We start from the raw sequence: 42,048 nt of genomic DNA on the forward strand, positions 1-42,048 counted from the left end.
CCGCCGCCGAGCGCCGCATTGGCGCCCGCCGTGATGGTGCCGGCGTTGAGAGCGATGTTACCGAGGAAGGTGTTGGCACCATTGAGAATCAGGTTGGCTGCACCGTTTTTGGTCAGCCCGCCACTGCCGCTGACGACACCGCCGAGGGTCAGGTTGGCGCTGCCACCGACGTTCAGATTGCCGCCGAGGGAGACTGCGTTGGCCAGCGCCACTGCCGTGTTGGCGTCGAGGGTGGTGCCCGCCGCCGCGGTCAGTGCGCCGGTACCCAGTGCAGTGTTGGAACCGACAATCAGCGCACCAGCGTTGAGCGCGGTGCCGCGGGAGAAAGTGTTGTTGCCGGTGAGCGTCAGGCTGGCGGCGCCGGATTTGGTGATCCCGCCGATACCGGACAACACGCCGTTCAGGGTCAGCGCATTACTGCCGAGCACGTTGAGCGCGCCAGTCATGCCAATGTTATTGGCCAGCGTGACGTTGGCGGTGCTGTCCAGGCTGGTGCCGTCGGCGGTGTTCAACGCGCCGCTGCCCAACGAGTTGTCATTGGTCACCAGCAAGCTGCCGGCGTTCAGGGTGGTGGTGCCGGCGTAACCAGCGTTGGCACCACTGAGGGTCAGACTGCCGGTGCCGGTTTTGGTAATGCCACTGCTGCCGGTGATCAAGCCACCCAGGTTCAGAGCGCCAACGCCGGTGGTGGTCACCCTGGCACCCAGGTTGATCGCATTGTCCAGGGTGATGGTGCCCGGCGTCGACAGACTGGTCGCCCCGACAACGTTAATCGTGCCGGTGCTCAGCGCCAGGTTGTTGCCCAATGCGACCGTGCCGCCGTTGAGCGTGGTGTTACCCAAATAGGTGTTGGTGGCGTTGAGGTTCAATTGACTGGAACCGTTTTTGGTCAGACCACCGTTGCCGGAGACCACACCGGAAAAGGTTGTATCGAGGACGCCCTGCACGGTCATGCCGCCCGCGCCGAGGGCAATCAGGTTGCTGATATTCACCCCCCCCGTGCTGGCCTGAATGATCCCGCCGTTGGAGGTCAATACACCGCTGCCAAAAGTCGCGTTGTTGTCGAACTGCACGACACCGCCATTGAGCGTGGTCGAGCCGCTGACCAACGGGCCCTGCAAGGTCCAGGTACCGCTGTTGACGGTCAGATTCCCGAAATTGACATAGTTGGTGCTGGAAGCCGTGCCCACGCCAGTCGTGCCGCCACCGATACCTATCGGATTTTGCAGAATCAGATGGTTGGTGCCACCCGCGCCACCATCCACTGTCCCGGTCGGGGCGAAGGTCAGGTTGAGGCCGATCAATCCGCCGAGGCCGCTGGAGATCATTACACCGTCACCGACACTGACGGCTGAGCCGGTGATCGCCGTGAAGGTGTTGGTGCTGGCGGCGCCCATCGACACGCCACCGGTAATGGCACCGGCGTTGGTGAAGGTGTTGCCCCCTGCCGAAGTTTCGAACGCAATCCGGCCCTGAATCACGCCGCTGGCGCTGTTGGTCATGTTGACCTGCGAGCCGCCGTAGATCCCGATCACCGGGGTATCGGCCAGGGTCACACCACCGCCGGACAATCCGGTCGACGTGATAGTGCCGTTGTTGGTGAGTTTGGTGGTGCCGGCAGCACCGTTGTTCACGGCAAGGGCCAGGCCGTCGATGCTGGTCAGGTTGAGCCCGGGCACCCTGCCGGTGCCGCGCATGAACGCGCCGCCGCCGTTGAGCACCTCAACCGCACTGGTTGCGCCGGTACCGATGAACACACCGCCACTCAACACCGACACCTGATCGAGGAATGCCGGGTCGATGATGCCTAAGTTGTTCAGGGTGATGTTGATCCCGGTCAGGTCCATGACATGGCCGCCGAGGGTCGCGTTCATCTGCGCGCCACTGTTGACATTGACCGTCAGGCCGCTGGCGCCACTGCTGAAATCGTTGGGAACCAGTGGCTGCGGCGGCTGCGGCGGCACACCGGTGCAAGTGACCGTCAATCCAGCCGTGCTACAGGCAGCAAAGACCGTCGAGCTGAACCCCGTGCCCAGCAGCAAAACGGCCAATGCCAACGTGCCTCGACGCCGCGAGCCTTTGCGGCAACGCTTGCTGAATTCGTGAGTGACCGCCCAGCAGCCCAACGAAGCATTCCATACCAACGCAAATACATGATTCATTTCGATCACTTCCTTGTAGATAAAAATGCCCGGTGATACGGCGTGGGGCCGACCAGAAATCGTCCGACAATACAACAACTCAAGGAAAAACTGATAGCAGTTAGCTACCTTCTAGCGGTTTTATCCTTGCTTTTTTCGGGTGCTGGTGGCAACAGCCCGAGATAGAGGGCTGAAAAATCGCGGGTCCGGCCAAGCCTTGTCAGCGAACGCCCCCCAATCGGCGTGTGCCATGGCACGGGCAAACGCCGCAGGCTTGATCCCGGTGCTGTGCAGACCGATGCGAAAGCCCATCCGCCGTACTGCTTGTCGAGACCACCCAGGTGTTGCAGCGCGGCGGGCCGTGCGTCCAGCAAACCTGAGCGCAAACCGCTAGACTCTCGCCCATCGACCAGACCCGGTCCTTCACCCCACACCCGCTGACACACGAACGCGCGACGAGAACCCTGCACATGCAGTTGCACATCCCGACCATGCTGGTGGTCTCGGTCTTTGTCTTTACCTTGATGGGGCTGCTGGCCCTGCACGCCTGGCTGCGCGAAACCCGCGAGCGCCCGCTGGCCTACCTGGGCTGCATGATGCTACTGGCGGCTCTGGGCATGGTGCTGGTCAGCCTGCGCGGCTACGGCTTCGATGCCGTGGCGGTGGTGGTGGGCAACGTGGTCCTGCTGTTGAGCGCGGCGATGAACTGGACCGCCATGCGGGTGTTCACCGGACGCTCGCCCTCGACCCCCGGAATACTGGCCGGGGCGAGCCTCTGGCTGGGCCTGTGCCTGGTGCCGGGGTTCTACCAGACGCTCCCGCTGCGCGTCACGACCTACTCGATTCTGGCCGCCTGTTATGGGCTGTTGACCATCATGGAGTTTGTCCGCGGTCGCAAAACCCTGGAAGTGGCCTACTGGCCGGCATTGATCCTGACCGTGCTGCACACCTTTTTCTATGGCGTGCGCAGCATGACCGACCAGGGCCTGCCCCTGGATCAGGCACTGCGCGGAGCGGGCTCGGGGGTCGGGTTCTTCTCGGTCATGCTGTTCGAGTCGATGCTGTACGTGATCGGCATCGGCTACGTGACCCTGGCGATGGTCAAGGAGCGCGCCGAACTGCGCTTCAAGGCCGCCGCCCTGTGCGACGCCCTGACCGGTGCCGGCAACCGCCGGGCGTTCAGGCAGCACGGCGAGCAACTGCTCAAGGATTGCGCGCAACGCGACCAACCCGTCGCCCTGCTGCTCTGCGACCTGGACCACTTCAAGCGCCTGAACGACACCTTCGGCCATCACCTGGGCGACCAGGCCCTGATCGCCTTCGCCCACATCACCCAAACCTGCCTGCGCAAACAGGACGTCTTCGCCCGCATCGGCGGCGAAGAGTTTGCCTGCGTGCTGCAAGACACCGACCTGCCCCAGGCCGTGCTGGTCGCCGAACGCATCCGCCAGGCGTTCGCCGAACTGACGCTGCTGGAGCCCGGCTCGCTGAGCGTCAGCATCGGCGTGGTCACCAGCGCCGAGGCCGGCTACGACCTGGTGCGCCTGCTGTCCCAGGCCGATTTAGCGCTGTACGTGGCCAAGGGCAAGGGCCGGAATCGGGTGCAGGTGGCGGGATTGGAAGCGGTGGACCCACTGCTGGCGTGACCCGGTGCTGGACGGTGAGCCGAATAGCTCGCACAATCAGCTCACTTAATGAGCCGAATAATCACCCTATTCGGCTCACCCCCAAGAGCATCCGCCATGGAACACCCTCGCTGGATCTGGCAACAACCTGATTGGCCGCACGTGCACTGGCAACCCGAGCGTCTGTCATCGGTGCTGCGTGAGTGCGTACAGACCCAGGGCAAGCTGTTGGGAATGGCCAACGCGGCGGGGGGAACGTTCAGCGCGCAGAATGAGCTGGACTCATTGTTGCAAAACATCGTCACCTCATCTGCCATTGAAGGTGAACAGCTCAACGTCGAGTCTGTGCGCTCCTCCCTGGCTCGACGCCTTGGCCTGGACAATCCAGAGGCTGGCCGAATCAGCCCGCGTAGCGAAGGGCTCACCGACCTGATGCTCGACGCCACCCAGCGCTTCGCCGCCCCCCTTGATCACACCCGCTTGATGCGTTGGCATGGGTGGCTGTTCCCCACCCAGGAAGGTGAACTCAACGCTCGCCCTTTGCGGGTTGGCCGCCTGCGTGGCGATGAGCCGATGCAGGTCATCTCCGGCCGGCTCGACCGCCCTGTCGTGCACTTTGAAGCGCCACCACGCGCGGGCCTGGAACACCAGTTGGCAGACTTCCTCGACTGGTTCGAAACCAGCCGCACCGACAGCCAACTCGACCCACTGCTGCGCGCCGCCATTGCGCACTTTTGGTTCGTCACCCTCCACCCATTCGACGATGGCAACGGTCGCCTGACCCGCGCCATCACCGACCTGGCACTGGCCCAAGGCGAGAACCAGGCGATCCGTTTCTACGCCATGTCCGCGAGCATCCTCGACGACCGTGCTGGCTACTACCGGATACTGGAACATAGCCAGAAAGCCACGCTGGACATCACCGATTGGTTGCTGTGGTTCCTGCACACCTTGCTACGCAGCCTGCAACACGCCATGGAGCGGATCGAGCGCGTACTGGCCAAAGCCCGATTCTGGCACCAGCACCGTGAGCAGGGGTTATCCGCTGAACAGGTCAAGGTGCTCAATCGCTTGCTCGATGGCGGTGAGAACGGCTTTGAAGCGGGCATCAGCGCCGCGCAGTATCAGGCGGTGGCCAAGGTCTCCAAGGCGACCGCGACTCGGCACCTGGCCGAGTTGCTGGCGAAGGGCTGCTTGACGAAATTGCCGGGCGGCGGGCGCAGCACGCGGTATCAGGTGAGGTGAAGGTGTCCAACGTCGTGCTGGACAAGAACATCCGTGGTGAGCGAGCTTGCTCGCGCGGGGTCGCCCAGCGGCCCCATAAAAGGGACGGCTACGCCGTCCAGCGCGAGCAAGCTCGCTCGCCACGGGCTGTTTGCATGTCGAGATGAGCTTCGCGCCCCAGGCTTACGCCCCCTGCCGCTGTCGAAGCCCGTCCTACCCCTTCGCCAAATCCAACTCCCCGACCACACTGCAATCCCCCGCCTCCAGTGCTTCCAGCGAGCTGGCCGTGCACAGTTGCACCTGGTGCGGGCCGATGGCTTTGGCGTAGACGCGGTGGCCCTGGTGGTCGCCGGCGATGGTCAGGCGCAGTTTGTGCAGGCCGGTTTCGCCGTCTTCCATCTCCCCGGTGTGAGCCCGGGGGGATTGGGAGTGGTAGAGGTTGAACACCCGCTCGCGCGGCACACCGAGTTCTTTCCAGGTGTGGTAGCGCTCGCCTTGCGCCAGCCCCGGGACGAACCGGTTGCGTTGCACACGTCCGACGTAGTGGGCGAACGGCGCATCCTCGCTGTCGCGGGCGATGTGCGAGATGACTTTGACCGGGCTGCCCGGCGCCAGGCGCAGCAGGCCGATGGCGACGCCGGTCTTGCCGTTGGGGCTGTAGGGTTGGTCCGGGTTGGACACCAGCGGCTGGTGGACGATGATCCGGGGCGCGCTGGCGTCAGGTGGGCTGGCGGTTTCGTCATCGGCCGGCGGCGTGGCCTGGTGCTTTTTCTGTTCGGCTTCGACGTGCTGCCACACGCTCGAAATGAAGCTTCCCGCCACACCGAAGCCCATCACCGCCGCGCCGCTGACTTTGTCCGACAGCGATTCGGCCGGTGCGCCACTGGCCACTTCCTCAAACAACTTCTGCACAATCATCGAGCGGCTGCTGTTGCCGGCCAACAGCACGTGCACCTGCTCCACCCCATGGCCGTTGAAGGCCTTGCCCATGGCGCTGAAGAAGTTGCGGATGCCCAGGCCGATGCGTTCGTTGAGGTAGGCGAGCAACGCGTCCACCGGCACCGCCAGCTCGCTTTCGACTTTCTCGCCGTCGCGGTTGAGCAGGGGCAGTTTCAGCACGCCGTTGCCGTTCTTTTCCGCCAGGGCACCCTGCTCCCACAACGGACGCAGGCGTGAGACCAGCATCACGCTGTTGGTCGAGGCGCTCCGGCTGTCGAGCAGGAACATCTCCGAGCCCGGGAAGTCGTCGGCGTCCAATGGCCGGACAAAGCCGATGCGCTTGCCCCGGCAAAACTCCAGGTTGTGCCGGAACACTAGGTACGCCATGTTTTCCAGCAGGTTTTCACCCCCCAGGAACGCATCCCCGGCGTTACCGTAGTGCTCGAACACCTCTTCCCAGCCTTCATCCTCTTCATCGAGCGTCGGCAGACGATAGCGCCCGAAGTCAAAATCGGTGGTGCCGCCGCCGAAGTCAAAGACCCCGTAGGCGATCCCCTGTTCGGTGGGTTCGATCCCCAGGCGCGGCAGCGCGGCGGCGGCATAGGCGGCGGGTTCGTTGGCCAGCTCTTCGACACTGAACGCGCTGAACGCCTCGCTGCCCAGCAACTGCACCGGCAGGCTGCGCTGCAAGCCGCGGCGGAAGGACATCAGGATCGTCTCTTTCAGGTCCCGGGTGTAGGCCACGGGGAAGGTCATGTAGTAGCGCAAGAACAACCCGCGACTGCGCCAGTTGATCGCCATGCCCAGGTACCAGGCATACAACTCGATCGGGTCGAGCGGGTCGTCCTGGCTGACGGCCAAGGGCTTGCCCTTGACCACGTCCCGTTTGCTCAGCGCCGGCAGCGAGTACTCGTAGCCGTTCGCCTGGTCGGCGATGCGCGTGAGGTTGTCGGCGCCGTGACGCATGGCCCAATGCTTGATCTTGGACAGGATGCTGGCGACCACCTTGGGGTCGCTGCCGTTATTGCGCAGGTTGTGCAGCGCTTCGTGGGAACAGCGCACGTTGTCCCAATCGAGGTTGGGGCGATAGGCCTGGGCGTTCCACACCTCCAGGCTGCGCGGCACGTCGACGAACTCCAGCACCGTGGGGTTTTCGTAGTGCTCGGGCTGTTCTTTTTCCCATTGGTCCTTGGCGCCGATGCGCAGCAGTTTGTAGCGGCCGTTATCGTCGTAGGCCACCACGCTGCTGCTGGTGCCGAAGTCGATGGCGATGCTCCAGTCCTTGATGTCCGTCGCGGGGTCGCGGGCGCGTACCCCGGCGTCTTTCAACAGCTCCGGGTCTTCGCCAAAGAACTCCCACATGCCCAGGCTCGGGTCGGTGAACTGAACGTCACTGAGCTTGGGTTGGCGGCAGATGCGGTAATCGACGTCGCGATACAGCGCCATCAGGTCCGGGGCAAGGGTGTTCATGATCGCCAACGGGTCTTCAGTTTGATCGGCATCGAGCGAGGTCAGATGCCAGCCGCGTTGGATGGCATGGGTGACAAAATCCTGGGTGTCGAGATAACGCACCTGGTCGCTGCAGGCGATCACGCTACCCTGCCCTTGGGCATCCACCCAATCGTCCTCGATGTCGACATCGATCTTACCTTCCTGGGTCATCCAGTAGTCGATGCCCTTGAGAGCCCGGCCGCCATTGTCGCCGTGCAGCGGATTGCCGTAGGTCGAGGCAAACTCTTCCAGTTCCGCACGTGTCGGCAAGCGCCAGGGGCGCGTGCCCATGACCGACTTGTCCTCGACGTGCTCCTGCGCCTCGCTCAACGAGTAGTCGCGCCAACCTTCGCAATCGTATTCCCACACCAAGCGTGTTTGCGTGTCGTAGAGCATCAACGCAGAGTCTTCGGGAAACCCCACCAACCAAAAGCGCGCGGCGGCAATCTCAGTGGCGCAGCGCGTGCGCAGGCTAGCAACGAACGCGTTGCGAACAAACGGTGAGGGACTACCCGACATACGACCTTCCTTTAAATGCTTGATGTGCTTCAGCATCGCGCTCAATCGGCTGAGCGCAGCGTGTAACGGTGACATCTGGCGCATGGCGCTAGTGCGTCGCGGCCAGCGGCAAGCGTTGGCGCTCGCCCCCGGCGTTGGCCAGGCCCGGCAACCACTGCTGCGTGATCACTTCGCCTCGCAACGAGGCGCGCTGGTGCAGGCGATAGTCGTACTCGACGCCCGCCTCCACGCTGCACACCTGGGCCTGGCGATCACGCCAGATCAGGTTGTGGATCGACAGGCAGCCTTCGAGGATCGACAGCTCGGCGGCCGTGGCCGGGCGAGCGGCCTCTTTGCAGCGCTCGGCCAACACATCCCACAATTCCAGCAGGCGTTCCCACTGCGCCGCGCTGGCCAACAGACGCGCCAGTTGCAGCCCTTCGCTGTCGCCATCGACCAGCCAGGTACTGGCGAGGTCGGGGTCAGCCGCGAGGGTGGCGAGCACGATCAGTTGGGGGGCCAGCTCGACGCGCAGCGGCTCAGGTGCAGCGGGCACCGTGGCCGGCGGCGCAACGTCGACAGGCGCCGCGACAGGTTCCGGCTCTGGCTCCGGTGCCACCCGCACGGCGGGCGATGCGACGATATCCCGCACCGCCTGGCGTATGTCCGGGTCACTGGCCAGCAGCGTGAGCAGCCCGTCGCGCAGTGTGTCCGGTGCTGAAAACGTATCCATCACAGCCCCTCCAGCAGGTCACGCAGTTGCGCGCGCACCTTCAGTTTGTAGCTCAGCTCATGGGCCACGCCCAGCACCGCCTGGCGTTGCGCCGCCGGCAGGTTCAAGAAGCGCCGACGCAGCACCGCAATGGCATCCTGGGACGGCTCGGGGTACGGCGACTCGACGTCCGGGACCTGCAGCGATCCGGCGATGAACGCCAGGTCCTGCGGGCTAACGCTGGACCAGAAGTGCTGGAACAGCATCGGCAGGTAGAGTTGCAGCACGCCGACCTGCAACGTCCCCGGCAGCACCTCGACGCTCACCGGCGCGACCGGCGCGGGCCCATCCAGGCAAACCAGCAAGGATTCAGCCAGCCACGTCTCGTCATGCGCCCGGTGCTGTTCGCCCGGCGCCCGCGTGACGCGCTCAGCCAGCGGTTCATACCGCAGTACTTGCCACGTGCGGCACTGCAACGCCTCGAAGGCCTCGGCAACCCCCGCCAAATAGCCCACGGCGGCCTGCTCGTAGACCAGCGTGACCGGCACGTGTGCCAGGCGGGTGTTGAGGTTGCGCCGCTCGCTCAACTGCTGGAGCACCGCCGGCACACTGTGAGTGTGCAAGGACACCCAGGCGTCACCGCTGATCCGGGTGACGCGCCACGACGGATCCGCCGGGGAGGATTGGAAACAGGCGACGCGATCGCCCATCAGCACTAACGCGTAGTTCTCGGTAGACACGCAACGGCTCCACTCAATGACCCCCGCGCATCGAGCCCGATGCGCGGGGCTCGGTTATCAGGCTGGCTGGGGTTGTTTGAACTGTTCGACGGCCGCATCCAACTGCGCGTAGATCGCCTCTTCGGACAATTGTGGCGCGATGGCTTTTTCCGCCGCAACGATCTTGCCTTCGGTCTCGGCGGCGGCTGCCGGGCCGAGCTTGCCTTCGAAGTACTTGAGCAGGCTGATGACGTCCGTGGTGGTGCTCAGCAGCGCGGTCAGGCGTGTGCTGTTGAAGTACTCGGGGTTGTTCGCCACCAGCGGCCAGAGGTTGGCCATGGTGCCTTCGCGCACCTCGAACTTGTGGTCCATGCCCTGGGCGCCCACGGCCAGGCCAGCGGCGTACTTTTCGGTGTCCGAGAGCGACTCGGACGCCGCCGGGTCGAGTTCAAAGGCGCGGATTTCATCCATGTAGGCGTCGAAGCTGTCGTAGTACTCGGGCTTGATGTCCTGGCGCGCGGCCTGGATGGCGCGGTCGCCGATGTCCTTGAGCTGCTCGCCCGGACGGAACACCTGCACCACCTGCAACACGGCCTGGACCACGGTGACGAAGGTGTTGAGTTTCTCCAGGCCGCCGATCAGTGCCGGCATGATCTTCGGCAACACGGTGGTGCAGAAGGTGGCGACCGCCGGAGCGATGGAGGCGATCACCGGGGTGATGGCGGCGACGGCGCTGGCGATGGCACTGATGGCGACGCCGATGAACGGTAAGACCATGGTCCTGAGTCCTTAGATTGAGTCAAACGGTTGAAGCGCTTCGAGCCGTTTCATCGGCCGTTGTGCGCAGGCGGTTTCAAAGGCTTGCAAGGAGTCGCCCAAGGCGTTGAGCGCCGATTCGAGCAGCGGGCGGATCTGCGCCCAATCCGCTTCGTACCAGCCAGGAATGCTCGCGCAATCCTCGAAGATTTTGCCCAACAGCCCGGACACTTGTTCGGGGCTCAGCGCCAGCGCCTCACCCAGCGCCCTGGCCTGCACCGCGAAACGCTGGGCGATCGGTGCATGCAGCGGTTTGGCGCTGTCGGCGCGACCGCGCAAGTGATTGAGCGTGAGGAACAGGTTGAGCAACACGCTGCCCTTTTCCAGCATCCGCGCCAGGTGCTCGGGCGAACGCATCAGCGGGTCGGCGGACAGGCGCGGCAGCAGTTTTGCGCGCTGTGCCCAGAGCTGAACCTGGCCACGCGCCTTGATGGTTTGCTCGGGAATCTCCGGCGCATCGGTGTGCGCGATCTGCTCAATCTGCACCCGCACCGCGCCGTGCCAGCCGCCGCAATAGACGATGGTTTCCCCCGGTTTGAGCAGCGGCAGAAACGCCTGCTGCTCTTCGCTCAGGCCAATCGCGTCGCCGATGATCTTGCGGTCGTCGGCGGCGAACAGGCGGTGGACGATCTTGGTGTTGGTGTTCTTGATCACATCGCTGATCAGCTTGTTGGGGATCTGGTCGGCGATGATCAAACCCTCGCCATACTTGCGCACCTCGGCGAGCAGGTTGGCGAACATCTCGACGCCCATCTTCTTCGATTCGGCATCGCCCGGCTCCGGGCGCGACAGCAGGCGGTGCGCCTCTTCGATCAAGGTCAGGTGCTGGAAGCTGGGCTGCACGCGGTGGCGTTGCTTCATGCACTCGGCCAGGCGATTGATGATCAGGCCCATCAGCAGGGCCTTGTCTTTTTCGTCCTTGATCTCTTCCATCTCGATCACCACGTGGCGGTCGAGCAACTGATCGAAGTCCATCGAATAGCGCGAGTTGAGCATCCGCCCCTTGACCCCCAGCGTCAGGCTGGTCAGGCGCGCCACCAGCGAGCCGCGGTACTTCTCCTCGAAGTCGCGGCCCATCTGCTTGGAGCTGATCACCTTGTCCAACTGGGCGATCATGTCGCTGAACGTCGGCCAGGCATCGCTGCCGTGCTGCCACGGGTCGTCGAGCAAGAAGTTCTGCGTGCTGTGGATATCCCAGCCCTTGGCCTTGTAGGCCTCGATGATCGACTCTTCGACAATCGAGGGCATCGCCGCTTCCATCGGGAACACCGCCGCCAGCGTGGCGTTGAGCACCGAGATGTGGCTGGCCAGGTTCTGCCGGCTGGACACCAGTTCGAACGGGTTGAGCCGGAACGGCGTCAGGTCTTCGCGGCCCAGGGTGTAGTAATCGACGTCCACCCCGCGACCATGCAAGGCGCGGTATTCGGTCTTGGCCGGCTCGATCACCATGAACGGTAGCTGCGACTCCAGCAGCAGGTTCATGCAGGTGGTGGTCTTGCCCGCGCCGGTCACCCCGGTCACGAACACGTGCTTGGACAATTCCTTGAGCGGCAGGCTGACCGGCTTGTACGCCAACAACCGGCCATGCTGGACGATCTTGCCGATCTTCAAGGTGGCCTGCGGGCTCGTCGCGTCGGTGCCGGTGTTGAGGGCGAAGTCGACGTTCTTGCGGATCTTCAGCCCCGGTAGCTCCAGGCTCGGCAAGCCGGCCACCAGCGCCAGCTCCTCGATGTTCAGCCAGGTCGCGCCGAGCAATTCACCGTTGGCCGCCAGCGGTGCGCTATGGGCGATGCAGTTGTCGACGCCGATGCCTTTGTGCTTGAGGCGGCGCAGTTGCAACAGCGCCGGTAGGCTGAACGGCAGCGTGGGTTGCAGCTTGTGCACCCGCAACGGCGTGACGCTGGAGTTGTTGCCCTGGAAGGTCGAGATCATGCCCCGGGACAGGCGCTCGAAGGTGCTGGCGCTCTCGGCGCTGACGTAGATCGCCGTGCGGTACATGCCCTTGCTGCGGCCCTGGAGGAACCGTTCGATCAGGGTTTCGCCGAGGTGCTTTTGCAGCTCTTCGGCGCGCTTGTCGGTGCGCTCGCGGGTCATCGCCAGGCTCTGGCCACCGCTGCTGCCGTTGGCCAGGGAGTCGCTGGTGCCGGTGGCCGTGGACGCATTGCTGCCGGTGTTGGTCGACTGGCTCGTGCCGTCCTGGGTGGTGCGGTTATTGCCATCTTCACGCCTGGGCGTATTCGACGCGCTCTTGCTGCTGCCCCGGTCCGTCGCCCTGGAGGTGCCTTGGGTGTCATTGGTCGAAGTGCCGCGGGTCTGGGTGCTCTGCCAGCCGCTGTTCTCCGATTGCTGCACCGATTGCTTGATGTGGGCCGAGAGCAAGGTCGACAGGTTGTAGATGCTGTCCAGCGTGGCGCGCACTTCGTCGTCCGCCGCCGGTTCGGCGTAGATGGTCAGCTGCCAGCGCTCGCCCACCAGGCTGTTGGCCAGGCGCTCGACGCCCTGGAAGTCCTCGTCGCCGGCGCGCTCGCTGTCGTTGAACGACGGCACGCCGGTGATCATCCCCAGGTGCCGGCTGTTGCGGTACAGCTGTTGGAACTGTTGGTCATCGGCCCGCACGTCTTGCAGGCTGGCCCCGAGGAAGTTGCCCTCGAAGGTGGCCCGCAGCATGGTCGCGGCATCGTGCACATCCACCTGCGCCGAGGCCGTCGCCACGCCCAGGTACAGGTCGATGCCTTCGCGGCTACCCGAAAGGATGTAGACGCTGGCGCAGGTGGTGCTGTTGAGGCACGAGATGACGTTGGCCATCGCCTGGCGATACGCCTCGGGCTTGCCTTCGCCGATTTCGCTGATGTGCAGCAGGCGATAGCGAATCAGCTCATCCGCGATCAGCGGCCGATGGAACAGTTCGGCGAAGTTGGGTGCATCCCAGTCGATGCGCGGCACCTCGTTGCTCACCGGCGCCAGGTCTTGCAGCGCGGCGGTGGCGGGTTCGTTGCGGGCGTTCATGTGAATATTCCCAATCCCTTTGGACATCGAAGGCACGACGCTGGCCCATGTCGCCCTGCACGGGAGGACCGCATCGGCAACACATCGCGGCAAACGATATCACCATGGCATCATTTTGCACGCGCTGAGTGTGCAAAATTCGCCACGCCGTGCCGCTCACGCCGACACCGATGCCTGCAACGCGCTCAGGCTGCCCTTGAGCTGTTCGACTTGCGCCTGGTGCGCCCGCAGCGCCGAGCGCAGTTCGCGGTTCTCCATCTCCTGGATGCGCGCCCAGCGCATCGTGGTCCGGCAGTTGAGCATCAGCTTCCACACATCGCGCAGCCGCATGAACTGCAACGACAGCAACATCAGGATCAAGCCCAGCAACACCAAGGCACCCGTAGCGATCATGTCCAAGCCTGTCATATCCTCATCCTTTACCTGTTCGGGGGACCCCGAAGACAGTCACAAGATATGTAGTGATTTACGACAGGTCTAGAATGTAGACTTATACAGGTAAAGTATTGGCACACATGGAGAGGCTATGAAACGTACGCAAACCATCGAGCAGGTGCGCTGGGACCTGGCACTTCGCTATCGCCTGATCGAGACCGTTGCCTGGTGGGAAGGCCGGCTGACCACGGTGCACTTGATCCAGAGCTTCGGTATCAGTCGCCAGCAGGCGTCCAAGGACATCAACACCTACATCAACGAACATGCGCCTAAAAACCTTACATATGACAAGCAACTCAAAGGCTATGTGCCGACGAAACACTTCAAGCCCAAGTTCATCGACGACAGCGCCAGCGCCTATTTGCACCTGCTGTACCAGAACAATGAACGGGCGCCGCACATCGATGGGCTAGCCCTGGCCTATGCCCACACCAAGGTGCTGGAAGTGCCCGACCGGCCGATTCGGCCGCAGGTGCTGCGCCCGCTGCTCAAGGCCTGTCGCGAAGGGTTGCGGATGGAAACCGAGTACGTGTCGCTGAACACCCCGACCGCGGAAGTCCGCCTGATCGCCCCGCACACGCTGGTCTACACCGGCATGCGTTGGCATGTGCGCGCCTATTGCGAGAAGAATCGCCAGTACCGCGACTTTGTCCTCAGTCGCCTGCGCGGCGAACCGGAGTTGCTCGACAAGTCGGACGACACGGCTGACAAGGACGAGGACTGGAACACCGAGATCCCGGTGATCATCGCCCCCGACGAGCGCCTGGACGCGGCCCAGCGGGCGATCATCGAGGCTGACTTCGGCATGAGCGACGGGCTGCTGCAGCTGTCCAGCCGCCGGGCGTTGGTCAAGTACGTGTTGCAGCGCTACCAGATCGATCCGAAGAACCTCAACCCCAACCCCGAGGCCCAGCAGATCGTGGTGAGCAATCGCAAAGAATTGAAGCCCTGGCTCTACGAGTGATGCTCCGCGCCGTTATGGATAGCTGAACGCCTTGACCAACGTCAGCTCGCCGGGTGTGCGCATCGGCACCAGGAACGTCTCCATCTTCTCGTCCGGCGTGCCCTCTTCGGTGATCACGCTGATCTGCGCGGTGGTCAAGGGCTGGACCGCGTCTACCTGGCCGTCCTCGTCACTGCGATAACCGCCGCCGTAGTAGTTCACGTAGACCAGGTACTGGCCCTTGATCGGTGCCGGCATGGAGAAGATTTCCGGGCCGTAGCCGGTGGTGACGTCGACGTCGAGGGTGCCGCCATTTTGCGCCGTGCGGCCGCCATACCAGATGTGCGCGCCGTCCGGGGTCACCAGGTGCAGGTCGAGGTCGGTGTTGTCGCTGTCCCAGGACAGCAGCACCCGCAGCTTGGCCGGCGTCGCCCCGCCGTTGACCCGCAGGAACTGGGTACGGTGGCGTTGCTGGCCGTCGGGGCTGCGCACCTCGACGCTGTTGCTGCCGCTGGGGAACGAGTACGGACGGTCGAACGTGCCGTCGGCATTGATCTTGAGTGGCATCGCAAGCCCGTTGACGATCACCGTGCCCGGCGCTTGCCGGTCCTTGGCCGTGGCCTTGATCTGGCCGCTGATGCGCGCCGTGCTGGCCTGGCCCTGCGGTGTGTTGACCGAGGACGCGGGGTAGTTGACGGTCTGGCGGTAGCTCTCGCCTTCGCCCTCTGCTGCACCGGCGCGCCAGCCGCCGAGCGGGGTGTCGAGCTTGATGCTGTCCGCCGCGCCAGCCATCGGCAGTGCGCTGACGGCACAGAGGAACAGCAGGACCTGTGGATAACCGAGTTTCATGACCTATTCCAATAAGAGGTGGCGGGCGAGCCCTTCGATGTAGGTTTCATCCTGGCCGTTGGGATGTGCGCTAAAGGCCAGGTGCAGGTATTCGTGGGTCAGGTCGAGGCGATCCTGGAGCGACAGCACGCCACGCACATACAGGCGCTGACGCTCGCGGTCGACGTAGGGCCGGCCAAACGCCAGGCGGCAAACGGCGAAGGTGCTGACGTCGTTGTAGCCGACTTCGTTTTCCAGGCGTGGACGCCAGCCGCGCCGCTGGTTGTTCAGCCACGCCTGGGCGGCGGGCAAGGCCTCGCAGGAGGCTTGCGGATTGTCCCAGCGGCTGAGGCTGGCGCGCGGATAGGCGTGCAGCAGGATGGCGTCGTAGCGCTGGCCGGCGTTGGCTTGTTCGACGGCCTGTTGCCAGGCGAGCTGGCCCGGGCCGGGTTGGTCGGCGTGATAGGTGACGCTGCTGCCGGCCAGCACCAGGTCGCTGGTCCAGGCGGCGATGGCGCGCGCCTCGGCGGTCGCCGGGCGTGGGGCCACGCGCTGGCGGTGGCTGCTGTCATCGATTCCCAGGCATTCGCCGCTGCGCGTCGCGTTTTGCAGCAGGTAGGTGCGGATCGCAATGGCCAGGGCCTTGGCGGCTTCCACGGGGGTGGGCTGGGCTTCGCGCTGGAGCACTCGGGCGACGTATTCTTCGCGGTCCAGGCGCGCCACCAGTTTTCCATCGACGAGAAACAACTCCCCGTCGCTGTGGATCGCCAGTTGATTGCCATTGGCGAACTCAACGCGGTAGTCGCCCTGCAGCGGCCCGGCGCTGGCCACCCGATCAGCGGCCATCACCCGCTTGATCGGATAGCGCGAGAACAACCCCACCTCGACACACCGCCCCGGCTCGGCAGGCCAATCGGCCGGCAGCACCTGGGACAAGGCCTGGCCGTAGTTGCGCAACACGGTCTGGCTGGTGCCCGGGCCGGCGGCCCAGATCGGCGAACCGTCGGCGGTCCAACCGGCAAACCCGCCCTCGCGTGACTGCGGGTCGCGTTCGGCCAGCCAGCTCCAGGTTTTCACCCGCAGCCGGCCGCCGAGTTCCCCCACGAGATTGCCGTCAGCGGCCTGCAACACCACCTCCAGCAACACCTTGCGCGCCTGATCCTGTGCCGGCATCCGCGCCAGCACCTGCAACAACTCCACCACCGGCACCCGCGTGGCGGGCTGCAGGGCGGGCAAGTCCAGCAGCCAGCCCGGGGCCTGGCGGGCCTGCCAATAGGTGCGCCACTGCGTGGCGTCGATGCCCAGTCGTTGCGGCTCGAAGTACAGCCCGCAGGATTTGACCAACGCCTGGTCCCGCTCGATCTTGCCGCCGGCGCTGCAGCAGTAGACTTCTTCTTTCGATTGCCCGCGGCACTCATACGCCGGCTCCCGGGCGCCGGTGTCCACCAGCCAGGCGTAGACAAACAACTTCCACACACTGCCCAGCGGCGTCTGTTGCTCGGCCGACAAAGGCTCACGGGCGATCAACTGGCTCCGGCTCAACGACAGCCACTCGCCCTTGAAGCCCAGGCGCAGCGGCTCGTCCTGCGCGGTTGCCAGCGCAGGGATCAAGCACAACACGCACCAGAGCAGGCAGCGGCTCATGTCACTTGACCGTGACCTGGCCCAGGGCCGGGTGTTGTTCCAGGGCTTGATGCTCAGGCGCATAGACCTGGGTGAAGCGCACCGGCGGCAGGTTGAACTGGCCCTTCTGCGAGAAGCGCACCAAGTGCCGCAGGCGCAGCTCGCCACTCAAGGCATCGACGGGAACGGCATAGGCCAGTTGCCCCGGTTCGAAACGGGCTTTCTCCAGCGCGCTCGGCTCGGTGCCGTCCTTGCCGATCAGCTTGATGCCCCAAGTGGTGCGCTCGACATCGGCGCCCGGCGGCAACGGCACTTCAAGCATGCCGTAGCGCAGCGGTGTTGGCGCCTTGCTGGTGATGATCACTTCGTCCAGGTACAGGCTGTCGCTGGACACCGCTTTATCGCCGACCGCTTCGAGCTTGAACTCGAACGCTTCATCGCCCGGCACCAGGCGCGACAAACGCCGGGTGACGGTCACGGCCATCGGCGCCACGAGCGGCTGCCGGCTCTGGTAGCTCACGGTCGCCCGCAATGGACGGCCCTCGACGCCACTGAGCGACAACAGCGTCGGTACTTGCGCACCCTGCCACTGCCAGTACAGATCGCCGGTCGTGCCCTGGGCGGGCTTCCAACCTTCCCCCGCGGTCACGCCGAAGGTGGGTAACGCCTGCTCGATGCTGCGTTGCAACCAGGTCAGTGCCAGGGCACGCTCCAGGGTCGATTGCTGCACCAGCAGGCGCTGCAACAGCACGGTGGCGCGGGCTTGATCGAAGGGTTGCAGCGACAGGTTCAGGGCCTCGGCAAAGGGCTGCGAACTGACCGCCAGGCGTTGTTGGGCATCCGCCAGTTGCCGATTGAACGCCTGCGGCACGGCCACCTTGGCCTGGTGCGCCAGCGCCGCGGTGAGTACGCGAGCCGCCGCCAGGCCAAGCGCCGAATCCGGGTCGCTCATGACCACGCTGCCCTGGTCATCCTCCATCACGCTCTGCGGGTTGCCTTCGCCCGCCGCCGCCAGGTCGTCCATCAAGCCGCTGAGCAGCGTGTTGATCGGCAACTGCATCTGCTTGGCGAACGACAGGATCAGCGCCCGCTGCAACAGCGGGGTGTCTTTGCCCTGCTTGCCGTAGACGTCCAGCACATGCTGCCAATGCTCCGACGACAACATCAGGTCCAGCGCGTTGGTGGCGTGCCAGTCGGCGTAATAGGCATAGGCGGTGAGGAACGCATCCGGCTCGCCGTCCTGGCCCCACCAGGTGAAGCTGGCCGCTGGGCCGGCCATCTGCACCAGGCGCAAGCGACTGTTCTGCATGATCAGGCGCACGCGATCACTCACCTGCGGGTCGGAGGCCAGCAACGGATAGGCGATGCTCAGCGGCAACAGGCGACTGGCGGTCTGCTCGACGCCGCCGTACGGATAGCTCAGCAGGTCATCCAGTACCGAACGGAACAACGCTTGCGGGCTGTCATCCAGGCGCAGGCGAATCGTGCTGGCGTCGGCCGGCAAGTTCAGCGGGGTGTCAGCGCCGACCACGTCCAGCGCCTGGCTCTGGGTCACTTGCCAACCATCACCCGTTGCATTCAAGCGCACCGCCAAGGCATCGGCGACCGTGCCGTCCTGCACCAGCTCGGCCTTCCAGTCGCCAGCCACCTGGACGAACGTCGGCAGCGCGATGTAGTTGATGCCGCTGTTGAGCGTGACGGGCAGGCGTTGTTCGGTGCCGGCGAAATGCGTCACCAGCTCGGCCTTGACCGGCTTCTCGCCCTGGCTGAAGGCGAACACGCCCAAGGCCGGTTTGTCGCCCGCGCGGAAGGTGATCGGCCCGCTCCACTTCAGGTACAGCGGCTTTTCTGAACGCACGAACTGTTTCTTCTGCCCGACCTGGCCATCATCGGCGATGGCGCGGGCGGTGATCCGCCAGCGGGTCAGCGAGTCCGGCATTGTGAAGCTGAAGCGGGCCTTGCCGTTGGCATCCGTGACCAACTCGGGCTGCCAGGCGGCGGTGTCGACGTCTTCGCGACGCGGACGCTCCAGCACCTTGACCCCACGTTCGCTGCGGTTGGCCTTGCCCGGCGCGCCGGGGCTGCCGGGCAACGCCACGTCGTAGCTGATGAACGACAGGCTGGCGCTGGTGCGCACGTTGTTGCGGCGCGGGTGGTAGAAGAACTGGTCGATGCTCGGCGCGACTTCCGGTTGCAGCGCGTAGATCATTTCATCGACCACGCTGACGGTCAGGTGCGCCGGAATCGGCTTGCCGGCGAACAGGGTGTTCAGGTCCACCGTCACCGTGTCTCCAGGGCGATACAGCTCTTTGTCGGTGGCAATCGCCACGTCGATTTGCGGCGTGATCACCTTGATCCCGGCGTTCTGGAAGCTGTATTGGCCGCCTTTGGTGTACAGCACGGAGAAGGTCAGGTTCGGCGCGAAGTGGCCTTTGACCGGGATCCGCGCGCGGTATTGGGTGTCGCTGAGTTTTTCCAGGGTCAGCCAATCGCCGCCCTTGGCCAGCAGCGCCGTGGCCTCGACCTTGTCCCGCTCCAGCGACAGCAGGGCATCACTGACCGGCTCGGGGAAGGTGATCAGTGCCAGCGCTTCATCGCCGTTGTGGTACTCGGTCTTGTCGAGCAGGATCTCGACCGTGCCAGGCACCGCCTTGACGCCATCGCCGATCACCGAATAGCCGGTCGCACCGAGGGCGCGGCCATGCTCGTCCTTCAGGCTCAGGTTGTAGGTGCCGGGACGCTCGAAGGCCAACGTGAAGCCCTTGTCGGCCGGCGCCAGCGTACCTTCGCCGGTGCTCTGGTCTTCCAGGCGCACCCAGCTGTAGCGGCTGGGCGCGACGTGCTGGGTCGGTTCGCCGACAGCCTCGTTGACGTAGCCAAAACGCACGGGCGCACCGACCGCACCGAAGCGTTGCGGCGCACTCAGGCGGTAAGTGGCCGCGCCTCGGTCGATGAGGATTTCCTTGGTGGTCTTGACCCGGTACGCCGCGCCGTCGCTGGCAAACACCGTGAGCATGTAGCGGCTCGGCTTGTCGGCGGCGGGCAGGTCGAGGGTCGCGCTGCCCTTGGCGTCGGTGGTCAGTTCGGTGCTGGTCAACTCGACCGGGAACTGCCCCAGGTATTGCAGCTCGTTGTCGACCATCGACAGTTGCTGCGCCCGCAGGCTGATGCTCACCTTGGCGTTGGCCACCGGCTTGCCGTCCGGGTACAGCAGCACCAGGCTGCCCTTGACCGGCTCGCCCGTGCGGTAGTCCTGCTTGGCCAGGCTCAAGGACACTTCAAAGTGCGGCTTGATGTACTCGGCCACGCGGAACGCACTGCTGTAGAGCTGGTCCTTGTAGCTGAACTGCACCTCATAACCGCCGGCCACGGCATTGTCGGGCAGTTGGAAGCGGCCTTGGGTACCGGCCTTGGCGTCCAGCGTGAGGGCCAGGGTCTGCAACTCGGACCCCGTCGCGTCGAGCACGCTGACATTCACCTCGCCCGACTGCGGCAGCACTGAATCACGGGCGTTCTTGAACTCGCGCCCGACGATCTTCAGCGACACCCAATCGCCCGGCCGATACAGCGGCCGGTCGGTGAAGGCGTAGAGCTTGGTGTCGTAGATTTCGCTGTCGTAGTAGAAGTTTTCGGAGACGAACACCCCGCCTTCTTCGTCCTCACCGATCACGAACGAGCGCTCGGGGCTGACGTGCTTCAGGCGCAGCAGGCCATCGGCATCGGTGGCGCCGCTGTTCATCACGCCCAGGCCGTCGGTCCACAGCACGTTGACCTTGGGCACCGAGCTGCCTTCATGCTTGCGCGCCGCCCACACCAGCAGTTCATCACCGGCAATCTTGCTCACGGCCACGGTGTTGGAGACAAACACCATGGTGGTCGCGCGGTATTTGCCGACCAGCGCCTCGACCAGGTACAGCCCCGGTTTCAATTTGCCCAGCGGGATGTAGACGTTGCCCGGCGAAACGTTGATGAAGTCGCTGGAGGAGCCAGCCAGGTCGACCCCGGCCGGTGGCTGGATCGGCTTGGCTTCCCACAGCGGATAACGGAACTGACTGACCACGGGCAGGCCCGGGATCAAGGCGAATTGCGCCGGTGCTTCATAGGGTGTGGGCGCCGACAGGGCGTTGCCCATCTTCAGCTCGGGCACCGCTTCGGTGACCTGCTGGCGCGACTCGTCGGAGAACGCGCGCTGCATCACCCGGCGCGACTTGCGGTACCAACTGTCCCACAGGTACGACAGGGTGTTGGACACCCCTTCACCCTTGAACTGACCGTCGCTGACCACCCGGTGCAGGTTCTTCTGGCGCTTGAGGAAGTCCAGCGGCTTGTCGATCCGGTACACCCGGATGTCCGCGCCGCCATAGGGCTCCATGCGATAGCGGCGATAGTCGCGACCCGGCGCTTCGAGGCGCACCAGCGCCTGTTCGTCGCTGGCGAAGCTGCTGTCGGCCAGCAGGAAAAAGCTCTCGCCGGACACGGGCGTGTAACCGCTGGGGTTGACGGAATCGTCGGCGCTCATGGCCACCTGGGGCACGAGCAACGCCAACAACAGAGGAAGTCTTGAGCACAGACGCAACATGCGGGCACCGATCATTGGGAGAGAAAGTTCAGTCGATAGACGCCGATGAAGTTGGGGTTGGCTGCGTCGGGTATCCATCGGGTGTCCTTCCAGTTCATGAGTTGCTGCAGGCTTGCCGAACGCATGCCGTTATCAGTGGGGGTGGTGGTGCCGGTGTGATAGGCGACGTAGCGGCCCATCCAGATCATCAAGTGCTGCTCGTCACCCTGGTCGAAGAACATCAGGTCGCCCGGGCGCGCTTGCGTCACGTCACGGCCAATCAGGTGACTGTTGAACTGGATCAGCTTGATCGCGTTGACGTACGGCCCGACCTTGCCGCCGCCCTGCTGCCATTGCTGGGCCAGGCCGCGCTGGGCCTCACTCAACGGGGACTCCGGCGGCAGGTAGCGGTTGGACAGGCCATTGCTGCGCAGCCATTTGTCGTCATGGACCTTCAGTGCTTCGTTGGCGGCAAACCGCACCAGCCCGGCGCAGTCCTGCTGATACCAGCGTGGGCTCGGGCCCTGGCTCAGTTGTTCCTGGGCGATGCGCACGAACCAGGCGCGAAACACCTGGGACTGCTGCACATCCAGTGCCGGGGGTTCGGCCGCCAGGACGCGACTGCTCAGCCCCAGCAGCAACGCCAGCAGGCCAACACGGGCGATGAGTGCGCTCACAGGGCTTTCCATTGCAGTGGCAGCCACTGCCAATGGCCATCCGGCCGGGTGCCTTCAGGCAGGGTCAGCGCGTACTTGCCATAGCCGCCGAGGGTGCGCAGCTTGGGGATCAGGTAGGTTTGCGCGGCGTTGTAGAACACCGGTTCCATGTCCTGGGGCAGGCTGTCGAGGGTCTCTTTCTGCATCAGTTGCGCCATCGCGTCCGGGCCGAAGTAGACCGGCATCAACAGGTCCTTGGGCAACACGTCGGCCATCGGCGGGAAGCGTTTGTCGAGGGTGCCGAGGGCCTTGTCCACCAGCGTGTCGTCGAGGGAGAACAGCAGCGTCGAGCCGTGGCGCGCCAGGCTCACGCGCATGAACGCCTTGCCGGTGATCGCCTCGGGCACCTCGGCGTCCTTGGCCGCATAGGGGCCGAAGGTGGTACTGACCTGGCGCTGCCATTGGTGCATATTGCCGTCTTGCTTCTCGACCACCGGGAACACGTGTTCCTCGACGTTGCTCTCATAGGAACCGACCATCGAATCGAACAGCCGGCCCAGGTCGCCATCGAGCGCGTCGCTGCCCTTTTCGTCCAGGCTGGCCACCAGCAACGGCGTATACAGCCGCGAATCGGCATACCAGCACAGGCCTGCCACGCCGGCCATGTGCTCGGTCAAGGCTTGCGCCACCGAAGGTTCCGCGCCGAGCTTGACCAGCAGCGGTTGCTGTTGCTCAGCCGCCAGCGGCAAGGCCACGCAGGCACTCGCCCCCATCGGCATGGCTTGCCAGACCGGCTTGAAATCGAGTTCGGCCTGGTTGTCCTGCTCATCCAGCGCCAGGAAGCTGTGCCAACCGGTGTTATCCATATCAAAACGCAGGCCGGCAAAGCTGGGGATAAAGCGCTGATACCCCATGGCCAGGACGCTGGCATTGACCGAGATCCGCTGCTTGACCTCGGGCGCCTTGGGTTGCAGGCCGAAGGCTTCGGGGAACAGTTTTTCACCCTGCAGCAACGCGGAGATGGCGTCAGTCGAGACACTGCCCGGCTCTTCGCCGCCGCCGCTGGAGGGGAAGTAGAGTTTTTGCGGGTTGGACAACACCACCAGCTTGTCACCATAAGAGGCGAACACCAGCGAACGACCGGCGTTAAAGCTGAGTTGATACAGCGCAACGTCGTCGTTACCGAGCTTGAGCTCAGCGATTTTGCTCAACTGGGTGTCGTCGAGCGCGACTTTCGCCAGGGGTTCGAGCACCTTGGCCAGGCCGCTACGGTCCATCACCAGCAGGAAATCTTTCAAGCGGCCATCGGTGCCACGCCACAGCGCCACGTCGGCCGGCTGATCCAGCAGTTGCTCGATCAGGCTGTCCTGCCATTGCAGGTCATGCTCATAAATGATCCGGCGCAGGCTGCCGATCAAGCCGAGGCGATCACTGTGGGCCTGGTAATAAAAGACGAAGTCCTCGGTCAGGGTCTCCTTGAGGAACGGCACGGCCAGCAGGTCCTTGGGCAATTGGCTCAAGGACTGGGTTTCGAGCAAGCCGTCCGGACGGCTCATCCCCAACTTATCACTGGCCAGTACCGGCGGTGCCGTCTTGGCCTTGAGCGCGAACCACCCCAACCCGCCCGCCACACCGGCCACCAGGCACAACCCGAGCAGCAACATCGGCCCGCGCCGCGAAGGTTTGGCAGCAGGCGTGTCGGCGGCCGGGGTAACAGTCTTATCGCTCATGTTCACAAAACTCGGTTCATCCCGCGTACGGGATGCTTAGTAGTTGAAAGTCTTGACCAGCAACAGATCGCCAATGGCCCGCAAGGGGACAATGAACGTCTCACGTTTTTCGTCGACGGTGTTTTCGTTGAGCACCAGGGTGATCTGCGAGGTAATCACTTCGTGCTGGCGATTGCCCTCGTCGAAGTTATAGCCGCCGCTGCCGAAGTTGCCCCAATAGTTGACATAAACCAGGTACGTACCGCGCATTGGCGCGGTCATGGTGAACATTTCCGGGCCGGGGCCATCGACCCCATCCGGGTCCAGGCCACCGCCATTGGTCAGCGCAGGGTGGGCGAAAAAGGCATGCTGGCCATCCGGGGTGACAAGGTGCAGGTCAAGTTCGGCCTGCGGAGCGTCCCACCCCAGCACCACGCGAATCCGCGCCGGTACGCGCTGGCGGTTGGCCTCATAAAACTGCACACGTTTGAGCCCCAAGCCGTCGGCACTGCGCACCTCGACACTGTTGGAACCGGCGCCGAACGCATACGGACGGCGGAAACGCCCTTGCTCATCGGTATACAACGGCAGCGGATTGCCATTGACCGCCAGGACATGGCCACCCCGCTGGGTACCGGCGGCCTTGATCTGGCCTTCAATCATCGTGCGATTGCGCTGAATGCCGCGGTCGATGGGCGGCGTGGGATAGGCCACCTGCGGGTAGCCACTGCGGTCGAGCAAGCCGTTGTAGCGCCAACCACCGACCGGCTCGCTCAACTCGGCCGTGGGCTGCGCAGTGGCAGACGCCACCCAGAACAGCGCCAGCAGTGAGAGCAATCGGGGCATCGTTCGTCTCCGGTCATCCATGATGGAACTCGCTACCCCTCCCGTATTGGGCAACGATCCGGGTGAAGGCTAAGGGGTCTGAGGCAATAGAACAATCAGACGCGTGTGAATCTTTGATGCAGAGCACCTTGATGGGGGGCTTTTGGGGGAGGAATGACGGACCGTACCGAGCGAATCAGCCCACTCAGAGCCCCCGCTAGGGATACTTATCTCCAGCCCCGACATGCCGCAATCAACACAACGAAACGTCCGACAGACTTTCAAGGTTGTCCCTAGGACGTGACATCGCTAGTCTTCGGCAATCGCTGCCAAATCAGCGACGGGGCTTGGAAACCCGATGAGTAAACGGCGCAAAGGCGCCGCCCATAACGTATGCTGGCGCTTTTTTACGCCCACGTTTTATGGCGGCTGTGCGCGGGAGACCTTCGGGGTCTGCCGGGCTCGTTTACCCCGGTTTTCCAACCTGCGTACAGCTGCCACCCATTCGCGTGGAAACGAATGAGGCAGCTCCAACCAGTAAACGAGAACCTCATCATGAGCAAACCTTCACCGTCCCAACATCTAACAACCGTCGGCCTCACCCCTTTCTCCATCCTCCACGACCAAGCCTTGTTTCGCGTCAACGCCGGCGTCCCATTGCACGCCGCCCTCTCCCATGCCTCTGATCTGCTCCACCTGGCGAAAATGCTGGCCGAAGACGCCGCCATGGAGCACAAAACCGATCGCTACGCCTGGGCCTCCCACTACTTGCAGGACATGTGCAAGGCGGTGATCGATGACGCGGCAAAGGTGCTAGCAAACCGAAACCATTGAACAATCAAACCACCACTCAACAGGTCGAGCGTTAGCTCGCCTGCAGCTCTTGATCTTGCTTTTGATCTTGATCTGGCTCTTGATCCACCCGCCCCTTCGGCAGGCTGAGCGAAGGTATTCCTCTGGGGATTGGCGCACCGCGCCGTTCGACGCAGTCGAACACATTGCAGGGAGGTGCAGCGAAGCAAACCGGAGGGCAATGCCCCCAGAGGGATACCGCAGCGAAGGAACCCCGAGCCTTAGCGAGGGGCCGGACGCTCGGGGCGAGACCTTTGCTCACTTTGGGCTGGGCCGGCACCCCGGCGTTTGCCAAAGTGAGTCGACCGTCAGGGCGAAACCAACAGTGGCCACACCCGCAGCAACGGATATGTACACCACCCGCCAGAGCCAGGCCGGCCGGGAGGTAGCCCTCGCCCCCACAGTTAGACCTGGGTACATCCACAAAATACAGGTCGACTGATAGGCCGTCTTCGCGAGCAAGCCCGCTCCCACCCTGGTCCACGGCGAACACACATCCGGGGGCAGCTCAATTCCTTGTAGGAGCGAGGCTTGCTCTAATGCCAGTCAGTTAAGCGAAACCCGCGTGGGAGCGAGCCTGCTCGCGATAGCAGTAGGTCAGTCAACGGAGATGTTGGCTGTGTTGCCGTCTTCGCGAGCAGGCTCGCTCCCACAGGTTTGGCGCCTTAACTGACTGGCATTAAGGCTTGCCCGCGAAGGCGGCAAACCTGACGACATCGATGCTGAATGGACTGGCCGGTTCGCGGGCAAGCCTCGCTCCTACGGGCTCAACCCAGATTCCTGCTCGCGATGGTGGTGACGAGCGGCATGGCTAAGACAGTTGCTCCCACAATTTAGATCGCAGTACAGCCGCAAGAGCCAGGCCGACTGATAGACCGCCTTCACCTGCCGTCCATTTGCCCCCCTTCCCCCCATCTGCTAGTGTCGCGCCGGTTTAACGTCTACCGGAAATCGCCGCCATGGCCCGCAAAAAAGCTCCACTGGATTTCGAACAATCCCTCGCCGACCTGCAAACACTGGTCGAACGCCTGGAGAACGGCGAATTGTCGCTGGAAGACTCCCTGACCGCCTTCGAACAAGGCATCGGCTTGACCCGCGACTGCCAGGCAGCACTGGCCCAGGCCGAGCAAAAAGTCCAAGTCCTGCTCGACCGCGACGGCGAACTGAGCGAGGCGCCGTTCGACGCGGAGCAACCTGAATGATCGCCGCCTATTCGGCCAGCAGCCAGGCCCGGGTCAACGCCGCACTGGAAACCCTGTTCATCGCCCCAAGCCCCGAACTGGCCCGCTTGTACCAAGCCATGCGCTACAGCGTGATGAACGGCGGAAAACGCGTACGCCCGCTCCTGGCCTACGCCGCCTGCGAGGCCCTCGGTGGCCAGCCTGAAGACGCCAACGGCGCGGCCTGCGCGGTGGAATTGATCCACGCCTACTCGCTGGTGCACGACGACTTGCCCGCCATGGACGACGACGACCTGCGCCGCGGCCAGCCCACCACCCACAAACAGTTCGATGAAGCCTGCGCGATCCTCGCCGGTGACGGCCTGCAAAGCCTGGCGTTCAGCGCCCTGCTCGAGCCGCGCCTGAACAGCGCCGATGCCGAGACCCGCCTGCAGATGGTCAGCGCCCTGGCCCTGGCCGCCGGCCCCGCCGGCATGGTCGGTGGCCAGGCCATCGACCTGGGTTCCGTGGGCCTGAAGCTCGACCAACAAGCCCTGGAATACATGCACCGGCACAAGACCGGCGCGCTGATCGAAGCCAGCGTCAAGCTCGGCGCCCTGGCCAGCGGGCGGGCGGAAAAGACCGAACTGCGGTCCTTGCAGACCTATGCCCAAGCCATTGGCCTGGCGTTCCAGGTGCAGGACGACATTCTCGACGTCGAAAGCGATACCCAGACCCTGGGCAAACGCCAGGGCGCCGACATCGCCCGTGACAAACCCACTTACCCGGCACTGCTGGGCCTCGATGCGGCCAAGGCCTATGCCCTGGAACTGCGTGACCAGGCCCTGCACGCCCTGCGACCGTTTGACGCGTCGGCCGAGCCGCTGCGTGACCTGGCCCGTTATATCGTCGAACGCCGTCACTGATTCCAGCGCCATTGCCCACCGCGTGTCGGCCAAGTTCCGAGCTCTGCGTGGGCAGCGTGCACAGCATCAGGTAAACTGCCGCCTCTTTTATACCTATAACGATTCGCCTGATGCCCACGACGTTTCATGAGATTCCCCGCAAGCGCCCGACCACGCCCCTGCTCGACCGTGCCAATACGCCGGACGGCCTGCGCCGGTTAGGTGAATCCGAGCTGGAAACCCTGGCCGATGAGTTGCGCCTGGAATTGCTCTACACGGTCGGCCAGACCGGTGGGCATTTCGGGGCGGGCCTTGGCGTGATCGAGCTGACCATCGCGCTGCATTACGTCTTCGACACCCCGGACGACCGGCTGGTGTGGGACGTAGGCCATCAGGCGTACCCGCATAAAATCCTCACGGGCCGTCGCGAGCGCATGGGCACCCTGCGCCAGAAGGACGGCCTGGCCGCCTTCCCGCGGCGTGCCGAGAGCGAGTACGACACCTTTGGCGTCGGCCACTCCAGCACCTCGATCAGCGCCGCCCTGGGCATGGCCATCGCCGCACGCCTGCAGAACAGTGACCGCAAGGCCATTGCGGTGATCGGCGACGGTGCGTTGACCGCCGGTATGGCATTCGAGGCGCTGAACCATGCGCCCGAAGTCGACGCCAACATGCTGGTGATCCTCAACGACAACGACATGTCGATCTCGCGCAATGTCGGCGGGCTGTCGAACTACCTGGCCAAGATCCTTTCCAGCCGCACCTACGCCAGCATGCGCGAAGGCAGCAAAAAGGTCCTGTCGCGCCTGCCCGGCGCCTGGGAAATCGCCCGCCGGACCGAAGAATACGCCAAGGGCATGCTGGTCCCCGGCACCCTGTTCGAGGAACTGGGCTGGAACTACATCGGCCCCATCGATGGCCATGACCTGCCAACCCTGATTGCCACCCTGCGCAACATGCGCGACCTCAAGGGGCCGCAGTTCCTGCACGTGGTCACCAAGAAGGGCAAGGGTTTCGCCCCGGCGGAAGTCGATCCGATCGGCTACCACGCCATCACCAAGCTCGAACCCCTGGATGCGCCCGCCGCCGCGCCGAAGAAAGCCGGTGGGCCAAAGTATTCCGCGGTGTTCGGCGACTGGCTGTGCGACATGGCCGCTGCCGACCCGCGCCTGGTGGGCATTACCCCGGCGATGAAGGAAGGCTCGGACCTGGTGGCGTTCAGCGAACGCTTCCCGCTGCGCTACTTCGACGTGGCGATTGCCGAGCAGCACGCCGTGACCTTCGCGGCCGGCATGGCCTGTGAAGGCGCCAAGCCGGTGGTGGCGATCTACTCGACGTTCCTGCAACGCGGTTATGACCAACTGGTGCATGACGTCGCGGTACAGAACCTCGACGTACTGTTCGCCATCGACCGCGCCGGCCTGGTGGGCGAAGACGGCCCGACCCACGCCGGCAGCTTCGACCTGTCGTTCCTGCGCTGCATCCCCGGCATGCTGGTGATGACCCCGAGCGACGAGAACGAGTTGCGCAAGATGCTCACCACCGGCCACCTGTACCCAGGCCCGGCAGCGGTGCGCTACCCACGCGGGACCGGCCCGAACGCGACCATTGAACAGGACCTGCAACCGATTGAAATCGGCAAGGGCGTGGTCCGTCGCCAGGGCAGCACCGTCGCCCTGCTGGTGTTTGGCGTGCAACTGGCCGAGGCGCTGAAAGTCGCCGAGAAGCTGGATGCCACTGTGGTCGATATGCGCTTCGTCAAACCGCTGGATGAACAGGTGGTGCGCGAAATTGCCGGCCGCCACGAGCTGCTGGTGACCATCGAGGAAAACGCGATCATGGGCGGCGCCGGTGGTGCGGTCAGCGAGTTCCTGGCCCGCGAGAACATCCTCAAGTCGATCCTGCACCTGGGCCTGCCCGACAGCTATGTCGAACACGCCAAGCCGGCGCAGATGCTCGCCGAGTGCGGGCTGGATGAAGCGGGGATCGAAGCGTCGGTACGCGAGCGCCTGCAGTTACTCAACATCTAAGCAAAACCCTGTGTGGGAGCGGGCTTGCTCGCGAAGACGCCGTGTCAGTCGACCTATTCATTGACTGATCGACCGCTTTCGCGAGCAAGCCCACTCCCACAGTGTTTTGTGGACCTATCCAATGTGTGGTTACCCCAACGCTTCAACGGACTCCCCATGAACCTGCCCCGCCTCGCCCTGACCCTCTCGCTGCTGCCCACCGCCAGTGCCCTCGCCGACACCTTCGAGCGTGACCAGGCGCTAAAGCTGCCGGACGTGCTGATCAGCGCCAACCGCCAGGTCGAGGCGCGCAATGACAGCAGCGCCGCCAACACCGTGTTCACCCGCGACGACATCGACCGCCTGCAGCCAGGCAGCGTCACTGACCTGCTCGGCCGGGTGCCGGGGGTGCAGGTCACCCAGGCCGGCGGGCGTGGCAGCCTGGCCAGTGTCTACATTCGCGGCACCACGTCGGCGCAGAGCCTGGTGCTGGTGGATGGCCAACGCATTGGCAGCTCGACCTCCGGCGACAGCAACCTGCAACACTTGAACATCGAGCAGATCGAGCGCGTGGAAGTGCTGCGCGGCTCGCGCTCGGTGATCTACGGCAGCGATGCGATTGGCGGGGTGATCCAGATCTTCACCCGGCGCAGCGCCGAGCCGGGCCTGCAAGCGCGCGTGCATGCCGGCTTTGGCAGCCGGCAGACCTGGGAACGCAGCCTGGGCTTGTCCGGCGGCGACCAGGACACCCGCTTCAACCTCGGCGCCAGCCTGGACGACACCGCCGGCATCAACCGCACCCGCGAATCCTATCCCAGCGACGGCGATCACGACGCCTACCGCAACAAGTCCCTGAGCCTGAGCCTGAGCCACGCGTTCAATGACGAGATTGAGGTGGGGTTCAATGTGCTGGATAACCGGGGTAAGAGTGAGTTCGATAATGGTTTTGGTCGCTCCGTCGAGGTCACGCCAGGCAACTACATAAGTGTTGGCCAGCAACCGTATGACGATTTTGCCGTGAGCAGCTTCAGCAGCTATGTCGATGCACGCCTCAACGATGCATGGAAGTCCCGCATTGAACTGGGGCACAGTGAAAACCGCCAAAAAACACTCGACAAGCTCAGCGACGAGCGCAGCGTGTTCAACACCTACCGCGACTCGGTGAACTGGCAGAACGATGTAACCCTCAACGACCAGAACAGCCTGATCCTGGGCGGTGATTGGTACGAAGATCAGGTCAACAGCACCACGGCATTCGACGAAGACAGCCGCTGGAACCGCGCCGCGTTCATCCAGCATCGTTTTGAAGCCCAACACTTTTCCACCGAACTGGGCCTGCGGCACGACGACAACCAACAGTTCGGCAGCCAGAACACCTGGAGCGGCACGCTGACGGTGCCGGTGAACGTGGACAACGACCTGTTGCTGACCTACAGCGAAGGCTTTCGCGCGCCGACCTTCAACGATCTGTACTACCCGGACTTCAGCAACCCGGACCTCAAGCCCGAGACCTCGAAAAGCTATGAGTTGCAATGGCGCAGCCAGTTGACCGAGACCAGCCGCCTGGAGGCCTCGCTGTACCGCACCGACCTTGAAGACGCGATCATCTTCGGCAGCAACTCGCGTCCGGAAAACATCGCCTCGGCGCGCATCAACGGTTTCGAAGCCGCCCTCAAGCAGGAGCTGTTCGGCTGGCAGAGCAACCTCGGCGTCGCGTTCATCGACCCCCGCGACCGCGACAGCGGCCGCACCCTGGCGCGCCATGCCCGGCGGACGATGAACCTGGACCTGGATCGCCAGTTCGACCGCCTGGGCCTGGGCGCCACCTGGCAGATGGTCAGCAGCAGCTATGACGACAAGGACAACCGCCAGCGCCTCGGCGGCTACGGCCTGCTGGGCCTGCGCAGCAGCTGGGCGCTGAACCGCGAGACCAGCCTGGACATGAAGGTCGACAACCTGCTGGACAAGGACTACACCCGGGCGCTGTACCTGCACGAAGGCAATCAATACGGCTATCGCCAGGAAGGCCGGGCGTTGATGTTTGGGGTGACGTGGACGCCGCAGCTCTGAACTGAGGTTTGGGCGCGATCTTTCGCGAGCAGGCTCGCTCCCACAGGGGATTTGTGAACGCCGCAGATCCTATGTGGGAGCGAGCCTGCTCGCGAACGGTCGCGCCTGGGTCTCAACGCTCCGGCGCAATCAACCGACACAACGTCGCCGTCGCGCCGATCATCTGCCCGCTGGGCCGTTCCAGGCCCTTGTCGGTCACCAACAACAATTGCCCCTCACGCACCGCCCGCACCTGCGGCCAGGCCTTCCACGCATCGAGCTGGGCCTGGCTGCCGGCGAGGATCACCTCGGGGTTGCGCGACAGCACCGACTCGATGCTGACTTGCGGCGCCGGCAGGCGCATGTCGGCAAACACGTTGTGCGCCCCACACACCTCCAGGGCATCGCTGATGATCTGCCCGCCGCCCACGGTGTACAGCGGCTGATCCCAGACCTGATAGAACACCCGCAGCGGCACCTCGCGCCGGTAGCGTTGGCGCAAGGCGTCCAGTTGCCGGCGCAGGTCGGCCGCCAGCGTGCGGCCGCGCTCGGGCCGGCCCAACTGCGTGGCAATCGCCTCAATCTGGGAGGTCAACTGGTCGAGGCTGTGGGGTTCGGCGACGTAGGTGGGGATGCCCAGCCGGCGCAGTTGCTCGCGCTGCCCGGGGCCAACGCTGCCCGGCCATAGCAACAGCAGGTCGGGCTTGAGGCTGAGCAGGCGCTCCATGTCCAACTGACCGTAGCGACCCACCGAAGGCACGGACCGGAGGGCAAGCGGACGCTCGCCGGCATCGAGCACGCCCACCAACAGCTCGGCCGCGCCCAGCTCAACGACGATTTCCGACAGGGAGGGTGCCAGGCTGACCACGCGCTCGACCGCCAGGGCCGGAGCGCTGAAGGCCAGCAGCAGGACCGCCAGCCAACGGTGCATCAGGCCAGTTGACGCGGGATACGGTAGAGGTAGAACAGCACCGTGCTCGACAGCGCCAGCAAGATCAGCGGCACCGCTTCAAGGCCGACGAACACTGCCAGGGCGCCGATCCAGGCCGGCAGCGAGGCGACCAGCAGGGCCGTGCGCCGAGTGGCCGCCAGGGCGGTCCAGGCCGCCGGTTCTTCGGGGGTGTCGAGGGCTTTTTGGGTGGCGATCAGGCCATGCTTGTAGCCACCGAAAAACTTCAGGCTGACAAACATCGACGCCATGCCGGCGATGAAGAACGGCATGGCCAGCACCGGCACGAGGGGTTCGCTGTCACCGAACAGGCTGTTGCTGACCAGCAGCGGCAACAAGGCGAGCGCAAAGTATTGCCACCAATTGACGGACAGTCGCCGCCGGACCTGACCGCGGGTCACGCCCGACCTGCCTCGCCCTGGTGCTCGTTACCCATCATGTGGTCGAGCTTGCTGGCCTTGGTCGCCAGGTAGAGTTTGTTGTGCGGGTTATGGCCGGTGTGCAATGGCACGCGTTCGGCCACGGTGATGCCCATGTCGGTCAGGGCCTGGACCTTGCGCGGGTTGTTGGTCATCAGGCGCAGGGACTTGACCCCCAGGTGTTCGAGCATCGGCAGGCAGATGCCGTAGTCGCGCTGGTCGGCGGCAAAGCCCAGGCGCTCGTTGGCTTGCACCGTGTCGGCGCCACCGTCCTGCAACTCATAGGCGCGGATCTTGTTCAGCAAGCCAATGCCACGGCCTTCCTGACGCAGGTAGAGCAACACGCCTCGACCTTCGCGGGCGATGGCCTGCAACGCCGCTTCCAGTTGCGAGCCGCAGTCGCAACGCTGGCTGAACAAGGCATCCCCCGTCAGGCATTCGGAGTGCAAGCGGCCGAGTACCGGGGCACCATCGGCCACATCACCCAGGCTCAGCACGACGTGCTCGCGGCCGGTGGCCTCTTCGAGAAAGCCATGCATGGTGAATTGCGCAAAGGGTGTTGGCAGCTTGGAAGCGGCGACGAAAACGACAGGCACCGGTGTGCTCCTGATCTAGGTACTGGAGATTCGCAGAGGCGGCATTGTAACAGCAGGTTCCAATGGGCGCTTAGGCTGAATTGTGGGGCATAACAATCAAAAAGACTGATGAAGCGACCAACGTTCCCCTGTGTGGGAGCGAGCCTGCTCGCGAAAACGGTGCGTCAGTCGCCATCACCGTTTACTGATCCCGCGCATTCGCGAGCAGGCTCGCTCCCACAAGGGATCATTGTCACGGGCAGTCAGCTTGGATCAAACGGATAGGGCTGCTGCCAGCGCTCGAAAATCGGTCTCAACTCGCCGCTGCTGACCAACAGCGCCATGCGCTGGTCGTACAGGGCCATCAGCGCGCGCCCCTGCGGCGTCTCGGCGAAGCCCAGGTACAGCGGCAACTCCGCCAAGTGGGTGGTTGTGTAGAGCGCCGGGTCCTTGGCCATGTTCAGGACCACCCCGACCTCGGTCTGCGCATCGATGTAGAAATCAGCCCGGCCCTGCTTGAGCATCAGCAAGATGCCGTTGCGCCGCTCGACCTGATTGAAGCGCCGGACATTGGGCAGGTAGCTTTCAAACCGATAACCGCGCACCCAGGCCAAGCGGTACTGGCCGAGGGTCTCCAGGGTCGGCGTCGGGTTGCTCGCCAGGCCCAGGGCGTAGATGTGATCGGAGTCGTAGCTCCAGCGTGGGTAGAGCACGTTCTGGGCTTCGTCCCGGTAGGACCCCACCAGCGCATCCACCTCGCGGCGTTGCACCAGACCCACCGAGCGTGTGTAGGGCACCGTGCGGATGTCCAGCGCCACGCCCGCCGGCTCGAACACCGCGCGTAACACATCCCAGGCCAGGCCGTGGCCATCGGCAGCGGTGTAGTCTTCCCAGTCCTCGCTGGCCAGGTGAATCCGCGCAGGCAGTGGCGCCCCATCCTGCGCCAAGGCCCCCAGGCAGAACACCGCCAGCACCAGCACCCACAACGCGCGTCCGACCATTGCTTAGCCCCCCTGGCCTATCCCTCGACCATCATTCAGGCGAAATACCAGACCAACCCTTGCATCCCCAACCAGGCGAACACGCCGGCCAGCACATCGTCGAGCATGATACCGATGCCGCCGTGCACGTGCCGATCGATCCAGCGGATCGGCCAGGGCTTGAGAATATCGAAGAAGCGGAACAGCAAAAAACCCGCCAACAGCCAGTACCAACCTTCAGGCACCAGCCACAGGGTGATCCACATCCCGACCATCTCATCCCAGACGATGCCTTCGTGGTCGTGCACACGCAAATCGTCGGCCACCTTGCCGCACAGCCAGACGCCGAACAGCATGGTGATGCCCAGCATCAACCAGTAGCCCCAGTCGGGCAACATTTGCCACAACGGGATAAAGGGTAGCGCAACCAGCGAGCCCCAGGTGCCCGGCGCCTTGGGTAAGGTGCCCGAACCGAAGCCGAACGCCAGGAAGTGCCAAGGGTTGGTCCATACCGAGGGCGGCACGTTCGCCGCAGGGACCTGCTTGGGGTGATCTGTCACGGTGTCTCCCGAAAATGTTGATAACCCCGGGTTTGCGGGGTGATGTCCTGTCCATGTGCATCCAACAGCGTGACGCCCTGCCCTGCCACGACCCGGCCCACCACGTGGATCGGCCAGCCGTCAGCCAGCAACGCCGGCAGATGCCCGGGCGGCAAGGTGAATGCCAGGACGTAATCGTCGCCGCCACTTTGTGCCGCGACGCGGGCGGCCTTCTCGCCGAGAAAGCCGACCAGCGCCGCAGACAGGGGCAGTGTTTCGTTGTCGATCAGCACGCTGACAGCCGAGGCCTTGGCGATGTGTCCGCAATCGGCCAACAGGCCGTCGGAAATATCCAGCGCCGCCGTGGCCTTGCCACGCAACGCCTGCCCCAATGCCAACTGCGGCTGCGGCGACCAGTAATGGGCCAGCAACGCCTGGGCGATGTCCGCCGGCGCCGTGCGCTGGCCCAGCACCAATGGCAAGGCGCCCGCGGCGTTACCCAACTCGCCCCCCACGCACAGCAAGTCGCCCACCTGGGCCCCGCTGCGGGTCAGGGCCTGACCGGCCGGCACGCGGCCGAACACGGTCAGGGTCAAGGTCAACGGGCCGCTCGTGGTGTCACCGCCCACCAAGCGCACCCCGCAGCCCTGCGCCATGGCGTTCAAACCACGGGCGTAGGCATCCAGCCAAGCGGCAGTCACCGTCGGCAGGGTCAGGGCAAGGGTAAACGCGAGGGGGGTGGCGCCCATGGCAGCCAGGTCGCTGACCGCCACCGCCAGCGAGCGCTGGCCGAGCAGAAAGGGATCGCACGGGTCGGCGAAGTGCACGCCGGCCACCAACGTATCGGTGGAAATGGCCAACTGCTCCCCAGCGGGAACCGCCAGCAAGGCGCAGTCGTCGCCAATCCCCAGGACAACGCCATCGCCGCCCTGCGCACAAGGCGCGGCGGCGAAGTAGTTGCGGATCAGCTCGAACTCGCCCATCGGCTAGGTCAAGCGCCGATTAGCGCTTGAACGCCTTCACTTCAGCTTCACGCAGGCGCGGGGCCAGTTTGTCGAGGACACCGTTGACGAACTTGTGGCCGTCGGTGGAGCCGTAGACCTTGGCCAATTCAATGCCTTCGTTGATCACGACGCGGTACGGGACGTCGGCACGCTGCATCAATTCCCAGGTGGACAGGCGCAACACCGCCAGTTCAACCGGGTCCAGCTCTTCGATGGTCAGGTCCAGGCAAGGCGCCAGGGCCATGTCGATTTCGCTCTTGTGCGCCGGAACCCCGTGCAGGATCTCGCGGAAGTAAGCACCGTCGACATCCGTGAAGTCGTTATCGACCCGGAACTGCGCTTCGATCTCATTCAACGACTGCTTGGCCATGTGCCATTGATACAGTGCCTGGGTCGCGAGCTGACGCGCTTCGCGACGCTTGACGCTCTTGGATGGCTTGCCGGCGTCCGCAGGGCGCGGGTCGCGGGGGTTGAAACGATCGCTTTCGTCGCTAATCACTTGGCCTCCAACTGCGCCAGCAGGCTGACCATTTCCAGGGCGGACAGGGCAGCTTCAGCACCTTTGTTGCCGGCCTTGGTGCCGGAACGCTCGATGGCTTGCTCGATGGAATCAACGGTCAGTACGCCAAAGGCCACTGGCACGCCGAACTCCATGGACACCTGGGCCAGGCCCTTGGTGCACTCGCCTGCCACGTATTCGAAGTGCGGGGTGCCGCCACGAATGACCGCGCCCAGGGCGATGATTGCCGCGAACTCGCCCTTCTGAGCGACTTTCTGCGCAACCAGCGGGATTTCGAAGGCGCCAGGGGCACGAATGATGGTGATATCGCTTTCGCTCACGCCATGGCGAACCAGGGCATCAACAGCACCGCTTACCAGGCTTTCAACGACGAAGCTGTTGAAGCGGCCGACAACCAGGGCATAGCTGCCCTTGGGGGCGATGAAGGTACCTTCGATGGTCTTCAGGGTCATTCGACAAATCTCTTAAAGAGCCGGGACACGTTCAGTACGTATCCCTCAGTGATATTTGAACCGCGAACAAGGGGGTGAAAACACCGGCCTTTATTCGGAGGGCACGTATTCTACAACTTCCAGGTCGAAACCGGATATCGCATTAAATTTCATTGGCGCGCTCATCAAGCGCATTTTGCGCACGCCAAGGTCACGCAGAATCTGTGAACCCGCCCCGACCGTGCTGTAGGTGGTCGGTTTTTTCACCACGGCCTGGTCGGCGGTTTCGCGGATATGCGCCAGCAACACGTCGCCCTCGAGCGGGTGCCCCAGCAACAACACCACACCGCTGCCGGCCTCGGCCACCGCGGCCATGGCGGCGCGCAGGCTCCAGCGGCCCGGCTGCTTGACCATCAGCAGGTCGCGCAACGGGTCCATGTTATGCACCCGCACCAGCGTCGGTTCTTCGGCGCAGATGTGGCCCAGGGTCAGGGCCATGTGCACGTCGCCTTCTACCGAATCACGATAGGTCACCAGGTTGAATTGGCCCAGTTCGCTGTCCAGCGGCTGCTCGGCAATCCGCTGAACGGTACGTTCGTGGATCATCCGGTAGTGGATCAAGTCGGCGATGGTGCCAATCTTGATGTTGTGTTCGGCGGCGAAGGTTTCCAGTTCGGCGCGACGGGACATGGTGCCGTCGTCGTTCATCACCTCGCAGATCACCCCGCTCGGCTCGAAACCGGCCATGCGCGCCAGGTCGCAGGCGGCTTCAGTGTGGCCGGCACGGGCCAGGGTGCCGCCGGCCTGGGCCATCAGCGGGAAGATGTGGCCGGGGCTGACGATGTCTTCGGCCTTGGCGTCCTTGGCCGCTGCCGCTTGCACGGTGCGGGCCCGGTCGGCGGCGGAGATGCCGGTGGTCACGCCGGTGGCGGCCTCGATGGACACGGTGAACTTGGTGCCGAAGCCGGAACCGTTGCGCGGCGCCATCAATGGCAGCTTGAGCAGTTCGCAGCGCTCGCGGCTCATCGGCATGCAGATCAGGCCACGGGCGTGCTTGGCCATGAAGTTGATGTGCTCGGGCTGGCAGCACTCGGCGGCCATGATCAGGTCGCCTTCGTTCTCGCGATCTTCGTCATCCATGAGGATGACCATCTTGCCTTGGCGGATGTCTTCAACCAGTTCTTCGATGCTATTGAGCGCCACAAGGCACCCCCTTGAGTCAGGATTTGAGGTAGCCGTTGGCGGCCAGAAAGCTTTCAGTGATGGTGCCGCCCTTCGTCGGTTCGGCGGCCTTGTCACCGAGCAGCAAGCGCTCCAGGTAACGGGCCAGCAAGTCGACTTCCAGGTTCACCCGCCGCCCTGGCTGGTAGGACGCCATGATGGTTTCGCTCAGGGTGTGGGGAATGATGGTCAGCAGGAACTCGGCGCCATCGACCGCGTTCACGGTCAGGCTGGTGCCGTCGACGGTGATCGAGCCTTTGTGGGCGATGTACTTGGCCAGTTCTTTCGGCGCGCGGATCCGGAACTCCACGGCGCGGGCATTATCGCTGCGGGTGACGACTTCGCCGACACCGTCGACGTGGCCGCTGACCAGGTGGCCGCCCAGGCGGGTGGTCGGGGTCAGGGCTTTTTCCAGGTTGACCGGGCTGCCGCCCTTGAGGTCATTCATCGCGGTGCAGTCGAGGGTTTCACGGCTGACATCCGCCGCAAAGCCGTTGCCTGGCAACTCGACGGCAGTCAGGCACACGCCGTTGACCGCGATGCTGTCGCCCAGCTTGACGTCGCTCAGGTCGAGCTTGCCGGTGTCTACGTGGACCCGCACATCTCCGCCCTTGGGGGTCAATGCACGGATACTGCCGATGGATTCGATGATGCCGGTAAACATGAAGTCCTCCTCGAGAACGGGGCCAGCGCTAGCGCAATGGCCGGGAATTATACGCTCGCTGCGGGCACGGGAATGGCAGTGACTCGCCAGTCATCGCCCACAGCACGAATGTCAGTGATTTTAAGCGCCGGCGCATCGGCCATTTGGGTCAGCGGCCAATCCAGCAACGGGCGCGCGGTGGAGCCGAGGAATTTGCCGGCGATGAAGATCTGGTACTCGTCCACCAGGCCTTGCTGAGCAAACGCGCCGGCCAGGCGTGGGCCGGCTTCCACCAACACTTCGTTGGCGCCGCGATGGGCCAGTTCCTGGAGCAGCTTGCGCAAGTCGACCTGGCCGTCTTCACCCGGCACGATCAGGCACTCCGGGCCGCAGGCATATTGCTCCTCCACCGCGACACAGGTGGCGACCAGCGCGGGGCCGGCCTTGAAGAACGGTGCGTCGAGGGGCACGCGCAGGCGGCCGTCGATCAACACCCGCAGCGGTGGGCGACTCATGACCAACGCCGTGTGTTCGGCATCGAGCCCCAGTTCGTCGGCGCGCACGGTCAAGCGCGCGTCATCGGCCAGCACCGTGTCGGCGCCGGTCAACACCACGCTGGCCTGGGCCCGCAGACGCTGGACCGCGCTACGCGCCGCAGGCCCGGTGATCCACTGGCTTTCGCCGCTGGCCATGGCGGTGCGCCCGTCCAGGCTCATGGCCAACTTGACCCGCACGAACGGCAGGCCGTGTTCCATGCGTTTGAGGAAACCTTGGTTGAGCTGACGTGCCTGCGCTTCGAGCACGCCACTGAGCGTGGCGATACCGGCCTGCTCCAGGCGCTGCATGCCGCGACCGGCGACTTCCGGGTTCGGGTCCTGCATGGCGACGACCACCCGCGCCAGGCCGGCATGGACCAGTGCATCGGCGCACGGCGGCGTGCGGCCGTGGTGGCTGCACGGTTCCAGCGTCACGTAGGCGGTCGCGCCCCGGGCGTTTTCACCGGCGGCGCGCAGGGCGTGGACTTCGGCATGGGGCTCGCCGGTACGCACGTGCCAGCCTTCGCCGACGACCTGCCCGTCACGCACGATCACGCATCCGACCCGTGGATTGGGGTGGGTGGTGTAGTGACCCTTGCGCGCCAGCTCCAGGGCTCGCGCCATGTAGTGGGCGTCGAGGACAGCTTGTTGCGGGGAGATGATCATTCTTTTACCGGCTCACGGGCCAGGCGATCGATCTCTTCGCGGAACTCGTTGAGGTCCTGGAAGCGGCGATACACCGAGGCGAAACGAATGTAGGCGACTTCATCGAGCTTTTGCAGCTCTTCCATCACCAGTTCTCCGACCACCAGCGACTTGACCTCGCGCTCGCCCGTGGCCCGCAGCTTGTGCTTGATGTGCACCAGTGAGGACTCCAGGCGTTCGAGGCTCACGGGGCGTTTTTCCAGGGCGCGCAGCATGCCGGCGCGCAGCTTTTCTTCGTCGAATGGCTGGCGGCTGCCGTCAGTCTTGATCAGGCGCGGCAACACCAGTTCGGCGGTCTCGAATGTCGTGAAACGCTCGCCGCAGGCCAGGCATTCACGCCGGCGGCGCACCTGTTCGCCCTCGGCGACCAGTCGCGAGTCGATGACCTTGGTGTCGTTGGCACCGCAGAAGGGACAGTGCATGGTGGCTGGCAACAAAAAAAGGGAGGGCCATGGTAGCGCATCCCGGTGGCAAGACAAGCCATAGGGTTTGCGGTATACAGACGGGCTATAGTGTTTGATCCCTGGATTTGACCTCGCTGGAGCCACCCATGCCGCTACGCCCGCTTGTTTTACTTAGCCTCGCCGGCCTGCTGGTGGCCTGTAGCAGTAATACCCCGACACCCATTGCCCCCGCACCGGGACCCGCCTCGAAAATGACCGAGAAGCAGGCCCAGGCCTCCGTCGAGCTGGGCCCGTTGCCGGCCTACCAGCGTGAACTGAGTGGCACCCTGCAAGGCGCACCCAGCGGTTCGGACGTTGAACTGGCGCTGCTGGTGATCGACGAACGCTCGCGCCCTCAACAATTGCTGGCCAGCGCCACCCTGATCGGCAACAACCACGCACTGCCGTTTCACCTGCGCTTCAACCCGGACGCCTTCCCAGCCGGAGCCCGCGTCGAATTGCGCGGACGCGTGAGCCAGTCCGGGCAGTTGATCCTGCACCTGCCGTCGCAACGCATCCTCCAAGCCAACACCCAGGCGCTGGGCCCGCTGCAATTCGTCACCGCCCCATGAAGGCACCGCTAGACCTGCAACAGGCATTGAGTGAACTGCTGGGCGATGCGCAACTGGTGCCCTGCCCGCTGCCCGATACCGCCCTGCACCTGTGGCTGATCGACGGTGACAACATGGACCGCGCCTTCAGCCCCGAAGAAACCCGCCGCATCCTGCATGAGCCACCGTACTGGAGCTTCTGCTGGGCCAGCGGCCTGGCGATCGCCCGCTACCTGGCCGAATTCCCCGAGTGGGTGGCCGGCAAGCGAGTGCTGGATTTCGGGGCCGGCTCTGGCGTGGCGGGGATCGCAGCAGCCAAGGCCGGGGCGCAAGAAGTGGTGGCCTGCGACCTTGACCCACTGGCAATCGCCGCGTGCCAGGCCAATGCGCAGCTCAATGGCGTGACGCTGAACTATTCGACAGACTTCTTCAACGAAGCCGACCGCTTCGACCTGATCCTGGTGGCCGACGTGCTGTATGACCGCGCCAACCTGCCGCTGCTCGATACGTTTTTGAGTCGAGGCCGGGAAGCCCTGGTGGCGGACTCGCGGGTGCGCGACTTCCGTCATCCCCTGTACCAGCGCATTGAAATGCTGGAGGCCATGACCCTGCCGGACCTGGCCGAACCTGAAGAGTTTCGGCACGTCAGCCTCTACCATGCGCGGCGATAGCTAAACGCTTCGCCGGCAAGCCGGTCTCGCTCCCACAGTGGGCTGCGGTGCATCCAAATCCTGCGTCTGGCCCAGTTACCTGTAGAAGCGAGGCTTGCCCGCGAAGACGTCGGCACACTCAACTATGATGTTGCCGGT

At 64.2% G+C, this 42,048-nt stretch carries 35 protein-coding genes and 1 pseudogene; 10 read left to right on the plus strand and 26 right to left on the minus strand.

Annotated elements, in window-relative coordinates:
• The coding region (locus BMW74_RS12945) for an ESPR domain-containing protein (protein ID WP_175479207.1) at window positions 1-2,162 on the minus strand (2,162 nt) is incomplete at its 3' end.
• A gap of 183 nt (window positions 2,163-2,345) precedes the next feature.
• A pseudogene (locus BMW74_RS25470) lies at window positions 2,346-2,468 on the minus strand (anaerobic ribonucleoside-triphosphate reductase activating protein); the annotation flags it as partial.
• 143 nt (window positions 2,469-2,611) lie between these two features.
• Here BMW74_RS25470 and BMW74_RS12950 point away from each other — a divergent pair.
• Together BMW74_RS12950 and BMW74_RS12955 are read left to right on the plus strand one after the other, a co-directional pair.
• A complete protein-coding gene (locus tag BMW74_RS12950; RefSeq protein ID WP_093420329.1) occupies window positions 2,612-3,787 on the plus strand; it encodes a GGDEF domain-containing protein in 1,176 nt (391 codons plus the stop codon).
• A 96-nt stretch (window positions 3,788-3,883) separates the two neighbouring features.
• Complete coding sequence (locus BMW74_RS12955) at window positions 3,884-5,011, plus strand: Fic family protein (RefSeq protein WP_093420334.1); 1,128 nt, start codon at window positions 3,884-3,886, stop codon at window positions 5,009-5,011.
• 192 nt (window positions 5,012-5,203) lie between these two features.
• Here BMW74_RS12955 and BMW74_RS12960 read toward each other — a convergent pair whose 3' ends face one another.
• From BMW74_RS12960 to BMW74_RS12985, 6 genes are all read right to left on the minus strand, one after another.
• Window positions 5,204-7,939, minus strand: coding sequence for a hypothetical protein (locus BMW74_RS12960; protein ID WP_093420339.1), 2,736 nt, complete (start codon window positions 7,937-7,939; stop codon window positions 5,204-5,206).
• An 88-nt stretch (window positions 7,940-8,027) separates the two neighbouring features.
• Complete coding sequence (locus tag BMW74_RS12965; protein WP_093420345.1) at window positions 8,028-8,651, minus strand: hypothetical protein; 624 nt, start codon at window positions 8,649-8,651, stop codon at window positions 8,028-8,030.
• Entirely contained in the window at window positions 8,651-9,370 is a 720-nt protein-coding gene (locus BMW74_RS12970; protein ID WP_093420350.1) for a hypothetical protein, read from the minus strand. Before BMW74_RS12970 ends, BMW74_RS12965 begins: the two co-directional genes overlap by 1 nt.
• A 57-nt stretch (window positions 9,371-9,427) precedes the next feature.
• Entirely contained in the window at window positions 9,428-10,126 is a 699-nt protein-coding gene (locus tag BMW74_RS12975) for a hypothetical protein (protein ID WP_093420356.1), read from the minus strand.
• Window positions 10,127-10,138: 12 nt separating this feature from the next.
• Entirely contained in the window at window positions 10,139-13,171 is a 3,033-nt protein-coding gene (locus BMW74_RS12980) for an ATP-binding protein (RefSeq protein ID WP_093420360.1), read from the minus strand.
• Between the two features lie 156 nt (window positions 13,172-13,327).
• Window positions 13,328-13,579: a hypothetical protein gene (locus BMW74_RS12985; protein ID WP_093420366.1), complete on the minus strand. Its 252-nt coding sequence runs from the start codon at window positions 13,577-13,579 to the stop codon at window positions 13,328-13,330.
• 118 nt (window positions 13,580-13,697) lie between these two features.
• On the opposite strand from BMW74_RS12985, the gene BMW74_RS12990 reads away from it, so the two are divergent.
• On the plus strand, window positions 13,698-14,570 hold the full coding sequence (locus tag BMW74_RS12990) for a BrxR family helix-turn-helix transcriptional regulator (protein WP_093420371.1): 873 nt from the start codon (window positions 13,698-13,700) through the stop codon (window positions 14,568-14,570).
• A gap of 12 nt (window positions 14,571-14,582) precedes the next feature.
• Here the strand turns inward: BMW74_RS12990 and BMW74_RS12995 are convergent, their stop codons facing one another.
• From BMW74_RS12995 to BMW74_RS13020, 6 genes are read right to left on the minus strand one after another with little or no spacing between them, the layout of a single operon-like run.
• Window positions 14,583-15,398, minus strand: a complete 816-nt coding sequence (locus tag BMW74_RS12995) for a YfaP family protein (protein WP_093420376.1) — start codon at window positions 15,396-15,398, stop codon at window positions 14,583-14,585.
• 3 nt (window positions 15,399-15,401) lie between these two features.
• On the minus strand, window positions 15,402-17,021 hold the full coding sequence (locus BMW74_RS13000; RefSeq protein ID WP_093420379.1) for a DUF2300 domain-containing protein: 1,620 nt from the start codon (window positions 17,019-17,021) through the stop codon (window positions 15,402-15,404).
• Between the two features lies 1 nt (window position 17,022).
• On the minus strand, window positions 17,023-21,594 hold the full coding sequence (locus BMW74_RS13005; RefSeq protein WP_093420382.1) for an alpha-2-macroglobulin family protein: 4,572 nt from the start codon (window positions 21,592-21,594) through the stop codon (window positions 17,023-17,025).
• A complete protein-coding gene (locus BMW74_RS13010) occupies window positions 21,591-22,247 on the minus strand; it encodes a DUF1175 domain-containing protein (protein ID WP_093420385.1) in 657 nt (218 codons plus the stop codon). The genes BMW74_RS13005 and BMW74_RS13010 overlap by 4 nt, the downstream gene beginning before the upstream one ends.
• Window positions 22,232-23,944, minus strand: coding sequence for a DUF2138 domain-containing protein (locus BMW74_RS13015; RefSeq protein ID WP_093420390.1), 1,713 nt, complete (start codon window positions 23,942-23,944; stop codon window positions 22,232-22,234). The genes BMW74_RS13010 and BMW74_RS13015 overlap by 16 nt, the downstream gene beginning before the upstream one ends.
• 36 nt (window positions 23,945-23,980) lie before the next feature.
• Entirely contained in the window at window positions 23,981-24,769 is a 789-nt protein-coding gene (locus BMW74_RS13020) for a YfaP family protein (protein ID WP_093420394.1), read from the minus strand.
• A gap of 534 nt (window positions 24,770-25,303) precedes the next feature.
• Here BMW74_RS13020 and BMW74_RS13025 point away from each other — a divergent pair.
• The 5 genes from BMW74_RS13025 (at window position 25,304) to BMW74_RS13050 (ending at window position 31,744) form a co-directional block, all read left to right on the plus strand.
• Window positions 25,304-25,582 carry a DUF3077 domain-containing protein gene (locus tag BMW74_RS13025; RefSeq protein WP_093420521.1) on the plus strand — a complete coding sequence of 93 codons (279 nt, stop codon included), beginning with the start codon at window positions 25,304-25,306 and terminating at the stop codon, window positions 25,580-25,582.
• 977 nt (window positions 25,583-26,559) lie between these two features.
• Window positions 26,560-26,802, plus strand: coding sequence for an exodeoxyribonuclease VII small subunit (locus tag BMW74_RS13035; RefSeq protein WP_093420403.1), 243 nt, complete (start codon window positions 26,560-26,562; stop codon window positions 26,800-26,802).
• A complete protein-coding gene (ispA, locus tag BMW74_RS13040; protein WP_093420408.1) occupies window positions 26,799-27,686 on the plus strand; it encodes a (2E,6E)-farnesyl diphosphate synthase in 888 nt (295 codons plus the stop codon). The genes BMW74_RS13035 and ispA overlap by 4 nt, the downstream gene beginning before the upstream one ends.
• 110 nt (window positions 27,687-27,796) lie before the next feature.
• Window positions 27,797-29,695 carry a 1-deoxy-D-xylulose-5-phosphate synthase gene (gene dxs, locus BMW74_RS13045; protein ID WP_093420412.1) on the plus strand — a complete coding sequence of 633 codons (1,899 nt, stop codon included), beginning with the start codon at window positions 27,797-27,799 and terminating at the stop codon, window positions 29,693-29,695.
• A gap of 156 nt (window positions 29,696-29,851) precedes the next feature.
• A complete protein-coding gene (locus BMW74_RS13050; RefSeq protein ID WP_093420417.1) occupies window positions 29,852-31,744 on the plus strand; it encodes a TonB-dependent receptor domain-containing protein in 1,893 nt (630 codons plus the stop codon).
• 112 nt (window positions 31,745-31,856) lie between these two features.
• On the opposite strand, the gene BMW74_RS13055 is transcribed toward BMW74_RS13050, so the two are convergent.
• The 12 genes from BMW74_RS13055 to nrdR form a co-directional block, all read right to left on the minus strand.
• Window positions 31,857-32,654 carry a cobalamin-binding protein gene (locus tag BMW74_RS13055; RefSeq protein WP_371911752.1) on the minus strand — a complete coding sequence of 266 codons (798 nt, stop codon included), beginning with the start codon at window positions 32,652-32,654 and terminating at the stop codon, window positions 31,857-31,859.
• Window positions 32,654-33,073, minus strand: a complete 420-nt coding sequence (locus tag BMW74_RS13060; RefSeq protein WP_093420425.1) for an MFS transporter — start codon at window positions 33,071-33,073, stop codon at window positions 32,654-32,656. The genes BMW74_RS13055 and BMW74_RS13060 overlap by 1 nt, the downstream gene beginning before the upstream one ends.
• The gene (ribA, locus tag BMW74_RS13065; RefSeq protein ID WP_093420430.1) at window positions 33,070-33,687 is read right to left on the minus strand and encodes a GTP cyclohydrolase II; all 618 of its coding nucleotides are present in this window, start codon (window positions 33,685-33,687) and stop codon (window positions 33,070-33,072) included. The genes BMW74_RS13060 and ribA overlap by 4 nt, the downstream gene beginning before the upstream one ends.
• Before the next feature lie 242 nt (window positions 33,688-33,929).
• On the minus strand, window positions 33,930-34,667 hold the full coding sequence (locus BMW74_RS13070; protein ID WP_093420434.1) for a substrate-binding periplasmic protein: 738 nt from the start codon (window positions 34,665-34,667) through the stop codon (window positions 33,930-33,932).
• A gap of 35 nt (window positions 34,668-34,702) precedes the next feature.
• On the minus strand, window positions 34,703-35,206 hold the full coding sequence (locus tag BMW74_RS13075; protein ID WP_093420440.1) for a phosphatidylglycerophosphatase A family protein: 504 nt from the start codon (window positions 35,204-35,206) through the stop codon (window positions 34,703-34,705).
• Window positions 35,203-36,168, minus strand: a complete 966-nt coding sequence (thiL, locus tag BMW74_RS13080) for a thiamine-phosphate kinase (RefSeq protein ID WP_093420445.1) — start codon at window positions 36,166-36,168, stop codon at window positions 35,203-35,205. The genes BMW74_RS13075 and thiL overlap by 4 nt, the downstream gene beginning before the upstream one ends.
• Window positions 36,169-36,187: 19 nt before the next feature.
• Window positions 36,188-36,688 (minus strand): transcription antitermination factor NusB, encoded by a 501-nt coding sequence (gene nusB / locus BMW74_RS13085; protein ID WP_093420450.1) that lies wholly within the window; start codon window positions 36,686-36,688, stop codon window positions 36,188-36,190.
• Window positions 36,685-37,161, minus strand: a complete 477-nt coding sequence (gene ribE, locus BMW74_RS13090; RefSeq protein WP_093420454.1) for a 6,7-dimethyl-8-ribityllumazine synthase — start codon at window positions 37,159-37,161, stop codon at window positions 36,685-36,687. Before ribE ends, nusB begins: the two co-directional genes overlap by 4 nt.
• 90 nt (window positions 37,162-37,251) lie before the next feature.
• Window positions 37,252-38,343, minus strand: coding sequence for a bifunctional 3,4-dihydroxy-2-butanone-4-phosphate synthase/GTP cyclohydrolase II (gene ribBA, locus BMW74_RS13095; RefSeq protein WP_093420459.1), 1,092 nt, complete (start codon window positions 38,341-38,343; stop codon window positions 37,252-37,254).
• Window positions 38,344-38,359: 16 nt separating this feature from the next.
• Complete coding sequence (locus BMW74_RS13100) at window positions 38,360-39,025, minus strand: riboflavin synthase (protein WP_093420463.1); 666 nt, start codon at window positions 39,023-39,025, stop codon at window positions 38,360-38,362.
• Between the two features lie 47 nt (window positions 39,026-39,072).
• Window positions 39,073-40,206: a bifunctional diaminohydroxyphosphoribosylaminopyrimidine deaminase/5-amino-6-(5-phosphoribosylamino)uracil reductase RibD gene (gene ribD, locus BMW74_RS13105; RefSeq protein WP_093420468.1), complete on the minus strand. Its 1,134-nt coding sequence runs from the start codon at window positions 40,204-40,206 to the stop codon at window positions 39,073-39,075.
• The gene (gene nrdR / locus BMW74_RS13110) at window positions 40,203-40,667 is read right to left on the minus strand and encodes a transcriptional regulator NrdR (protein WP_175479208.1); all 465 of its coding nucleotides are present in this window, start codon (window positions 40,665-40,667) and stop codon (window positions 40,203-40,205) included. Before nrdR ends, ribD begins: the two co-directional genes overlap by 4 nt.
• A 128-nt stretch (window positions 40,668-40,795) precedes the next feature.
• Here nrdR and BMW74_RS13115 point away from each other — a divergent pair, with 128 nt between their 5' ends.
• Together BMW74_RS13115 and BMW74_RS13120 are read left to right on the plus strand one after the other, a co-directional pair.
• Window positions 40,796-41,260 (plus strand): YbaY family lipoprotein, encoded by a 465-nt coding sequence (locus BMW74_RS13115; protein ID WP_093420472.1) that lies wholly within the window; start codon window positions 40,796-40,798, stop codon window positions 41,258-41,260.
• On the plus strand, window positions 41,257-41,910 hold the full coding sequence (locus BMW74_RS13120; protein WP_093420476.1) for a class I SAM-dependent methyltransferase: 654 nt from the start codon (window positions 41,257-41,259) through the stop codon (window positions 41,908-41,910). The genes BMW74_RS13115 and BMW74_RS13120 overlap by 4 nt, the downstream gene beginning before the upstream one ends.
• The last annotated feature ends 138 nt before the right edge of the window (window positions 41,911-42,048 follow it).

Source organism: Pseudomonas sp. ok272 (assembly GCF_900109995.1).
In the GTDB taxonomy this organism is placed as follows: Bacteria; Pseudomonadota; Gammaproteobacteria; order Pseudomonadales; family Pseudomonadaceae; genus Aquipseudomonas.

Bases quoted from the DNA above. Each gene is read 5' to 3' on its own strand.
- BMW74_RS12950 (WP_093420329.1), top strand. From the start codon at position 2,612: ATGCAGTTGCACATCCCGACCATGCTGGTGGTCTCGGTCTTTGTCTTT.
- BMW74_RS12955 (WP_093420334.1), top strand. From the start codon at position 3,884: ATGGAACACCCTCGCTGGATCTGGCAACAACCTGATTGGCCGCACGTG.
- BMW74_RS12960 (WP_093420339.1), bottom strand. From the start codon at position 7,939: ATGTCGGGTAGTCCCTCACCGTTTGTTCGCAACGCGTTCGTTGCTAGC.
- BMW74_RS12965 (WP_093420345.1), bottom strand. From the start codon at position 8,651: ATGGATACGTTTTCAGCACCGGACACACTGCGCGACGGGCTGCTCACG.
- BMW74_RS12975 (WP_093420356.1), bottom strand. From the start codon at position 10,126: ATGGTCTTACCGTTCATCGGCGTCGCCATCAGTGCCATCGCCAGCGCC.
- BMW74_RS12980 (WP_093420360.1), bottom strand. From the start codon at position 13,171: ATGAACGCCCGCAACGAACCCGCCACCGCCGCGCTGCAAGACCTGGCG.
- BMW74_RS12985 (WP_093420366.1), bottom strand. From the start codon at position 13,579: ATGACAGGCTTGGACATGATCGCTACGGGTGCCTTGGTGTTGCTGGGC.
- BMW74_RS12990 (WP_093420371.1), top strand. From the start codon at position 13,698: ATGAAACGTACGCAAACCATCGAGCAGGTGCGCTGGGACCTGGCACTT.
- BMW74_RS12995 (WP_093420376.1), bottom strand. From the start codon at position 15,398: ATGAAACTCGGTTATCCACAGGTCCTGCTGTTCCTCTGTGCCGTCAGC.
- BMW74_RS13000 (WP_093420379.1), bottom strand. From the start codon at position 17,021: ATGAGCCGCTGCCTGCTCTGGTGCGTGTTGTGCTTGATCCCTGCGCTG.
- BMW74_RS13005 (WP_093420382.1), bottom strand. From the start codon at position 21,594: ATGATCGGTGCCCGCATGTTGCGTCTGTGCTCAAGACTTCCTCTGTTG.
- BMW74_RS13010 (WP_093420385.1), bottom strand. From the start codon at position 22,247: ATGGAAAGCCCTGTGAGCGCACTCATCGCCCGTGTTGGCCTGCTGGCG.
- BMW74_RS13015 (WP_093420390.1), bottom strand. From the start codon at position 23,944: ATGAGCGATAAGACTGTTACCCCGGCCGCCGACACGCCTGCTGCCAAA.
- BMW74_RS13020 (WP_093420394.1), bottom strand. From the start codon at position 24,769: ATGCCCCGATTGCTCTCACTGCTGGCGCTGTTCTGGGTGGCGTCTGCC.
- BMW74_RS13025 (WP_093420521.1), top strand. From the start codon at position 25,304: ATGAGCAAACCTTCACCGTCCCAACATCTAACAACCGTCGGCCTCACC.
- BMW74_RS13035 (WP_093420403.1), top strand. From the start codon at position 26,560: ATGGCCCGCAAAAAAGCTCCACTGGATTTCGAACAATCCCTCGCCGAC.
- ispA (WP_093420408.1), top strand. From the start codon at position 26,799: ATGATCGCCGCCTATTCGGCCAGCAGCCAGGCCCGGGTCAACGCCGCA.
- dxs (WP_093420412.1), top strand. From the start codon at position 27,797: ATGCCCACGACGTTTCATGAGATTCCCCGCAAGCGCCCGACCACGCCC.
- BMW74_RS13050 (WP_093420417.1), top strand. From the start codon at position 29,852: ATGAACCTGCCCCGCCTCGCCCTGACCCTCTCGCTGCTGCCCACCGCC.
- BMW74_RS13055 (WP_371911752.1), bottom strand. From the start codon at position 32,654: ATGCACCGTTGGCTGGCGGTCCTGCTGCTGGCCTTCAGCGCTCCGGCC.
- BMW74_RS13070 (WP_093420434.1), bottom strand. From the start codon at position 34,667: ATGGTCGGACGCGCGTTGTGGGTGCTGGTGCTGGCGGTGTTCTGCCTG.
- thiL (WP_093420445.1), bottom strand. From the start codon at position 36,168: ATGGGCGAGTTCGAGCTGATCCGCAACTACTTCGCCGCCGCGCCTTGT.
- ribE (WP_093420454.1), bottom strand. From the start codon at position 37,161: ATGACCCTGAAGACCATCGAAGGTACCTTCATCGCCCCCAAGGGCAGC.
- BMW74_RS13100 (WP_093420463.1), bottom strand. From the start codon at position 39,025: ATGTTTACCGGCATCATCGAATCCATCGGCAGTATCCGTGCATTGACC.
- ribD (WP_093420468.1), bottom strand. From the start codon at position 40,206: ATGATCATCTCCCCGCAACAAGCTGTCCTCGACGCCCACTACATGGCG.
- nrdR (WP_175479208.1), bottom strand. From the start codon at position 40,667: ATGCACTGTCCCTTCTGCGGTGCCAACGACACCAAGGTCATCGACTCG.
- BMW74_RS13115 (WP_093420472.1), top strand. From the start codon at position 40,796: ATGCCGCTACGCCCGCTTGTTTTACTTAGCCTCGCCGGCCTGCTGGTG.
- BMW74_RS13120 (WP_093420476.1), top strand. From the start codon at position 41,257: ATGAAGGCACCGCTAGACCTGCAACAGGCATTGAGTGAACTGCTGGGC.